The organism is Pseudomonas sp. NFX224 (assembly GCF_048565165.1).
Lineage (GTDB): Bacteria > Pseudomonadota > Gammaproteobacteria > Pseudomonadales > Pseudomonadaceae > Aquipseudomonas.
The window spans coordinates 1,091,110-1,146,840 of the sequence record NZ_CP183416.1; the positions used below are offsets into that span (position 1 = coordinate 1,091,110).

At 58.1% G+C, this 55,731-nt stretch carries 58 protein-coding genes (1 of these 58 only partly in view); 35 read left to right on the plus strand and 23 right to left on the minus strand.

Annotation, left to right across the window (positions count from 1 at the left end):
- The 8 genes from ACNYC6_RS04735 to ACNYC6_RS04770 form a co-directional block, all read right to left on the minus strand.
- On the minus strand, positions 1-1,168 hold the 5' portion of the coding sequence (locus tag ACNYC6_RS04735) for a circularly permuted type 2 ATP-grasp protein (protein WP_339552769.1). It extends 242 nt beyond the left edge of the window; 1,168 of the gene's 1,410 nt are visible here — the first part of the coding sequence; the start codon lies at positions 1,166-1,168; its stop codon lies off the left edge, out of view.
- Between the two features lie 429 nt (positions 1,169-1,597).
- On the minus strand, positions 1,598-1,942 hold the full coding sequence (locus tag ACNYC6_RS04740) for a ribonuclease E inhibitor RraB (protein WP_338585494.1): 345 nt from the start codon (positions 1,940-1,942) through the stop codon (positions 1,598-1,600).
- 213 nt (positions 1,943-2,155) lie between these two features.
- A complete protein-coding gene (locus ACNYC6_RS04745) occupies positions 2,156-2,389 on the minus strand; it encodes a hypothetical protein (protein WP_419711312.1) in 234 nt (77 codons plus the stop codon).
- Positions 2,390-2,548: 159 nt separating this feature from the next.
- Positions 2,549-3,424, minus strand: coding sequence for a polyamine aminopropyltransferase (gene speE, locus ACNYC6_RS04750; protein WP_419711313.1), 876 nt, complete (start codon positions 3,422-3,424; stop codon positions 2,549-2,551).
- Positions 3,425-3,590: 166 nt separating this feature from the next.
- Positions 3,591-3,782 (minus strand): PLDc N-terminal domain-containing protein, encoded by a 192-nt coding sequence (locus tag ACNYC6_RS04755; RefSeq protein ID WP_223487614.1) that lies wholly within the window; start codon positions 3,780-3,782, stop codon positions 3,591-3,593.
- 81 nt (positions 3,783-3,863) lie between these two features.
- Positions 3,864-4,394, minus strand: coding sequence for a hypothetical protein (locus ACNYC6_RS04760; protein WP_419711314.1), 531 nt, complete (start codon positions 4,392-4,394; stop codon positions 3,864-3,866).
- A gap of 76 nt (positions 4,395-4,470) precedes the next feature.
- A complete protein-coding gene (locus ACNYC6_RS04765) occupies positions 4,471-4,989 on the minus strand; it encodes an ankyrin repeat domain-containing protein (protein ID WP_419711315.1) in 519 nt (172 codons plus the stop codon).
- Positions 4,990-5,086: 97 nt separating this feature from the next.
- On the minus strand, positions 5,087-6,913 hold the full coding sequence (locus ACNYC6_RS04770; protein WP_419711316.1) for a long-chain-acyl-CoA synthetase: 1,827 nt from the start codon (positions 6,911-6,913) through the stop codon (positions 5,087-5,089).
- 369 nt (positions 6,914-7,282) lie between these two features.
- Between ACNYC6_RS04770 and ACNYC6_RS04775 the strand changes: the two genes are divergently transcribed.
- The gene (locus tag ACNYC6_RS04775) at positions 7,283-7,561 is read left to right on the plus strand and encodes a DUF3509 domain-containing protein (RefSeq protein ID WP_419711317.1); all 279 of its coding nucleotides are present in this window, start codon (positions 7,283-7,285) and stop codon (positions 7,559-7,561) included.
- A gap of 118 nt (positions 7,562-7,679) precedes the next feature.
- On the opposite strand, the gene mtnC is transcribed toward ACNYC6_RS04775, so the two are convergent.
- From mtnC to aroC, 5 genes are read right to left on the minus strand one after another with little or no spacing between them, the layout of a single operon-like run.
- Positions 7,680-8,363 carry an acireductone synthase gene (mtnC, locus tag ACNYC6_RS04780; protein ID WP_419711318.1) on the minus strand — a complete coding sequence of 228 codons (684 nt, stop codon included), beginning with the start codon at positions 8,361-8,363 and terminating at the stop codon, positions 7,680-7,682.
- Positions 8,364-8,367: 4 nt separating this feature from the next.
- Positions 8,368-8,913 (minus strand): 1,2-dihydroxy-3-keto-5-methylthiopentene dioxygenase, encoded by a 546-nt coding sequence (locus ACNYC6_RS04785; protein WP_419711319.1) that lies wholly within the window; start codon positions 8,911-8,913, stop codon positions 8,368-8,370.
- 12 nt (positions 8,914-8,925) lie between these two features.
- Entirely contained in the window at positions 8,926-9,552 is a 627-nt protein-coding gene (locus tag ACNYC6_RS04790; protein ID WP_419711320.1) for a methylthioribulose 1-phosphate dehydratase, read from the minus strand.
- Positions 9,549-10,700 (minus strand): MFS transporter, encoded by a 1,152-nt coding sequence (locus ACNYC6_RS04795; protein WP_419711321.1) that lies wholly within the window; start codon positions 10,698-10,700, stop codon positions 9,549-9,551. The genes ACNYC6_RS04790 and ACNYC6_RS04795 overlap by 4 nt, the downstream gene beginning before the upstream one ends.
- 28 nt (positions 10,701-10,728) lie before the next feature.
- Positions 10,729-11,820 (minus strand): chorismate synthase, encoded by a 1,092-nt coding sequence (gene aroC, locus ACNYC6_RS04800; protein ID WP_416130507.1) that lies wholly within the window; start codon positions 11,818-11,820, stop codon positions 10,729-10,731.
- A gap of 129 nt (positions 11,821-11,949) precedes the next feature.
- Here aroC and ACNYC6_RS04805 point away from each other — a divergent pair, with 129 nt between their 5' ends.
- Both ACNYC6_RS04805 and ACNYC6_RS04810 read left to right on the plus strand, forming a co-directional pair.
- Complete coding sequence (locus tag ACNYC6_RS04805; RefSeq protein ID WP_419711322.1) at positions 11,950-12,903, plus strand: alpha/beta hydrolase; 954 nt, start codon at positions 11,950-11,952, stop codon at positions 12,901-12,903.
- A 99-nt stretch (positions 12,904-13,002) separates the two neighbouring features.
- A complete protein-coding gene (locus ACNYC6_RS04810; RefSeq protein ID WP_419711323.1) occupies positions 13,003-13,794 on the plus strand; it encodes a hypothetical protein in 792 nt (263 codons plus the stop codon).
- Positions 13,795-13,854: 60 nt separating this feature from the next.
- On the opposite strand, the gene prmB is transcribed toward ACNYC6_RS04810, so the two are convergent.
- Positions 13,855-14,763 carry a 50S ribosomal protein L3 N(5)-glutamine methyltransferase gene (prmB, locus tag ACNYC6_RS04815; protein WP_419711324.1) on the minus strand — a complete coding sequence of 303 codons (909 nt, stop codon included), beginning with the start codon at positions 14,761-14,763 and terminating at the stop codon, positions 13,855-13,857.
- A 239-nt stretch (positions 14,764-15,002) separates the two neighbouring features.
- On the opposite strand from prmB, the gene ACNYC6_RS04820 reads away from it, so the two are divergent.
- The 5 genes from ACNYC6_RS04820 to ACNYC6_RS04840 all read left to right on the plus strand — a co-directional run bounded on the left by ACNYC6_RS04820 (position 15,003) and on the right by ACNYC6_RS04840 (position 17,792).
- Positions 15,003-15,593 (plus strand): cysteine hydrolase family protein, encoded by a 591-nt coding sequence (locus ACNYC6_RS04820; RefSeq protein WP_419711325.1) that lies wholly within the window; start codon positions 15,003-15,005, stop codon positions 15,591-15,593.
- 132 nt (positions 15,594-15,725) lie between these two features.
- A complete protein-coding gene (locus tag ACNYC6_RS04825) occupies positions 15,726-16,046 on the plus strand; it encodes a hypothetical protein (RefSeq protein ID WP_338585477.1) in 321 nt (106 codons plus the stop codon).
- 89 nt (positions 16,047-16,135) lie between these two features.
- Positions 16,136-16,693, plus strand: a complete 558-nt coding sequence (locus tag ACNYC6_RS04830; RefSeq protein WP_419711326.1) for a Smr/MutS family protein — start codon at positions 16,136-16,138, stop codon at positions 16,691-16,693.
- Between the two features lie 77 nt (positions 16,694-16,770).
- Entirely contained in the window at positions 16,771-17,316 is a 546-nt protein-coding gene (gene folE / locus ACNYC6_RS04835; protein WP_003204506.1) for a GTP cyclohydrolase I FolE, read from the plus strand.
- A gap of 104 nt (positions 17,317-17,420) precedes the next feature.
- Positions 17,421-17,792: a glutathione S-transferase N-terminal domain-containing protein gene (locus tag ACNYC6_RS04840; RefSeq protein WP_419711327.1), complete on the plus strand. Its 372-nt coding sequence runs from the start codon at positions 17,421-17,423 to the stop codon at positions 17,790-17,792.
- A gap of 152 nt (positions 17,793-17,944) precedes the next feature.
- On the opposite strand, the gene ACNYC6_RS04845 is transcribed toward ACNYC6_RS04840, so the two are convergent.
- Complete coding sequence (locus tag ACNYC6_RS04845) at positions 17,945-19,111, minus strand: PLP-dependent aminotransferase family protein (protein ID WP_419711328.1); 1,167 nt, start codon at positions 19,109-19,111, stop codon at positions 17,945-17,947.
- Positions 19,112-19,193: 82 nt separating this feature from the next.
- Between ACNYC6_RS04845 and ACNYC6_RS04850 the strand changes: the two genes are divergently transcribed.
- The 3 genes from ACNYC6_RS04850 to ACNYC6_RS04860 all read left to right on the plus strand — a co-directional run bounded on the left by ACNYC6_RS04850 (position 19,194) and on the right by ACNYC6_RS04860 (position 21,973).
- Positions 19,194-19,640, plus strand: a complete 447-nt coding sequence (locus ACNYC6_RS04850; protein WP_419711329.1) for a MarR family winged helix-turn-helix transcriptional regulator — start codon at positions 19,194-19,196, stop codon at positions 19,638-19,640.
- Positions 19,641-19,924: 284 nt separating this feature from the next.
- Positions 19,925-21,274, plus strand: coding sequence for an NCS2 family permease (locus ACNYC6_RS04855; protein ID WP_015096117.1), 1,350 nt, complete (start codon positions 19,925-19,927; stop codon positions 21,272-21,274).
- Positions 21,275-21,346: 72 nt separating this feature from the next.
- Positions 21,347-21,973: a LysE family translocator gene (locus tag ACNYC6_RS04860; protein ID WP_008146144.1), complete on the plus strand. Its 627-nt coding sequence runs from the start codon at positions 21,347-21,349 to the stop codon at positions 21,971-21,973.
- Positions 21,974-22,185: 212 nt separating this feature from the next.
- Here the strand turns inward: ACNYC6_RS04860 and uraH are convergent, their stop codons facing one another.
- Positions 22,186-22,539 carry a hydroxyisourate hydrolase gene (uraH, locus tag ACNYC6_RS04865; RefSeq protein ID WP_419711330.1) on the minus strand — a complete coding sequence of 118 codons (354 nt, stop codon included), beginning with the start codon at positions 22,537-22,539 and terminating at the stop codon, positions 22,186-22,188.
- Between the two features lie 420 nt (positions 22,540-22,959).
- On the opposite strand from uraH, the gene puuE reads away from it, so the two are divergent.
- The 8 genes from puuE to ACNYC6_RS04905 all read left to right on the plus strand — a co-directional run bounded on the left by puuE (position 22,960) and on the right by ACNYC6_RS04905 (position 31,000).
- Positions 22,960-23,886, plus strand: coding sequence for an allantoinase PuuE (gene puuE / locus ACNYC6_RS04870; RefSeq protein ID WP_416130187.1), 927 nt, complete (start codon positions 22,960-22,962; stop codon positions 23,884-23,886).
- Positions 23,883-24,398, plus strand: a complete 516-nt coding sequence (gene uraD / locus ACNYC6_RS04875; RefSeq protein WP_419711331.1) for a 2-oxo-4-hydroxy-4-carboxy-5-ureidoimidazoline decarboxylase — start codon at positions 23,883-23,885, stop codon at positions 24,396-24,398. The genes puuE and uraD overlap by 4 nt, the downstream gene beginning before the upstream one ends.
- A 90-nt stretch (positions 24,399-24,488) precedes the next feature.
- Positions 24,489-25,484, plus strand: coding sequence for an allantoicase (gene alc / locus ACNYC6_RS04880; RefSeq protein ID WP_419711332.1), 996 nt, complete (start codon positions 24,489-24,491; stop codon positions 25,482-25,484).
- 117 nt (positions 25,485-25,601) lie between these two features.
- Complete coding sequence (locus ACNYC6_RS04885; protein ID WP_419712911.1) at positions 25,602-26,105, plus strand: ureidoglycolate lyase; 504 nt, start codon at positions 25,602-25,604, stop codon at positions 26,103-26,105.
- A gap of 50 nt (positions 26,106-26,155) precedes the next feature.
- Positions 26,156-27,460, plus strand: a complete 1,305-nt coding sequence (locus ACNYC6_RS04890) for a urate hydroxylase PuuD (protein WP_419711333.1) — start codon at positions 26,156-26,158, stop codon at positions 27,458-27,460.
- 139 nt (positions 27,461-27,599) lie between these two features.
- Entirely contained in the window at positions 27,600-28,958 is a 1,359-nt protein-coding gene (locus ACNYC6_RS04895) for a nucleobase:cation symporter-2 family protein (RefSeq protein WP_419711334.1), read from the plus strand.
- Positions 28,959-29,056: 98 nt separating this feature from the next.
- A complete protein-coding gene (locus tag ACNYC6_RS04900) occupies positions 29,057-29,842 on the plus strand; it encodes an outer membrane protein OmpK (protein WP_419711335.1) in 786 nt (261 codons plus the stop codon).
- 372 nt (positions 29,843-30,214) lie between these two features.
- Positions 30,215-31,000, plus strand: a complete 786-nt coding sequence (locus ACNYC6_RS04905) for an outer membrane protein OmpK (RefSeq protein WP_419711336.1) — start codon at positions 30,215-30,217, stop codon at positions 30,998-31,000.
- 98 nt (positions 31,001-31,098) lie between these two features.
- Here the strand turns inward: ACNYC6_RS04905 and ACNYC6_RS04910 are convergent, their stop codons facing one another.
- Positions 31,099-32,253, minus strand: a complete 1,155-nt coding sequence (locus tag ACNYC6_RS04910; RefSeq protein WP_419711337.1) for a patatin-like phospholipase family protein — start codon at positions 32,251-32,253, stop codon at positions 31,099-31,101.
- Positions 32,254-32,288: 35 nt separating this feature from the next.
- The gene (locus ACNYC6_RS04915) at positions 32,289-33,221 is read right to left on the minus strand and encodes a lipid A biosynthesis lauroyl acyltransferase (protein WP_419711338.1); all 933 of its coding nucleotides are present in this window, start codon (positions 33,219-33,221) and stop codon (positions 32,289-32,291) included.
- 118 nt (positions 33,222-33,339) lie between these two features.
- On the opposite strand from ACNYC6_RS04915, the gene minC reads away from it, so the two are divergent.
- The 8 genes from minC to ACNYC6_RS04955 all read left to right on the plus strand — a co-directional run bounded on the left by minC (position 33,340) and on the right by ACNYC6_RS04955 (position 41,222).
- A complete protein-coding gene (gene minC, locus ACNYC6_RS04920; protein WP_416130179.1) occupies positions 33,340-34,077 on the plus strand; it encodes a septum site-determining protein MinC in 738 nt (245 codons plus the stop codon).
- A gap of 200 nt (positions 34,078-34,277) precedes the next feature.
- Positions 34,278-35,090: a septum site-determining protein MinD gene (gene minD / locus ACNYC6_RS04925; RefSeq protein WP_419711339.1), complete on the plus strand. Its 813-nt coding sequence runs from the start codon at positions 34,278-34,280 to the stop codon at positions 35,088-35,090.
- Between the two features lie 3 nt (positions 35,091-35,093).
- Positions 35,094-35,348: a cell division topological specificity factor MinE gene (minE, locus tag ACNYC6_RS04930; protein ID WP_007974947.1), complete on the plus strand. Its 255-nt coding sequence runs from the start codon at positions 35,094-35,096 to the stop codon at positions 35,346-35,348.
- 91 nt (positions 35,349-35,439) lie between these two features.
- Positions 35,440-36,075 carry an RluA family pseudouridine synthase gene (locus ACNYC6_RS04935; RefSeq protein WP_419711340.1) on the plus strand — a complete coding sequence of 212 codons (636 nt, stop codon included), beginning with the start codon at positions 35,440-35,442 and terminating at the stop codon, positions 36,073-36,075.
- Positions 36,076-36,219: 144 nt separating this feature from the next.
- Positions 36,220-37,311 (plus strand): hypothetical protein, encoded by a 1,092-nt coding sequence (locus ACNYC6_RS04940; RefSeq protein WP_419711341.1) that lies wholly within the window; start codon positions 36,220-36,222, stop codon positions 37,309-37,311.
- A 96-nt stretch (positions 37,312-37,407) separates the two neighbouring features.
- Positions 37,408-38,697, plus strand: a complete 1,290-nt coding sequence (locus tag ACNYC6_RS04945; RefSeq protein ID WP_419711342.1) for a M18 family aminopeptidase — start codon at positions 37,408-37,410, stop codon at positions 38,695-38,697.
- Between the two features lie 105 nt (positions 38,698-38,802).
- Positions 38,803-38,979, plus strand: coding sequence for a hypothetical protein (locus ACNYC6_RS04950; protein ID WP_338585456.1), 177 nt, complete (start codon positions 38,803-38,805; stop codon positions 38,977-38,979).
- 77 nt (positions 38,980-39,056) lie between these two features.
- Complete coding sequence (locus ACNYC6_RS04955; protein WP_419711343.1) at positions 39,057-41,222, plus strand: mechanosensitive ion channel family protein; 2,166 nt, start codon at positions 39,057-39,059, stop codon at positions 41,220-41,222.
- Between the two features lie 15 nt (positions 41,223-41,237).
- Here the strand turns inward: ACNYC6_RS04955 and ACNYC6_RS04960 are convergent, their stop codons facing one another.
- Positions 41,238-41,951, minus strand: a complete 714-nt coding sequence (locus tag ACNYC6_RS04960) for a UTRA domain-containing protein (protein WP_416130177.1) — start codon at positions 41,949-41,951, stop codon at positions 41,238-41,240.
- A gap of 362 nt (positions 41,952-42,313) precedes the next feature.
- Between ACNYC6_RS04960 and ACNYC6_RS04965 the strand changes: the two genes are divergently transcribed.
- The 6 genes from ACNYC6_RS04965 (at position 42,314) to ACNYC6_RS04990 (ending at position 47,664) form a co-directional block, all read left to right on the plus strand.
- Entirely contained in the window at positions 42,314-43,378 is a 1,065-nt protein-coding gene (locus ACNYC6_RS04965; protein ID WP_419711344.1) for an ABC transporter substrate-binding protein, read from the plus strand.
- 176 nt (positions 43,379-43,554) lie between these two features.
- Entirely contained in the window at positions 43,555-44,361 is an 807-nt protein-coding gene (locus tag ACNYC6_RS04970; protein ID WP_419711345.1) for an alkaline phosphatase family protein, read from the plus strand.
- Complete coding sequence (locus ACNYC6_RS04975; RefSeq protein WP_419711346.1) at positions 44,358-45,203, plus strand: ABC transporter permease; 846 nt, start codon at positions 44,358-44,360, stop codon at positions 45,201-45,203. Before ACNYC6_RS04970 ends, ACNYC6_RS04975 begins: the two co-directional genes overlap by 4 nt.
- Positions 45,190-45,990, plus strand: a complete 801-nt coding sequence (locus tag ACNYC6_RS04980; RefSeq protein ID WP_419711347.1) for an ABC transporter permease — start codon at positions 45,190-45,192, stop codon at positions 45,988-45,990. The genes ACNYC6_RS04975 and ACNYC6_RS04980 overlap by 14 nt, the downstream gene beginning before the upstream one ends.
- The gene (locus ACNYC6_RS04985; RefSeq protein WP_419711348.1) at positions 45,987-46,976 is read left to right on the plus strand and encodes an ABC transporter ATP-binding protein; all 990 of its coding nucleotides are present in this window, start codon (positions 45,987-45,989) and stop codon (positions 46,974-46,976) included. Before ACNYC6_RS04980 ends, ACNYC6_RS04985 begins: the two co-directional genes overlap by 4 nt.
- A 34-nt stretch (positions 46,977-47,010) precedes the next feature.
- The gene (locus tag ACNYC6_RS04990; RefSeq protein WP_419711349.1) at positions 47,011-47,664 is read left to right on the plus strand and encodes an HAD family hydrolase; all 654 of its coding nucleotides are present in this window, start codon (positions 47,011-47,013) and stop codon (positions 47,662-47,664) included.
- A gap of 113 nt (positions 47,665-47,777) precedes the next feature.
- Here the strand turns inward: ACNYC6_RS04990 and ACNYC6_RS04995 are convergent, their stop codons facing one another.
- Positions 47,778-48,740 carry an NAD(P)H-quinone oxidoreductase gene (locus ACNYC6_RS04995; RefSeq protein ID WP_419711350.1) on the minus strand — a complete coding sequence of 321 codons (963 nt, stop codon included), beginning with the start codon at positions 48,738-48,740 and terminating at the stop codon, positions 47,778-47,780.
- 138 nt (positions 48,741-48,878) lie between these two features.
- Between ACNYC6_RS04995 and ACNYC6_RS05000 the strand changes: the two genes are divergently transcribed.
- Both ACNYC6_RS05000 and ACNYC6_RS05005 read left to right on the plus strand, forming a co-directional pair.
- Entirely contained in the window at positions 48,879-50,960 is a 2,082-nt protein-coding gene (locus tag ACNYC6_RS05000) for a carboxy terminal-processing peptidase (RefSeq protein WP_419711351.1), read from the plus strand.
- 119 nt (positions 50,961-51,079) lie between these two features.
- Positions 51,080-52,870 carry a bifunctional diguanylate cyclase/phosphodiesterase gene (locus ACNYC6_RS05005; protein WP_419711352.1) on the plus strand — a complete coding sequence of 597 codons (1,791 nt, stop codon included), beginning with the start codon at positions 51,080-51,082 and terminating at the stop codon, positions 52,868-52,870.
- A gap of 421 nt (positions 52,871-53,291) precedes the next feature.
- Here ACNYC6_RS05005 and ACNYC6_RS05010 read toward each other — a convergent pair whose 3' ends face one another.
- The 3 genes from ACNYC6_RS05010 to ACNYC6_RS05020 all read right to left on the minus strand — a co-directional run bounded on the left by ACNYC6_RS05010 (position 53,292) and on the right by ACNYC6_RS05020 (position 55,154).
- Positions 53,292-53,708, minus strand: coding sequence for a hypothetical protein (locus ACNYC6_RS05010; RefSeq protein ID WP_419711353.1), 417 nt, complete (start codon positions 53,706-53,708; stop codon positions 53,292-53,294).
- A 704-nt stretch (positions 53,709-54,412) separates the two neighbouring features.
- Positions 54,413-54,775, minus strand: coding sequence for a contact-dependent growth inhibition system immunity protein (locus tag ACNYC6_RS05015; protein WP_419711354.1), 363 nt, complete (start codon positions 54,773-54,775; stop codon positions 54,413-54,415).
- A gap of 28 nt (positions 54,776-54,803) precedes the next feature.
- Positions 54,804-55,154 (minus strand): hypothetical protein, encoded by a 351-nt coding sequence (locus tag ACNYC6_RS05020; RefSeq protein WP_419711355.1) that lies wholly within the window; start codon positions 55,152-55,154, stop codon positions 54,804-54,806.
- Between the last annotated feature and the right edge of the window lie 577 nt (positions 55,155-55,731).

Consider the following 55,731-nt stretch of genomic DNA (forward strand, 5'->3'; position numbering starts at 1 on the left):
GCGCGCGGAACGCTTCGATTTCCGCTGCCGTCGCCGCTGGCCCCACCAGCATTCCGTAACCGCCGGAGCCCTGGGTTTCCTTGACCACCAGTTCCGGCAGATTGGCCAGCACGTGGGAAAGTTCAGAAGGATTGCGACACTGCCACGTAGGAACGTTCTTGAGGATCGGCTCTTCATCCAGATAGAAACGGATCATGTCGGTGACAAACGGATACACCGATTTGTCGTCCGCCACGCCGGTGCCGATGGCATTGGCCAGCACCACGTTGCCGGAACGATAAGACGACAGCAGTCCCGGCACACCCAGCATTGAATCCGGGTTGAACGCCAACGGGTCGAGGAACGCATCATCGAGGCGGCGGTAGATCACATCGACCGCTTTCGGCCCGTCGGTGGTGCGCATGAAGACCTTGTCGTCACGCACGAACAAGTCCGCGCCTTCGACCAGCTCCACACCCATTTCCCGCGCCAAGAATGCATGTTCAAAGAACGCACTGTTGAAGCGTCCCGGCGTCAGCACCACCACGCTGGGGTTATCGATGGGGCTGGAGCTTTTCAGCGTATCGAGCAACAGGTTCGGATAATGGTCGATGGGGGCGATGCGCTGCGCCGCGAACAACTCGGGGAACAAGCGCATCATCATCTTGCGGTCTTCGAGCATGTAGCTGACGCCGCTCGGTGTGCGCAGGTTGTCTTCGAGCACGTAGTACGTGCCGTCGCCATCGCGCACCAGATCGACGCCGGAAATGTGCGAATAGATATCGCGGTGCAGATCCAGGCCTTGCATCGCCAACTGGTACTGCTCGTTGGCCAGCACCTGCTCGGCCGGAATGATGCCGGCCTTGATGATGCGTTGCTCGTGGTAGAGGTCGGCGAGGAACATGTTCAACGCCTTGACCCGCTGGATGCAGCCGCGTTCGACGACTCGCCATTCGCTGGCGGGAATGCTGCGGGGAATGGTATCGAAGGGAATCAGGCGCTCTGTCCCCTGCTCATCACCGTAGAGCGTGAAAGTAATCCCGGCGCGATGAAATAACAGATCGGCCTCGCGTCGCCGTTGTGCCAAAAGCTCGTCAGGCGTTTCGGCCAGCCAACGGGCAAACTCCCGATAATGCGGGCGGACCTGGCCGCCGGCATCGTACATCTCATCAAAATAGGTGCGGATCATGCCGTACTCCTTGTCACCCGGACATACAGACCTTCGCAAGGCCCGTGCCATCGGCATAAACGCTTTGATTTCAATCAGTTGGATAATCAATACACACGCACCGCACCAATCCTGTGCGGTAAATGCCCCAACCTGATTGCCCCCGCTTCATTGCAAGGCGTAGTGGTCGCCTATCACCAGCATAGCCAGAGTTGATTTCACTGCCCGGTTAACACGGGGGATAATCCGCTCATTCGCTGAAAAACTGACCGAACTTCCCTTTTAACCGCTCGTTTTGGGCGGTTTTTTTTGCCTTCGAGAAATATCGGGAAATAAAAGCAACGGCAGAAGTTCGCAGCCTGCGGCAACTCCTACTGGTCTTTGAGCCCACAAACGAAAACGGCCAACCCGAAGGTCAGCCGTTATTGACGATTGTTACTGTTCATAAGGTTATGCGAGTCGCCCTCGTACCTCCTGTTTGACACCCCAGCCTTCAATAATGCCGCCCAATGGCTCGACCACCGCTTCGAAACCCTGTTCGAAATCGCCGATGTCATCGTAAGTGGCGTACATCACCTTGCTCAGTTCCAGCGCCCAGGCGCCGTCGTCGCGCACGCTGATTTGCGCATTCAGGGATTCTCCATGATGGAATTGACGTGCCGCCCTGCGTGCCCGCTCCTCGTCCGGGAAAATGGCGTAGAACTCGATGGGATGGAATCGTGAAAAGTCGAAACCGCCTTCTTTCATGCGGCGCAGCACGCTGCTGCTGATGTCTTCTTGATAGGCTGTGCTCATGAAACGTCCTCCTCAAACTGATGGATAGACTTTCCGTACTCCCTGCGCGCGCAACCCGAGGTTGCGGGCGTTCGGCAACCGATGTGCCGACGGGAAACAAGCATGTAGCTGACAAGACCAGACCTTAGCGATCCATTCGCTGATCTCGATTGCAGAGTAGCCCCAAGATAGAGCCGTTGCCAAGGCCCGGTTGTGTATGTGACAGGAGGAGTGTCAGATCGGAGTGATACTGCGGATTTCAATGCTGTTCTGGGTTTTCAGGCTTTTGACGCCTGCGTCGGCAGTTCGCCCTTCCAGATCGTTCAGATCCAGTTCAGCGGCGACGGGAAGGAGTCGTTGCTTGATGAGTCTGGCAGCCCGCTCGTGACTTGGGCACTCTTCGCACTCGAAGACTTCGTCGATTATTTCACCATGATCATCCACGAAAGTGACTTTCCACTTTTGCATCGGTGCCTCCTCGATAAAACCCATGGATGGGCTTACACCTATCTCGACCCTGGACGCAGGTTAAATGTTCCAGTGGATCAAAATAGCAGGCATGAAAAAAAAGGCCGCCGCCAGCGTGCTTTCACACAACCGGCGACGGCCTTTTCTGACAAACGGAAATCAGTCGTTGCTTGGCTTGCCCACAGCTTGCAGCACGTACTGCGGCAACGCGAAGGCGCCGATGTGGATTTCCGGGTTGTAGTAGCGAGTAACGATGCCACTGCCGGCGAAGCGCTGTTGCAGGGTTTCGCGGGACAGCTTGCGATAAGCGGTATGGGTCGCGCCCCAGGCGAAGGTCATCGAGCCACCGATGTAGGTCGGCACAGCGGCCTGATAGAAATGCCAGTCCGGGAACAGGCTGCGCAGGCGACCGGCGGTGGTCTTCACTTCTTCGATTTGCATGAACGGTGTGCCGTTCTGGGTCACCAGAATGCCGCCTTCATTCAGGCAGCGGCGGCAGGCCTGGTAGAAGTTTTCCGAAAACAGCACTTCGCCCGGACCGATCGGGTCAGTGGAGTCGGAAATGATCACGTCGAATTTTTCCGTGGTGGTGGCGACAAAACGCATGCCGTCGTCGATCACCAGGTTCAGGCGTGGATCATCGAACGCACCTTTGGAGTGGTTCGGCAGAAATTCCTTGCACATGTCGACCACCGTACCGTCGATCTCGACCATGGTGATGTGCTCGACGCTGCGGTGCTTGGCCACTTCACGCAGCATGCCGCCATCGCCACCGCCGATGATCAGCACGCGCTTTGCGGTGCCGTGGGCCAGGATCGGCACGTGGGTGAGCATTTCGTGGTAGATGAACTCATCGGCTTCGGTGGTCTGGATCACACCGTCCAGCGCCATGACCCGGCCCATGCGCGGGTTTTCGAAAATCACCAGGTGCTGGTGTTCGGTGCGCACTTCGTGCAGCAGCTTTTCCATGCGAAAACGCTGGCCGTAGCCTTCGTAGAGCGTTTCCAGGTAGTCGCTGACAGGGATCTTGCTCATGGGAAGTGCTCCGATGAATGCGGTGGCAACGGACGGTTATCCGCCCATGAAGGCCAATCGATCAGCTCGATTGCCCGGGAAAGGCGCGCATTCTACGTCGCGGAACATGACAGGTCGAATGTGGGAGCAAGCTCCCACAGGGTCGGTGTTGTTTGTGGGAAGTAGGTCAGATCCGCACATTCCCACGCGGCCCGGCGATGGCCCAGATGATCAGGCCCAGAACCGGCAGCAGCAGGATCAACAGCACCCAGAGGATTTTCATCCCGGTTTCGGCGCCACTTTTCAGCACATTGATGATTGCCCAGATGTCCAGGGCAAGAATGATCAGGCCTACAAGGCTGTTGAACGTGGAACCCATGGTGACGCTCCCGAAGAGTGGTATGCACCCTTAGGATAGTCGGCCATGGCAAGGGTTCCTTTTTATTGACAGCTTTAGGTCTTAGACGTGGATTGCCACTTTCAAGGCTTCCAGGGCAGGCGCCGCCGCAATGCCGACTTCGGCACACAGCTCAAGCACACGCGGCACGTCGTTGCCGAAGACCAGCACCATTTGCAGTTCGTCATCCAGCAATTGGCTGAAGTTCATCAACGTGTAACCGCCGTTTTCCTTGTTCAGGCTGCTCAATTGCACCTGAATGCGATTAAGTGCCGTCAGGGCCTCGGTCTTGGCCAGTTGCTTGGGCTTGAGGTTGAACTCCACGCTTGGGCCGAACGAGTCGACGATCTGCGTAAACAGGTCCATGTAGGTGTCGGCCTGGAACAGCACGGTTTCCGGCAGGCTGCCGACGACCACCCACTCACCCAGCGGGATCGGGAAAGTGTCGTCGTAGTTGATGTCCGGGTTGGCTGTCAGAAAAGCCTCAGGATCCGCGTAAGCCTGGGCCGCTTCATCAGCGACTTTCCGGATTTCGTCATCGCCCATGCACCCGGAGCTGATTTTGCTGATGAGTTCGACGAGTGCGGCTTTCATGGGGCGGATCCTGTAGCGAGGAAAATTTTAGGGCGCGAAGGATAACGCAGGTTACCCCTCAAATACGAAAAACCAATCAGCCCAACAGTTTTTCCAGCTGCGCGATGGTATCGGCAGCACCCAAGGTCTTGGCGGCATCCAGTGCGGTAATGCCATTGGCGTCCTTGGCTTTCGGGTCGGCGCCTTTGCTGATCAGGTAGTCGACGACGTCGACGCGGTTGAACATCGCCGCCATCATCAGCGCCGTGCGGCCATCGAAGGACGAACCTTCCACCTGTGCACCACCTTCAACCAACGCCTTGATCACCGTCAGGTCACCCTTGAACGCAGCGCCGGCAATCGGGCTCTGGCCGTTGTCGTTGCGGATTTCCGGATCGGCTTTGTGTTCAAGCAGGACTCTCACGGTGTCCACATGGCCGTGGTAAGCGGCCAGCATCAGTAAGGTGTCGCCCTTGTGATTGCGCAGGTTCGGCGGCAAGCCTTTGCTCAGCAGCGCAGCCATCATGGCCGCATCACCCTCGCGTGCCTTGTTGAAAACCTGTTCGGCAAATTCGGCAGCTTCTTCGGGGGTCATCTGGCGGCTTTTGTCGGACATTGGGCACTCCATTTTCTGTCGTTCGTAAAAGCCGACAGTTTCCCGAGCGGCTCAGGCACTGTCACTTGTTTTTTCTGATGCGCGGCCATAGCGATATTCAATAACGATGTTTGCCACCCTGAATGTCCGCCAGCACCTGCTCGGTGACCTGCACATAAGTGTCAGTGCCCGGCAGCCAGGCGTAAATCGGGTCGTCACCGGTCCTGCCCGGGTCGAAGGCTTCGTCCTTGAGCCGGGTCTTCTGGTATTTGAATGTCCCGGTGGTTTCCATTTTTACTTTCACCCGCAGGAAAAGCGGCACCGCATACGCCGGCATCTGTTGTCGCACGAACGCCAGCAGTTCGCTGAAGTCCAGGGTCGCCAGGGATTCGGCGGGCGTGATGGCCGCCATCCCGGCCCGGCCGTTGGTATTGCGGACCTCCACGCCATAGGCCACGGCTTCGGAAATATGCGGATGTTTCAGGAGGATGTTCTCGACTTCAGTGGTCGAGACGTTTTCACCCTTCCAGCGATAGGTGTCGCCCAGTCGGTCGACAAACTGTGCGTGACCAAAACCGATGTTGCGCAGCAAGTCACCGGTATTGAAGTAACGGTCGCCCTTCTCGAACACATCATGCAGGACGACTTTTGCGGTTTTCTGCGGGTCGGTGTAACCGTCCAGCGGCGCCTTGTCGTCGATTTTCGCCAGCAACAACCCCTGCTCGCCCTTGCCGACCTTGCGCATGAAGCCATTGGTTTGGCGGGTCGGCGCGCCACTGTCGTGGTCGTACGCCGCCAGCTCCCAGGACATCAGGGAAAAACCGACAGTGTTGTCGAAATTCAAAATGTTGGTGAAGCCGATGTTGCCGTCACTGGCGGCATACAGTTCGCAGATGTGGTTGACGCCAAAACGCGTCTTGAACTCGCGCCACGCGCCGGGACGCAGGCCGTTGCCGATCATCTTGGTCACGCCGTGCTGGTTGTCGTCGGCGCTGGGCGGTTGATCGACCAGGTAACGGCACAACTCGCCGACGTAGCCGAGGGTGGTCGCGCGGTATTTGCGCACGTCACTCCAGAACTGGCTGGCGCTGAACTTGCGGCGGATGGCGAACCCCGAGGCCCCGCTGATGGCCGAACCCCAGCACACACAAAGGCCGGTGGCGTGGTACAGCGGCAGGGTGCAATAGACGACGTCCTCGGGGCGCATGTCCAGCGCGATCATCCCGAAGCTGGCAGAGCTGCGCATCCAGCGCCCGTGCTTGAACACGCCCGCCTTGGGCAACCCGGTGGTGCCCGAGGTGTAGATAAAGAAACAAGGGTCGTCGAAGAAAACCTGCCGGCTGCTGGCGGGGTTGTCGCTGTCGGCGTCGAGACTGGCCGTCATCAGGTTGATGAACCCGGCCGGGGCGATGCCCGGATGGTTCCAGGTGTCTTGATCGGCGATAAACCAGGTCCGCGCCGCCTCGATCGCTACGCGCTCACGCACCGCCAGAAATGCCGGAACCAGCTCTTCGCCGACGACAATGGCGGCCGGCGCCACCAGGTTCAGGCTATGAGCCAGGGTGTCGCGGGTCTGCGAGGTATTGAGCAAGGCACTGATCGCACCGACCTTGGCCACCGCCAGTATTGTCACCAGCAGTTCCGGGCGGTTCTCGATAAAGACCGCCACTACATCCCCCTTGCCGATGCCTTGGTCGATCAGGTGATGGGCGATGCGATTGGCCCATTGATTGACCTGTGCATAAGTCAGCGAAACATCGCCGTACAGCAAGGCCCGACCGTCAGGGTTGCGCAAGGTAGCTTGTTCGAAACTCCAGCCCAGGCCACACGTTTGGGTCGGGTCCTTGACGTTGGCGACCTTCATTCCCTTCACCACCCGTGGCAAGGCTTTGGCAATGGAAGGCAGCTTGCGGAGCATCATGCCCCAGGTAATCGTGTCGCTCATGGTTGCTCCCGTTCGATCTTTTTATTGTCGGGCGGCGCTGATTGAAGCCCGAAAATACGTCAACGGTTCTTGAGCTGTACACGCGGTTTTTGAAATGTTTTGTATCCGCGATCTTGATCCGCGATCTTGATCCGCGACAGCGGTGCTGGATCGAGAGCGCAAGCACATCGAATGGTTCCATCGAATCGCCGACGACCACGCAAAATGCAGGATGCACGATGGCCATTCTTGCAAATTGCACGAAAGTGAAAATAACCTAAAAATATAACTTACTGTTTTTAAAGGAATTTATTAAAGAGAAGGTGCTGGCACAATCGCTGCAACCCTCTGTGCATGCTTGCCATTCAAGTCATCACGGAGCTGAAAGACATGAGCCTGATCCAGGAAAAATTTTCGTCCCTGTTCTCCAACTTCGAAGTCACCACCCAGGCCCGCCCTGACGGCGGCATTCTGCTGACCCTGCGCGGTGGTGAAGACAGAGAGTTCAAACGCTCGATTTCCTACCAACAGCTGCACAATGGCGATCAACTGTCGTGGGTCATCAGCGCGATTCGCCGTGACCTTGCGGAACAGGCCAGCGAATTACCGCAGATTTCGATGCTGCAGAGCCAGCAACGGTTTGCGTTGCCGACTTATCACTCGCTGTAAGCACCAAACACTGTAGGAGCCGAGCTTGCTCGCGATGGTGGTTTGTCTGGCACATTAATGTTGAATGTGCCGCCGCTATCGTGAGCAAGTTCGGCTCCTACTGGTTTTGTGTTGTGGGTTAGAACGCTGAAGGATCTATCCGCGCAAAACTGTCCACAGTGACGTGCCCCGCCAGTTCGCCGCCTTCACGGGCCAGTCCGCACGTGACCATCCCCGCCTTACGCGCTGCATCCAGCTCTTCGACGATGTCCGACAGAAACAGAATCTGCCCGGCCTCAAGCTTGATCGCCTGAGTGATGTTGGCGTAGGACTGCACCTCGCGCTTGGGCCCCGACGTGGTGTCGAAATAGCCGCTGAACAACGGCGTCAAATCCCCCGCCTCGGAGCAGCCGAAGATCAGCTTTTGCGCCTGGATCGAGCCCGAGGAATAAACAAACAGTTGATAACCGTCCTGATGCCATTGCTTGAGCGCTTCAACGGCATCCGGGTACACATGCCCCTTCAACTGCCCGGCCTGGTAGCCCTGCTCCCACACCATCCCTTGCAACGCTTTCAACGGCGTGGCCTTGCGGTCTTCGGTGATCCAGCCCAGCAGGATTTCAATGACGCGCTCGACATCGGCGTCAGGCTCGTCGCTGTCGCGACGCACGGCATCCAGTTGCTCGGCCACGTCGGCACGCTCGGCCTGCTGACGCACAAAGTCCGGCAGATGTTTGGCCGCGTAGGGAAACAGTACGTCGAACACAAAACTCACCGCGCTGGTAGTGCCTTCGATGTCGGTGAGAATCGCTTTGATCGGCATCGACTCAGTCCTCGAGACGCGGGAATTGGTTGGCGATGTCTTCACCGGTGAAACTGGCCACCCAGCCCTCAGGGTTGTTGAACAGGCGGATCGCGACAAAATGCGGGTGTTCGCCCATGTCGAACCAGTGCCGGGTGCCGGCCGGTACCGAGATCAGGTCGTTTTTCTCACAGAGCACGGCATAGACGTAATCGTCGATGTGCAGGGTAAACAGGCCACGGCCGGCGACGAAAAATCTTACTTCGTCCTCACCATGGCGGTGTTCGTCGAGGAACCTGGCGCGCAACTCGGCTTTTTGCGGGTGATCGCTGTTGAGGCTGATCACGTCGACCGTGATGTAACCGCGCTCGGTCATCAGCTTGTCGATTTGCGCCTGGTAAGCGGCGATCACCTCTTCCTGGCTGGCACCGGGCTGGATCTTCGCAGCGGCTTGCCAACGGTCGAAACGCACGCCCTGCTCGGCCAGCGTCGACTGAATGTCTTCGAGATGGGTCAGCACTTTGTTGGGAATGTCAGGGGTGGAGACGTGATAGACGGACAGGCTGCTCATCAGGGCAACTCCTTAAGCTTTACGGTTGGAGAGCGAGCGGGTTTTCAACTCGCACTCGAACAAAAATTCAAAGGCCTCGATCTGCCGTAGCGCGTCGCTCATGCGTGCGCCCCAGGTGTAGAGGCCGTGGCCACGAATCAGGTAACCGACGCAATCGGGATGGGCGTTGAGCCAAGGCTGCACCTTGACGGCGAGGCGCGCAATGTCCTGATCGTTGTCGAAAATCGGCACGCGCACCCGCGACTCGTGGGTCGACACGCCACTGAAGGCTTTTTGCAGTTCGTAATCTTCGAACTCGATGAAATCCTCCGGCGTCAGCCGTGACAGCACCGTGGCGTTGACCGAATGCGTGTGCAACACCGCGCCGATCTCAGGGCGCCAGTTATAGAGTTGGGTGTGCAGCAGGGTTTCGGCGGACGGTTTCTTGCCCGGCTCCAGGCTGTTGCCCGACAAATCGGTGGCGAGCACATCGTCGATGCATAGTTGGCCCTTGTGCCTGCCCGACACTGTCAGCAAAGCTTCGGTCGGCGACAAGCGGGTCGAATAATTGCTGCTGGTGGCCGGCGACCAGCCGCGGCCATACAGAAAACGCCCGGCGTCGATGATTTCCTGCGCGAGGTGTTCACGGCTAAGGCTCATGGCCTGTCCTCTTGCATACATGTAGCAATGATAACGGCAGCCGCGACGGCTGCGAGACTGGCAATACTAAAGGTCCATGCGGCGCCGAGGGCATTCCAGCTGTAACCGGAATACAACGCGCCCATTGCACCGCCAGTGCCGGCCAACGCGGCGTACAACGCCTGGCCCTGCCCTTGTTGGCGTGCACCGAAGCTACGTTGCACGAATGAAATGGCAGCGGCGTGAAAGCTGCCGAACGTCGCCGCGTGCAACACCTGGGCAAACAACAGCACCCAGAGGAATTCGGCCAACGAACCCAACAACAACCAGCGCAACGCCGCCAGCAGAAAACTCGCCATCAGCACCCGCCGCAGGGAAAACCGCGCGAGGATCTTGCTCATGACTAAAAACATCAACACTTCGGCTACCACGCCAACGGCCCAGAGCATGCCGATCACACCACGGCTGTAACCCAGGCGCTCAAGGTGCAAGGTCAAAAACGTGTAATACGGCCCGTGACTCATCTGCATCAGCGCCACGCATCCGTAAAACGCCAGAACGCCGGGACTGCGCAGTTGCTTGATGAACCCCTCGCCCGCCACCCGGTTGCCCGGTGCCGGTTGCGCGTTCGGCACCCACAAGCTGCTCAATACGATGCCGGCCATGATCAACACCAGCGCCGCCGGGTAAATATCCAGGCTCAGCCATTCGAACAAACGCCCGAGCGCGACCACCGTAATGATGAAACCGACCGAGCCCCACAGTCGAATCTGGCTGTAGCGCGAGGTCTGACCCTGCAAATGCGTCAGGGTGATGACTTCAAACTGCGGCAATACGGCGTGCCAGAAGAACGCGTGCAAAGCCATGACCATCGCCAGCCACGCGTAAGTCTTGCTGACGAAGATCAGCGAGAACGTCAACAGCGTGCACACCGCGCCGAAACGCACGATGGCCAGCCGACGCCCGGTGTAATCGCCGAGCCAGCCCCAGATGTTCGGCGCCACGCAGCGCATCAGCATCGGGATCGCCACCAATTCGCCGATGCGCGCGGCGCTGAAACCCAGGTGATCGAAGTACAGCGCCAGAAACGGCGCTGTCGAACCGAGCAATGCGAAATAGAACAGATAGAAACTGGAAAGCCGCCAGTACGGGAGCGCCGCTGCAACCATCAGATTGCAGCGACTGTGAAGTCAGCCATTAAAGCTGACCCAGCACCGGCGTGCTCACGCGCACATCGGCGTTCTGCCCGCGGTGGCGCAGCAGGTGATCCATCAGCACGATGGCCATCATCGCTTCAGCGATTGGCGTGGCGCGGATACCGACGCACGGGTCATGGCGGCCCTTGGTGATGACCTCCACCGGGTTGCCATGAATGTCGATGGAGCGGCCCGGCGTGGTGATGCTGGAAGTCGGTTTCAACGCCAGGTGCGCGACAATCGGCTGACCGGACGAAATACCGCCGAGGATGCCGCCCGCGTTGTTGCTGAGGAAACCTTCCGGGGTCATTTCATCGCGATGTTCAGTGCCACGCTGGGAAACGCTGGCGAAACCGGCGCCGATTTCCACGCCTTTGACCGCGTTGATGCTCATCAGCGCATGGGCCAATTCGGCATCGAGGCGATCGAAGATCGGCTCGCCAAGGCCTGGCATCACGCCTTCGGCCACAACAGTGATCTTCGCGCCGACTGAATCCTGGTCGCGACGCAACTGGTCCATATAGGCTTCCAGTTCCGGCACTTTGTCCGGATCCGGGCTGAAGAAGGCGTTCTCTTCTACCGAGTCCCAGGTCTTGAACGGGATTTCGATCGGGCCGAGCTGGCTCATGTAACCGCGGATCACGATGCCCTGGCTGGCCAGGTATTTTTTCGCAATCGCACCGGCCGCGACGCGCATCGCGGTTTCGCGGGCCGAGCTGCGACCGCCGCCGCGATAATCGCGCTCGCCGTACTTGTGGTGGTAGGTGTAGTCGGCGTGGGCCGGGCGGAACAGGTCCTTGATCGCCGAGTAATCCTTGGACTTCTGGTCGGTGTTGCGGATCAACAGGCCGATGGCGCAACCGGTGGTGCGACCTTCGAACACGCCGGAGAGGATTTCGACTTCGTCGGCTTCCTGGCGCTGGGTGGTGTGGCGACTGGTGCCAGGCTTGCGGCGATCCAGGTCACGCTGCAGATCTTCAAGGGAGATCTCCAGGCCCGGCGGGCAGCCATCGACAATGGCGACCAACGCCGGACCATGGCTTTCGCCAGCGGTGGTGACAGTGAACAGCTTGCCGTAGGTATTGCCGGACATGCAGGACGCTCCGTGAAATCGAACCCAAATACGTAATGCGCGCCAGTATACGCAGGCTACCCAACTAGTTCATCCTCGAACCTTACGGGTGTCTGTGAGTCCAACCGGCATCTTGATGATGATGGCGTGATGATGCTGCGAGTTTTGCTCTTGAGCCTTACCCTGATGACGGGCTTCGCCCAGGCCACCGTTCTGCAACGGCCGATCTCCCTGGACACCGGCAACGGTGAGCTTTTCGGCTCGTTGCTGCTGCCAAAATCCGACACACCGGTGCCGGTTGTCCTGATCATTTCCGGCTCCGGTCCTACGGATCGTGACGGAAACAACCCCGATGGCGGACGCAATGACAGCCTCAAACGGCTGGCCTGGGTGCTGGCCAAACACAATATCGCGAGTGTGCGCTACGACAAACGCGGCGTGGCGGCGAGCCTCTCGGCCACCCCGGACGAGCGCAATCTGACGTTGGAAGCCTACGTTGCCGACGCCGAAGCCTGGGGCCGCAAGCTCAAGACCGATCCGCGCTTCGGCCAGTTGATTCTGCTGGGCCACAGCGAAGGCGCCTTGATCGCCAGCCTGGCTGCGCCGAGCGTCGATGCGGCAGCGGTGATTTCAGTGTCCGGTAGCGCGAGACCGGTTGATCAGGTCATTCGCCAACAGCTGAGCAATCGCCTGCCACCGCCGCTGATGCTGCGCAGTAACGAGCTGCTCGACAGCCTCAAGGCCGGAAAAATCGACGCAAACGTGCCGCCGCAACTTCAGGTGATTTTCCGCCCGAGCGTGCAGCCATACCTGATTTCCCTGTTCCGCCAGGACCCGGCTGCGGCGTTTGCGAGGCTGAAAATGCCCGCGCTGATCATTCAGGGCAGCAACGACATTCAGGTCGGCGTCAACGACGCCCGCCTGCTCAAATCAGCCAAACCCGACGCCGAACTGGCATTGATCGAAGGCATGAACCACGTTATGCGCATCGTGCCCAACGACGTCAAACGCCAGTTGGCTTCCTATAAAGATCCGAATTTGCCTCTGGCAGCGGAACTGGGTTCGCAAATCCTTGGATTTATTGACGGACTTCGCACCCGTTAAGCACCATTTGCCCTCTAGTGATGAAAAAAACGGCCGATAAGCCTTTGTCGCCAGCGCAATGACTGGTGACAAGTTGAGCTTGGACAGGATCTCGCCGTTATGACTGATACCCAGACTTCACCCGACACCACCGCTGAAAAAGACGCACCGCCAGCGGTCGAGCTGCCCTGGGCGGACGTCCACGTCGAGCACCACAAGATGCTCCGTCTGGCGCCTTTGCAGACCGATCGCAGCACCGGTGGCCGCCCTCTTCGCTTCGTCGAATTCGGTTATGCCGAACGCAATGACAAGCAGCGCAGCCTGATGCGCATGAGCATCAACCTGCCCGGTCAACGTGTGCGCAAGGAACAGAATCATCTGGACGTGTGGGTCGACCACACGGAAAAACGCGTGCACTTCAGCCCCGACAGCGGCCTGCAAATCGAACCGCTGAATCGCGGTATCGGCCGCTTCATGGCGGCGCAAGGCATTACCTGGGTGAAAAAACGCTGGCCCGGCTACACCGTCGAGGGTGTTGACCTCAACAACAAAGACGCGCTGAACGAAGACACGCGCCTGCGCCGAGATCATTTTTTGCGCATGCATGGCTTTGATGTGGTGTACGCCGACGCCCAACATCTGAAAGGCAGCGTCAAAGAAGTCCAGGTTGGCGACCTGCTGGGTGACTGGAACACGGAAAAACTGCAGATCGTGGAGATTCTTGAAGCGGCGCAGATGCTCCAGCAAGCCGAGCAGAATCTGGCCGAGCAGGAAGTCAAACTCAAGAAGCACGAAGAGAAAGTCAGCAAGTACAAACGCGAAGACGCCGGGCTGCGTTTCACGATTACCTGTCTGGTGGCATTTGCGGTATTTCAGGCGGGGTTGTTGATCTGGATTGCGACACACCGCTGATGTGTAGGCATTGACTCATCTGTGGCGAGGGAGCTTGCTCCCTCGCCACAATGATTGAGGTCAGACGCGGGAAGCGAACAATGCCTGATGATCGCGGCACTGCTCCGCGGTCAGCATAAACACACCATGCCCGCCACGCTCGAATTCCAGCCAGGCGAAGTCGACTTCCGGATACAGCGCCTCGACATGAATCTGGCTGTTGCCCACTTCGACAATCAGCAACCCCTTCTCGGTCAGGTGATCCGCCGCTTCGGCGAGCATGCGTCGCACCAGGTTCAAGCCATCATCGCCGCAGGCCAGGCCCAGCTCAGGCTCGTGCTGGTACTCGTCCGGCATGTCGGCAAAATCTTCGGCGTCGACATACGGCGGGTTCGACACGATCAGGTCGAAACGCTGGCCCGGCAATCCATCGAAACCATCACCCTGCACGGTGTAGACGCGCTCATCGACGCCATGACGCTCGATGTTCTGGTTGGCCACTTCCAGCGCTTCGAACGACAGATCGGCCAACACCACTTCGGCGTTCTGGAATTCGTAGGCGCAGGCGATACCGATGCAACCTGAGCCGGTGCACAGGTCGAGAATCCGCGCTGGCTCGGTGCCCAGCCACGGCGTGAAACGGTTTTCGATCAACTCGCCGATGGGCGAGCGCGGGATCAGCACACGCTCATCGACGATGAACGACATGCCACAGAACCAGGCTTCGCCCAGCAAGTAAGCAGTCGGCACGCGCTCTTCGATGCGGCGCTTGAGCAGCAACTGCAAGTGCACCCGTTCGTCTTCTTCCAGATTGCAGTCGAGATAGCTGTCAGCGATTTCCCATGGCAAGTGCAAAGCGCCCAACACCAATTGACGGGCTTCGTCCCAGGCGTTGTCGGTGCCATGGCCGAAAAACAGATCCTCGCCATGGAAGCGGCTGACGGCCCAACGGATATGGTCACGCAGGGTGCGAAGGCGGGAAGTGATCACGACGGCAAACTCCAGAAAAATCGACGTGCGATTCTATCAGTCAAACGTCGCCACGACGACGCGGGAAAAACACTGGGGCAGATGTAGGACTATTCTCTTTTTTCAGCTCGGGATTGAACAAAACGGACCACTTGACAACGCTGCACGCCAGTAACGACGGTGCCTGCGATGGTAGCGATTCACAGAAGCGCTCAGCCAGAGGACAATGTCGCAAAAGCCCCACTCCAAGGAGCCCCAGAATGTCCGTTCCACAAACGATGTTTCAACTCAGCGGCCGCGGTTATCCGGCAGCCAAACTGAGTCACGCGACCCTCATCATCATCGATGCCCAGAAAGAATACCTCAGCGGCCCCCTGGCCCTGAGCGGCATGGATGCAGCTGTCGCGAACATCAAGCAATTGGTGACTGCTGCCCGGGCAGCCGGTCGGCCGATCGTGCATGTCAGCCACCTCGGCACCGTTGGCGGGTTGTTCGACCCACGCGGCGAGCGCGGGCAGTTCATCCCTGGGCTGGAGCCGCTTGCTGGCGAAATCAAGATTGAAAAAATCCTGCCGAGCGCCTTCCACGGCACCGATCTGAAAAAACGCCTGGAAGACCTGGGCTCGGTGGACCTGGTGGTCTGCGGTTTCATGAGCCACTCCAGCGTCAGCACCACAGTGCGCGCGGCGAAGAACCTGGGTTTCCGCTGCACCCTGGTGGAAGACGCCTGTGCCACCCGCGATCTGCCGTACAAAGGCGGCGTCCTGAGCGCCGAGCATGTCCAGCAGACCGAAATGGCGATCATGGCGGACAACTTTGCCGCCGTCGCCCAGACCAACGATCTGGTCTGATCAATACTTCCTTGAGCGGTCTAAATAGCCGCTCATCCGCAAAAGCCTCTCATTAGCCGTAATTGTCTTAGCCTCAGGAACATCCCGGTCAACTTCCGGTCGAAGGGCCGATACCCATTGAGGAAGGTCGGAATGAAGTTATCCGATGGTTTTGACGCTCGCCGCTTGCGGCCCAAAGGCCAACGCAACTGGCGTTTTAGAATCGGCGCCGCGTTTGCTGCGTTGCTGGCAATGAGCGGCGTACTGCTCGCCATGGCCGGTGCCGCCGCCCTGTTCGGTCATGCACCCGCCCTGGGCGAGTTGAACACCAACCGTGCCGGTGCGGCGGTGATTCTGGCGATTGGCCTGTTCGTGCTGTACCTCGGCGTGTGGCTGTGGCGCCGTTGCCGTCGCCGCTCGCGGCAATCACGAGAGCTGAACATGTCCCCGCATCTGATGAAAAAACACGACTGAGACCAAGATCGCGGCCGAATCCTGCGCACTTTGTCGCGCCCCCATTCGCTTCGAGTTAGGTAAACTGGCCGCCCTTCGCGGAGGCTGACATGCAAGACGACGATTTTTCCCTGTTCAAAAGCGCGATCCAAGGCGTCAAGCCGATCAAGCACGATCGCGCCGAAACCGGTAAACCCAAGGCTGACCGCGCGCAGATCGCCAAGCTGCGCCAGGCCGCTACCGTGCGCACCAATGCCACCACCGTCGACGGGCTGTCCGATCAGTTCGTCATCGACGTCGGCCCTGAAGACGAACTGATGTGGGCGCGTGACGGCGTGCAGGAAAGCCAGATGCGCAAACTCAAGGTCGGCCAGATTCCGTTCGAAGGCAGCCTCGATCTGCATGGCATGAACGTGGAAAAGGCTCGGGAAACCCTTTGGGCATTCCTGGCCGAAGCGACCAAATTCGAAATCCGCTGCGTGCGTGTCACCCACGGCAAAGCCGTGCGACTGGACGGCAAGCGGCCGATGATCAAAAGCCACGTCAACACGTGGCTACGCCAGCATCCGCAGGTGCTTGGCTTCACCTCGTGCCAGGCGAAACACGGCGGTGCCGGAGCGGTTTATGTGATGCTCAAACGCACCATGATGGAAGGTCGCGACGAGTAAAGCTGATGCATCGCGCTTGCAGCGTCGTGTCCGCCACCGTACCCTTGCCCTTTGCGTAAAATCCCACAGGTAGTTTCATGTCCCTGGAACAGAATTACACGGCGATCCTCGGCCAGCTCGGCGAGGACGTTTCCCGCGAAGGCCTGCTCGACACGCCAAAACGTGCCGCCAAAGCCATGCAGTACCTCTGCCGCGGTTATGAACAGACGCTCGAAGAAGTCACCAACGGTGCCTTGTTCAGCTCCGACAACAGCGAAATGGTGCTGGTCAAGGACATCGAGTTGTACTCGTTGTGCGAACACCACCTGCTGCCGTTCATCGGCAAGGCGCATGTCGCCTATATCCCGAGCGGCAAGGTTTTGGGTTTGTCGAAAGTCGCGCGGATCGTCGATATGTACGCCCGCCGCCTGCAGATCCAGGAAAACCTCAGCCGCCAGATCGCCGACGCGGTCCAGCAGGTCACCGGCGCGCTGGGCGTTGCCGTGGTGATCGAGGCCAAGCACATGTGCATGATGATGCGCGGTGTGGAAAAGCAGAATTCGAGCATGATCACCTCGGTGATGCTCGGTGAGTTCCGTGAGAACGCTGCTACCCGTAGTGAATTCCTCAGCCTCATCAAGTAATTTGCGACACAAGGAAAACCGGCATTCATCGCCGGTTTTTTTTCGCCTGTGAAAAATCAGGTAAGCTGCGCGCCTTTCTTCATTCGTCCCGTGAGGCTTTCAACGTGTTTGTAAAAGCGCTTCGTGTCGGCCTTGGCCAACTGATCATCTTCATCGACTTCATCACTCGCCCAAGCAAGAAGAAGCGCCCCGCCGCTGCTCAAGCTCAGGTCGAATCCGCCGCCAAAGGCCTGACCCTGTATCAATTTCACGCTTGCCCGTTCTGCGTGAAAACCCGCCGCACCCTGCGCCGCCTGAATGTGCCGGTGGCGTTGCGCGATGCGAAGAACAACGAACAGGATCGCCAGACCCTGCTGGAGCAAGGCGGCAAAATCAAGGTGCCGTGCCTGCGCATTGAAGAGAATGGCCAGACGACCTGGATGTATGAGTCCAAGGTGATCATTGATTATCTGGATAAGCGCTTTGCTACAGCCTGAGGTTTTTGTGGTGTGATTGATGGCCCTATCGCCAGCAGGCTGGCTCCCACAAGGGATTTGTGGTGTTCCCAAAACCTGCTGGCAATGAGGCCGATACAAGCACCGTAAACTCCAGATAAAAATAAACCGGCCCTTGAGCCGGTTTATTTGTTTCAGGCCGCTTGCGCCGCCTGCGCCTGTCGCACCACCGCAGCCAATCGCCCAAGCCCCTCATCCAATCGCGCCGGGTCGATATGGCTGAAGTTCAGCCGCAGATACCCGTGATGCTTGTCCGGCTCGGGGAAGAACGGCTCACCCGGCATGAATGCCACATCGTTGGCCAACGCTGCATTGAGCAGGGTTCGTGTGTCCAGCGGCTGCTTGAGTTTCAACCAGAAAAACAGCCCGCCCTGCGGCTCGTTCCAGTCCGCCAGATCAGCGAAATGGGTGTGCAGCGCCGCCTGAAACGCATCCCGGCGTACCCTGTAAAAATCACGCAACTCGCTGCGATGCTGCTGATACTTCTCGCTGCCGATCCATTGCAACGCCTGCCACTGGCCGACCCGATTGGTGTGCAAATCCGCCGATTGCTTGAGCTTGAGCAAATGCGGGAACAGGTCCGGGCTGGCAATCAGGTAGCCGACGCGCAAACCGGGCAACAAGGTTTTCGAGACGGTGCCGGTGTAGATCCAGCTAGCTTTTTTCAAGCGACTGACAATCGGCGTGGCGCTGCCGCCATCGAAGGTCAGTTCTCGGTAGGGCTCGTCTTCGATCAGCGTCACCCCAAACTCATCGAGCAACGCCGCCACCGCATCGCGCTTGGCTTCGCTGTAACGCACCGCTGATGGGTTCTGGAACGTCGGGATCAGGTAGATGAACGCCGGGCGATGTTTCTCCAGACGAGTGCGCAATTGCGCCAAGTCCGGTCCATCGGCTTCCAGCGGCACGGTGATGCAGTCTGCGCCAAACAACTGGAAAATTTGCAGGGCCGCCAGGTAAGTCGGCGCTTCGAGCAGGATCTCGGTGCCTTTGTCGATGTACAGCTTGGCTGCCAGATCGAGGGTTTGCTGGGAGCCGCTGACCACCAGCACCTGGCTCGCCTCACACGGCACACCCAGCGCCCGCGCCTCTGCCGCCAGCACTTCACGCAACGCCGGCTCGCCTTCGCTCATACCGTATTGGCCAATGGACACTGGCATGTCAGCCCAATCGACCTTGGGCAGCATGGCTTGCGCCGGCAGACCTCCAGCGAACGACATCACTTGCGGGCGCTGGGCGGCGGCAAGGATTTCACGGATCAGAGAACTTTTAAGGCGCGAGACACGTTCGGAAAAAGCCATGGAAGTCACCGGTAGCGAGGCCAAAGGATAATGAGTCAAACTTGTTGACCGAAATTACGACACCCCGAACGGATACGTCAACATGATTGACCTTAAAAACCCGATTTCCCAGCAACAGGCCATGGAAGCGTTTTTCTTCGGCTACCAGGCCTTCACCGCCAAGGCCGATGAGATGCTTGAGCGTCGAGGCCTGAGCCGGGTGCATCAACGCATCGTGTTTTTCATCGCCCGTTATCCAAACCTGAGCGTCAAGGAATTGCTGGCGCTGCTCGGGGTGAGCAAGCAGGCGCTGAACATGCCGCTGCGGCAATTGGTGGAAATGCATTTGGTGAACAGCGTTGCGCCCGAGACCGACAAGCGTAAGCGGTTGCTGGAACTGACCGATGACGGCGGACGGTTCGAGCAGTCGTTGCGTCGTGAACAGGTGAAATTGCTGGAGCGGGTGTTTGCCGAGGCTGGGGAGACGGCGGTGAATGGCTGGCTGGCGGTGAATCTGGCATTGGGGAAAAGCCAGACAGTTGTTGATTGACTGTTCTGGCCCCATCGCCAGCAGGCTGGCTCCCACAGTGATCTGTGGCGTGCACAAAACCTGCTGGCGATGAGGCCCGCGAAGGCGATATATCGCTATCGACGGAATTTTCGTAAACAAAATCAAAAACATTATTTGCTTTCTTTGTATACAAAAGCATAATCCACTTCGTGCGAGTTCCTGACCAGACGGTCAACAAATTCGCAAGTACCTCAAAGGGCCGCTGCCACCCCTCTCGGATCCGGCCCTGGAAATAAAAATAAAACTCTTGAGGAGTACTCGCTGTGGAAAGCCGCAAATCCGAAGCATCGACGCTGGATCTCTCGCCGCCATTACGCAATGGGCTGCTGGAGCGTCTGTTCAAACTCAGCTTGCACGGCACCACGGTGAAGACCGAGTTGATTGCCGGTCTGACTACCTTCATCACGATGGCCTACATCATCTTCGTCAACCCCAACATCATGGCTGACGCCGGAATCGATCACGGTGCGGCGTTCGTCGCCACCTGTATCGCCGCCGCACTGGGCTGCCTGTTGATGGGCCTGTACGCCAACTGGCCGGTCGGCCTGGCGCCGGGCATGGGCTTGAACGCGTTCTTCACTTACACCGTGGTCGGCACCATGGGCTACAACTGGGAAACCGCCCTCGGTGCGGTGTTTGTCTCCGGCGTGTTGTTCATGATTTTGACCTTCTCGCGAATCCGCGAATGGCTGCTCAACAGCATCCCGGTCAGCCTGCGCTTCGCCATGGGCGCCGGCGTCGGTCTGTTCCTCGGTCTGATCGGTTTGAAAACCGCGGGCATCGTCGTCGATAGCCCGGCCACGCTGATCAAGCTCGGCTCCCTGCGCGAGCCTGGCCCGCTGCTCGCCGCCGTGTGCTTCCTGATGATCGCCATCCTCAGCTATCACAAAGTGTTCGGTGCGATCCTGATCAGCATCATCACCGTCACCCTCGCCGGTTGGGGCCTGGGCCTGGTGCATTACGAAGGGATCATGTCGGCACCGCCGAGCCTGGCCCCGACCTGGATGGCCATGAACGTCGCCGGCGTGTTCAACGTCAGCATGATCAGCGTGGTCCTGGCGTTCCTCTTCGTGCACATGTTCGACACCGCCGGCACCTTAATGGGCGTAGCCCAGCGTGCCAACCTGGTGGGCGCTGACGGCAAGATCGAAAACCTCTCCCGCGCCATGAAAGCCGACAGTGCTTCCAGCGTATTTGGTGCCGTGGTCGGCGTGCCACCGGTCACCAGCTACGTGGAAAGTGCCGCGGGTGTCGCAGCGGGTGGTCGGACTGGTCTTACCGCAGTGACCGTAGGTGTGCTATTTATTGCAGCCATGTTCTTCGCTCCGCTGGCCGGCATGATCCCTGCCTATGCCACCGCGGGTGCGCTGATTTATGTAGCAATGCTGATGATGGGCGGCATGGCCCACATCGAGTGGGATGAAGCGACCGACAGCATTCCGGCGATCGTTACCGCAATCATGATGCCGCTGACCTTCTCGGTCGCCGACGGCATCGCGCTGGGCTTCATCACTTACGTGGCGTTGAAGGCCGGCACCGGCAAGTACAAGGAAATTTCCGTCAGCCTGTGGGTGCTCTGCGCGATCTTCATCGCCAAGTTCATCTTCTTGTAAGCCTTACGCGGGACACGTTTCAAAACAGCCTCACCCCGTCGGGTGAGGCTTTTGTGCAAATGGAGGAAAGTGATGAGTCTGGAAACCTGGCTGCTGTTCAGCGGCGCTGCACTCGTAGTGATCCTGATCCCGGGGCCACTGTCGTTGTTGATGATCAGCAACAGCCTGAACTACGGCCTGCGCCGTTCCTACCCGGCATTTCTCGGTGGCGTGATTGCGTCTATTTGCCTGCTCAGTGCTTCGGCATTGGGTCTGGGCGCCCTGCTGCTGGCGTCGGAACAACTGTTCAGCGCCCTGAAAATCGTCGGCGCGTTGTACCTGTTCTACCTCGCCTGGCAGAGCTGGCAGCAATCGCGCCAGCCTTCCCACGGCGCTGAAGTGCCGCAGGCAGCGCCGGTGCCACGTTTTCGCGCATTGTTCGGCCGCGCCTTCATGCTCGGTGCGAGCAATCCGAAAGACATACTTTTCTTCGCGGCTTTCCTGCCGCAGTTCCTGAGTGCCGAACAACCGTTCCTGCCACAGTTGCTGGTGATGATTGCGACCTGGACGGTGCTGGATTTGCTGTGCAAGTTGGCCTATGGCCTCGGTGCCCACGGTGCGGCGCGCTATCTGCGCAGCGGCAAAGGGCAGAGCTGGTTTAACCGGGTCAGTGCAGGACTGTTCAGTGGTGCTGGCGCAGCGTCCCTGTTGAGCCGTTAAAAGCATCGCTGGCAAGCCAGCTTCCACAGGTTCAGAGGGTGTTCACATTTTTTGTGTACGACCCGGGCACCGTGGGAGCTGGCTTGCCGGCGATGGCGTCAGCACGCCCCCACCTTTCTTCCAGGCGAAAAAAAGCCCGCAGTGTGAGCGGGCAAAAGACCAAAGAAGCTATATGCGCAGTCGCTTCCAGGTGGTGGCAGCTGCTTGGGGGATCAGCTGCCGCGGTACGTGGAGTAGCTGTAAGGCGAGATCAGCAGCGGTACATGGTAGTGATCCTGTTCAGCAGAGATGCCAAAACGCAGCACCACCACATCCAGGAACGCCGGTTCCGGCAGCTGAACGCCACGGGCGCGGTAGTAATCGCCCGCATGGAACTGAACCTGATAAACCCCGGTGCAGTAATCATCGCCTTGCAGCAACGGTGCATCGACACGGCCATCGCTGTTGGTTATCGCGCTGGCGACCAATTCCAGGTGCGAACCTTCAACGCGGTACAACTCGACCTTGATCGAGCTGCCCGGGCAACCGTGTGCAGCGTCCAAAACGTGTGTAGTCAAACGTCCCATTGATTCTGCGCGCCTGCCTGCGTGGAAGCAGTCAGACCTCGCGCCTCCCGAAGTCAGGTGAAAAGGAGACCGCACCGATTCGGAGCACGAAAAGCTGCGGCGAGCGACTGATTAAGACACTTTTAAAAAAAATTGTACACAATAAAAACGACATTTTTACTCCCACTGGCGCCATCCGTGGATTTCCCGCTGATTAACAGCCAAAGCGCAGCATTGCTGAACCCCGCAATCATTAACTGACCAAACAGGCAGATTTCTTGCAGGCTGATCCCAATAGCACGAAAAGATGACCGTTAACGAAAAATGCAAAAAATCAGGCTTACAAAGTGAATATAAAGTTGTATACAATCAGCCCATCGCTGTGACGCCAGCCAAGGCGTATCACACAAACTGTCATCACGAATAAGAAGGAAGACTGCAGTGAGCGCTGACTACCCTCGCGACCTGATCGGTTACGGCAGTAACCCTCCGCACCCACACTGGCCGGGCAATGCCCGCATCGCCCTGTCGTTCGTACTCAATTACGAAGAAGGCGGCGAGCGCAATATCCTGCACGGCGACAAAGAGTCCGAAGCGTTCCTCTCGGAAATGGTTTCCGCCCAGCCGCTGCAGGGCGCGCGCAACATGAGCATGGAATCCCTTTACGAGTATGGCAGCCGCGCCGGCGTCTGGCGGATTCTGAAACTGTTCAAGGAATTCGACATTCCGCTGACCATCTTCGCCGTGGCCATGGCCGCCCAGCGCCACCCGGATGTGATCCGCGCCATGGTCGATGCTGGCCACGAGATCTGCAGCCACGGCTACCGCTGGATCGACTACCAGTACATGGACGAAAACCAGGAACGCGAGCACATGCTCGAAGCGATCCGCATCCTCACCGAAATCACCGGCGAGCGCCCACTGGGCTGGTACACCGGCCGCACCGGCCCGAACACCCGTCGCCTGGTGATGGAAGAAGGCGGTTTCCTCTACGACTGCGACACTTACGACGACGACCTGCCCTACTGGGAACCGAACAACCCGACCGGCAAGCCGCACCTGGTGATCCCGTATACCCTGGACACCAACGACATGCGCTTCACCCAGGTCCAGGGTTTCAACAAGGGCGACGATTTCTTCGAATACCTCAAAGACGCGTTCGACGTGCTGTACGCCGAGGGCGCCGAAGCACCGAAAATGCTGTCGATCGGCCTGCATTGCCGCCTGATCGGCCGTCCGGCGCGTCTGGCGTCGCTCAAGCGCTTTATCGAATACGCTAAAAGTCATGAACAGGTGTGGTTCAGCCGTCGCGTCGACATCGCGCGTCACTGGCAAGAAACCCACCCGTACACAGGGGCTGCCAAATGAGCACCTTTCAAACCGTCAAACCATCGACCCTGAGCCGCGACGCTTTCGTCGCCGCGTTCGCCGATATCTACGAACATTCGCCATGGGTGGCCGAGAAGGCCTTCGACCTGGGCCAGGACGCTTCGATCGACGAGATCGAAACCCTGCACCAGCGCATGAGCGACATCCTGTTGAGCGCCGATCATGAAAGCCAACTGGCCCTGATCAACGCTCACCCGGACCTGGCAGGCCGCGCGGCCGTCCAGGGCCAACTGACCGAAGCCAGCACCAATGAACAGGCTGGCGCCGGTATTCACCAATGCACGGCCGAAGAGTTCCAGCGCTTCACCGAGCTGAACGACGCCTACAAAGCCAAGTTCAAGTTTCCCTTCATCATGGCGGTAAAAGGCAGCAACCGGCATCAGATCCTCGCAGCGTTCGAAACGCGCATTCATAACTCGGTCGAGACCGAATTCAAATGCGCGCTGGCGGAGATCAACAAGATCGCCCTGTTCCGATTACTGACCCTATAGCAAGCCTGGCCTGAGCGGGTTCAAGAACGCCGAAACCGCCAAGGGCCTCGCAAGCATCCCAAGCCACTTATTCAAAGGCAGACAAGAAGAATGAAAGCTTACGCCGTACCTTTCGAGAAGTTCGTCAACCTGGCCGACGCCCGCCTGGGCACCAAAATCATCTCGGTCACCGATGACTGGTTCGCAGACGCCAACCGTCTGTTCCAACCGACCCCGGCCGTATGGAAGGAGGGCGTGTTCGATGACAACGGCAAGTGGATGGACGGCTGGGAGTCGCGCCGCAAGCGCTTCGAAGGCTACGACAGCGCTGTGATCCGCCTGGGCGTACCGGGTTCGATCAAGGGCGTCGACATCGACACTTCATTCTTCACCGGTAACTTCCCGCCGTCTGCGTCCCTGGAGGCCTGCTTCCTGGCTGAAGGCGAGCCGAACGAAAACACCCAGTGGACTGAAGTGCTGTCCGCCGTCGAGCTGCAAGGCAACAGCCACCACTACCACGAAATCAACAACGACCAGGCGTTCAGTCACCTGCGCTTCAACATCTACCCGGACGGCGGTGTTGCCCGTCTGCGCGTGTACGGCATTCCGTTCCGCGACTGGTCGGCTGTTGGCGACAACGAGCAAGTCGACCTTGCTGCAGCCCTCAACGGTGGCCGCGCCCTCGCCTGCTCCGACGAACACTTCGGCCGCATGAGCAACATCCTCAACCCGGGCCGTGGCATCAACATGGGCGACGGTTGGGAAACTGCACGTCGTCGTACCCCGGGCAATGACTGGGTCATCGTCGCGCTGGGTCACCCGGGCGAGATCGAAAAAATCATCGTCGACACCCTGCACTTCAAAGGCAACTACCCGGACACTTGCTCGATCCAGGGCGCGTTCGTGAAGGGCGGTACCGACAGCCAGATCGAAACCCAGTCGCTGTTCTGGCGCGAGCTGCTGCCAAGCCAAAAGCTGGAAATGCACGCCGAACACACCTTCGCCGAGCAGATCAAGGCACTGGGCCCAATCACCCACATCCGCCTGAACTTGTTCCCGGATGGTGGTGTGAGCCGCCTGCGCGTTTTGGGCAAGGTCGCTAAATAAGCGCTGAACCCAATCGCTAGCAGGCTAGCTCCCACATTTGGAATGCATTCCACTGTGGGAGCCAACCTGCTGGCGATAGCAACAGAACCAACAACACAGAATTCGGAAAAGAACAGCATGCGCACACTGACGATTGAACCGCTGACCAAAGAAGCCTTCGCCCCTTTCGGTGACGTGATCGAAACCGACGGCAGCGATCACTTCATGATCAACAACGGTTCGACCATGCGCTTCCATAAACTGGCCACGGTCGAAACCGCCACGCCAGAGGACAACGCGATCATCAGCATTTTCCGCGCCGACGCGCAGGACATGCCGCTGACCGTGAGCATGCTGGAGCGCCATCCGCTGGGCAGCCAGGCTTTCATACCGCTGCTCGGCAACCCCTTTCTGATCGTGGTCGCGCCCGTTGGCGATGAACCTGTATCAGGCTTGGTCCGCGCCTTCGTCACCAACGGCAGGCAGGGCATTAATTACCATCGCGGCGTTTGGCACCACCCGGTGCTGACGATCGAAAAGCGGGATGACTTCCTGGTGGTTGATCGCAGTGGCACAGGCAATAACTGCGATGAGCATTTTTTCAAAGAGGATGAGCGTTTGATCCTCGCCCCCCACCAATAAGAGAAGGTCTGATCACTCGACAACAGAGTGACAGGCGAGAGGTAAAGACTGTGGAAGCACATCTGTTGGAATGGCTGAACCTGAGCGTGCGCTGGGTTCATATGATTACTGGTGTGGCCTGGATCGGCGCATCGTTCTACTTCGTCTGGCTGGAAAACAACCTCAATCGGGTCAACCCGAAAAGCGGTCTGGCCGGTGATTTGTGGGCGATCCACGGCGGTGGTATCTACCACCTGGAAAAATACAAACTGGCTCCACCGACCATGCCGGACAACCTGCACTGGTTCAAATGGGAAGCCTACTTCACCTGGATGTCGGGGATCGCGCTGCTGTGCGTGGTGTTCTACTCCAACCCGACGCTCTACCTGCTGGCTCCGGGCAGCACTCTGAGCGGTCCTGAAGGCGTGGCCATCGGTATCGGCTCGCTGTTCATCGGCTGGTTCATCTACTCCTTCCTCTGCGACTCGGCCCTGGGTAAACGCCCTGCCCTGCTCGGCTTCATCCTGTTCGTGCTGATCATTGGCGCCGCTTACGGCTTCAGTAAAGTGTTCAGCGGTCGTGGTGCGTACCTGCACGTCGGCGCGATCATCGGCACCATCATGGTCGGCAACGTGTTCCGCATCATCATGCCGGCGCAACGCGCACTGGTCGCTGCCATCGCCGAGAACCGCACGCCCGATCCGGCGCTGCCAGCCAAAGGCTTGCTGCGTTCGCGTCACAACAACTACTTCACCTTGCCCGTGCTGTTCATCATGATCAGCAACCACTTCCCGAGCACTTACGGCAGCCAGTACAACTGGTTGATCCTGGCCGGGATCGCGGTGTTGGCGGTGTTGGTGCGTCACTACTTCAACACCCGTCACGACAGCCACAAGTTTGCCTGGACCCTGCCCGTGGCAGCGGTGGGCATGATTTGCCTGGCTTATGTGTCCGGTCCGAAGCCGATGTCCAGCGCCCCTGAAGTAGCCAAGGCTCCTGCCGCCATCGAATACCAGCCGCTGCCGGAAACTGCAGTAGGGGGTGGTTTGAAACCGGCTGAAGCCAAACCTGCCGAGGCACCTGCAGCCGCTCCGGCTCAGGCATCCAACGCCGGTCCTGGTTTCGACAAGGTGCACAGCGTGATTCAGGAACGTTGCTCGGTCTGCCATTCGGCCAAACCGACCAGCCCTCTGTTCAGCGCGGCGCCGGCCGGTGTGATGTTCGACACTCCCGAGCAGATTCGCCAGAACGCTGCGCGCATCCAGGCTCAAGCCGTCGCCAGTCAGATCATGCCACTGGGCAACATCACGCAGATGACCCAACAGGAACGTGACCTGATCGGTGCCTGGATTGCCCAGGGAGCGCCGACCAATTAAGCGTTGAAAGCATCGCGGGCAAGCCTCGCTCCCACAAGGATCAGCTAAATCCTGTGGGAGCTGGCTTGCCTGCGATTGGCCGCTCAGCGGTCACCCTGATGCACAAAATCACAAGAATAAAAAAGATCCGAGGTGTTGCATGTCCGAGCTCTCCAAAGCGCGCATCCCCGACGCACCCGCCATTCAGCGTTTGCCCCTTTTGCAACTGATCCTGGTCGGTTTGCAACATGTTCTGCTGATGTACGGTGGTGCCATCGCGGTGCCGCTGATCATCGGACAGGCCGCTGGCCTGAGTCGTGAAGAAATCGCCTTCCTGATCAACGCCGACCTGCTGGTCGCCGGTATCGCCACCATCGTTCAATCGCTGGGCATCGGCCCCATGGGCATTCGCATGCCGGTGATGATGGGGGCCAGTTTCGCCGCTGTCGGCAGCATGGTCGCCATGGCCGGCATGCCCGGTATCGGCCTGCAAGGGATCTTCGGCGCGACCATCGCCGCCGGGTTCTTCGGCATGCTTATCGCTCCGTTCATGTCCAAAGTCGTACGTTTCTTCCCGCCTCTGGTGACCGGCACGGTCATCACTTCGATCGGTTTATCGTTGTTCCCCGTAGCCGTGAACTGGGCTGGCGGCGGAGCAAGCGCCGCTCAGTTCGGTTCCCCGATTTACCTGACCATTGCTGCGCTGGTGCTCGGCACCATCCTGTTGGTGCATCGCTTCATGCGTGGTTTCTGGGTCAACATTTCCGTGCTGATCGGCATGTGCCTGGGCTACGTGCTTTGCGGCGTGCTCGGCATGGTTGACCTCAGTGGCATGGCCCAGGCGCCATGGCTGCAATTCGTTACCCCGCTGCATTTCGGCATGCCGAAATTCGAACTCGCGCCGATCCTGTCGATGTGTCTTGTCGTGGTGATCATTTTCGTCGAGTCCACCGGGATGTTCATCGCGCTGGGCAAAATCACCGGCCAGGAAGTCTGCCCACGGATGTTGCGTCGCGGCTTGCTGTGTGATGCCGGCGCTTCGTTCTTCGCCGGTTTCTTCAACACCTTCACCCACTCCTCTTTCGCGCAGAACATCGGCCTGGTGCAGATGACCGGCGTGCGTTGCCGCTCGGTGACCATCGTCGCCGGTGGTTTGCTGATCGTGTTGAGCCTGCTGCCGAAAGCGGCGTTCCTCGTGGCATCGATTCCGCCAGCGGTACTCGGTGGTGCGGCGATTGCGATGTTCGGCATGGTCGCCGCCACCGGAATCAAGATTCTTCAGGAAGCCGACATCGGTGACCGTCGCAACCAGTTGCTCGTGGCGGTGAGCATCGGCATGGGCCTGATCCCGGTGGTGCGTCCGGAGTTTTTCGCCCACCTGCCGCTATGGATGAGCCCGATCACCCACAGCGGTATCGCCATGGCCACCCTCAGCGCGCTGACGCTGAACCTGCTGTTCAACATCCTTGGCGGCGCCGAACGCGCAGCGATCAACGACTGCCACGCACACCAGCACTAAGAGAGACACCACAAACCCTGCAGGAGCGAGCTTGCTCGCCCCTACAGGGTCAGCGGCTGCCTGCGCCTTGCAAAAATAAAAACAAGAGGAAGCAACAGATGATTCGGACTCAGACAAACATGCTGTTGGGCGGTGGTCTTCTGGCCGCTACACAAGTCATGGCTGGCGATCTACTGCTGTGGCAAACCAACAGCTTGAGCTATCTGTACGGCAAGGATTTCGCGGTGAACCCGTCGATCCAGCAGACGATCACCTTCGAACACGCCGACCGCTGGAAGTACGGTGACAACTTCATGTTCATCGACAGCACTTACTACAACGGCGAGAAAGACCGCAACAAAGGCGTCCACGCCTATTACGGCGAGTTCAGCCCGCGCCTCTCCCTTGGCAAAATCCTCGATCGGCGTTTCGAATTCGGTCCGATCAAGGACGTGCTGCTGGCCATGACTTACGAGAACGGCGAAGACGACACCGAGGCTTACCTGATCGGCCCCGGTTTTGACCTCGCGATCCCGGGCTTCAACTTTTTCACCTTGAACTTCTATAACCGCCAGACCGAAGGCTCGCGCCCCGGCGACGATGTCTGGCAAATCACCCCGGCCTGGTCCTATACCATTCCAGTGGGCAATTCGAGCGTGTTGATCGACGGCTACATCGACTGGGTCGTGGACAACGACCAGAACTCGCACGGCACCTACCACGCCAACCTGCACTTCAACCCGCAGATCAAATACGACTTGGGCAAGGCCTTGGGCTGGCGTGAGAAACAGGTGTATGTCGGCGCCGAGTACAGCTACTGGAAAGACAAGTACGGCATCGAAAACAACGGCAACCTCGACACCAATGAAAACACCACCAGCCTGCTGGTGAAGGTGCATTTCTAAGATGACCCGCAACCGTGCCCCAAACCTGTCGTCGGTGCGCTGTTGCGGGGCACTTGAGACCTGGCCAAGGAGTCAGTATTCTCCGCGGCCGCCTGAATCCGCTTTAAAAAAAAGCCCGGATTTAATTCCTGACCAGAAAGCCAACTTATCCCGGCTCTGGACGGTCCCCAGGCCTTCCCGAATGACTCTCAATCGACTGTTTTTGAGCAGCCGAGCGGGAGTTTTTTTGTTTTCCGAAAGCCTTGGCGCAGCTCTTGCTAATAGCAACAAAGCTGACCGGTTGGATGAATTTTTACCGCGACGGAAAAAGGCGCCACACCAGAGCGTCGACCTTAAAAAAACGTGAAACCACTACTTTTTGGGAGCAACCGAATGAAACGTACGTGCACTAGCCTGATGCTGGCGGGATCAATGCTGGCTGGGGGTCAGGCCATGGCCGGCGACTTGCTGCAATGGCAGAACAACAGCCTGACCTACCTGTATGGCAAGGACTTCCAGGTCAACCCACGCATCCAGCAGACGGTGACCTTCGAACACGCCGACGGCTGGAAATACGGCGACAACTTCTTCTTCATCGACAAGATCTTCTACAACGGCAAGGAAGACGCCTTCGCGGGCAAGAACACTCACTACGGTGAATTCAGCCCACGCCTGTCGTTCAACAAGATCTTCGATCAGAAACTCGAATTCGGCCCGATCAAAGACGTGCTGCTGGCCATGACGTACGAGTTCGGTGAAGACGATACCGAGTCCTACCTGATCGGTCCTGGTTTCGACCTGGCCATCCCGGGTTTCGACTACTTCCAGTTGAACTTCTACAACCGTCACACCGAAGGCGACCGTCCGGGCGACAATATCTGGCAGGTCACGCCGGCCTGGTCCTACACTATTCCGGTCGGCGACTCGAGCATCCTGATCGACGGTTTCATGGACTGGGTGGTCGACAACGACGTCAACAAAAAAGGCGAATACCACGCCAACCTGCACTTCAATCCGCAGATCAAGTACGACCTCGGCAAAGCGCTGAACCTGGGCGAGAAGCAGTTGTACGTCGGTGTCGAGTATGACTACTGGAAGAACAAGTACGGTATCGAAGACAGCCAGGGCTTCAAGACCGATCAGAGCGTGACCAGCTTCCTGGTCAAGGTTCACTTCTGATCCTGTAGGCGTGAGCCTGCTCGCGATGGACTAGAAAGCGCCTCGAGGTGTCAGACGCCCAGCGTTATCGTTAACGTCCATCGCGAGTAGGCTCGCTCCTACATCAGCCCCAAAAACCGACACAACTCATCCTTTTTGGCCAGCGCATCCCGCCGCCCCAGATCAATCAACTCGCTGCAGTATCCCGCCTCGAACAACAGATAACTCAACACCCCCGCCCCACTGGTCTTGGTCGCCCCCGGCCCGCGCAGAAACAGGCGCAGCGCCGCCGGCAATTCCTGGCGATGACGCGCGGCGATCTCGTCGATAGGCTGACTCGGTGAAATCACCAAAACCTCAACAGGTGCCACACCCAGCGCACGGGTCGGCGTGCCGTCGGGCATGAGGTGGCTGAACTGATTCAAACGCTGCAAAAGCTCGATGTCGCTTTCCAGGCTATCAATGAACGTACTGTTGAGCATGTGGCCGCCGATCTGTGCCAGCGTTGGTTGTTGCCCTGTATAGGCGCGTTGCAGCGGTTGATCGGGGTCAATGCCACGCGGGTTGCCGCTGACGCCCACCACCAGCACCCGACTGGCCCCCAGGTGCAGCGCCGGGCTGATCGGCGCCGATTGGCGCACCGCACCATCGCCGAAATACTCCTCGCCGATTTTCACCGGGGCGAACAGCAGTGGAATGGCCGAGCTGGCGAGCAAATGGTCAACGGACAGCTGGGTCGGCACGCCGATCCGCCGATGGCGCAACCAGGCGTCGATGGTGCCGCCGCCCTGATAGAAAGTGACGGCTTGACCGGACTCGTAGCCGAACGCAGTCACCGCCACCGCCTGCAATTGCTTTTGCGCGATGGATTCGGCGATGCCGTTCATGTGCAATTTGTCGTTGAGCAAGCGGCGCAGAGGCGAACTGTTGAGCAGCGCCACCGGAACTTGAGCGCCGATGCCCAGCAAGCTGTGGCTGACAAAGCGGCTGGCCTGGCGGATCACGCCGGGCCAGTCACTGCGCAGCACCAAATGACTGCGAAAGCCTTGCCAGAAGGCAGTCAACCGTTCGATGGCCGCGCGAAAATCCGTCGCCCCACTGGCCAGGCTGACGGCATTGATCGCCCCGGCCGACGTGCCGACGATCACCGGAAACGGATTGTCCGCGCCCATTGGCAAAAGCTCCGCAATCGCGGCCAGAACCCCCACCTGATAGGCCGCCCGAGCCCCGCCGCCGGAAAGAATCAACCCTGTAACCGGTTCAGCAGGACTCATCGCAACACTCCATGGTGCTTATTGGGCTCGATCGATCAACCGCGTTTTGCGTACAGCTTGGGCTCGCCCGGTGGACGGCTCTTGAAGCGGCGATGCGCCCAGAGGTATTGCTCCGGACAATCGCGCAATACACCTTCGATCCACTGGTTGATGCGCAGGCAATCGGCTTCTTCGGTTTCGCCGGGGAAGCCTTCGAGCGGCGCATGGATCACCAGGCGATAACCGCTGCCGTCAGCCAGCCGTTCCTGAGTGAACGGCACCACCAGCGCCTTGCCTAGCCGGGCAAATTTACTGGTGGCGGTGACCGTCGCGGCCTGAATGCCGAACAGCGGCACGAAAATGCTTTGCTTGGCGCCGTAGTCCTGATCCGGTGCGTACCAGATCGCGCGGCCGGCCCGCAGCAACTTGAGCATGCCGCGTACGTCTTCACGCTCGATCGCCAGCGAATCGGGGTTGTGACGCTCGCGCCCCTGGCGCTGGACGTAGTCGAACAGCGGATTCTTGTGCTCGCGGTACATGCCGTCGATGGTGTGTTGCTGGCCAAGCAGTGCGGCGCCGATTTCCAGGGTGGTGAAATGCACCGCCATCAGGATCACGCCCTTGCCTTCGCGCTGGGCCTGCTGCAAATGCTCCAGCCCTTCGATATGGGCCAGCTTCGCCAGACGCTCACGCGACCACCACCAGCTCATCGCCATCTCGAAGAAAGCGATGCCGGTTGACGCGAAGTTTTCCTTGAGCAGGCGCTTGCGCTCGGTCGCGGACTTTTCCGGGAAACACAGCTCCAGATTACGCTTGGCAATGCGCCGTCGGTCGCCTGCCGCGCGATACATCAAGGCCCCGAGCGCACGACCGAGCCACAGCAATGCCGGATATGGCAGCTGTACGATCAGCCACAACAACCCCAAGCCACACCACAGCGGCCAGAAACGTGGAGACAGAAAAGTTTTTTGAAAACGCGGGCGATCCATTAATGCATCCGGAAAGACAATGGCCGCGCATTCTACATCGTTCGACCCGGCTTGCGGCCTGCGGGCGTTCTCGTTATAAGTCTCGGCACTTTTAGTGACAAGTCGTTGTATGCCGACCATGAGCCAAACCGAACTGCTAGACCAAGATCCCGTGTTCCAGCTAAAGGGCAGCATGCTCGCCATTACGGTGCTGGAACTGGCCCGTAACGACCTCGAAGGCCTCGACCGGCAGTTGGCCGCCAAGGTCGCCCAGGCGCCTGGTTTTTTCAGCAACGCGCCGCTGGTACTGGCCCTGGACAAACTTCCGGCCAGTGAAGGCGCGGTGGACTTACCGGGCCTGATGCGCGTTTGCCGCCAGCATGGTCTGCGCACCCTGGCGATCCGTGCCAGCCGTATCGAAGACATCGCCGCGGCTATCGCCGTCGACCTGCCGGTGTTACCGCCATCCGGTGCCCGCGAGCGTGCGCTGGATCTCAATGAAGGCGTGGTTGCGAAAAAACCGGAAAAACCGCCCGAGCCGACCATCAAACCGACGAAAATCATCACGTCGCCAGTACGTGGTGGCCAGCAGATTTATGCCCAGGGCAGCGATCTGGTGGTGATCTCCTCGGTCAGCCCCGGGGCGGAACTTCTCGCCGATGGCAACATCCATGTATACGGCCCCATGCGTGGTCGAGTGCTGGCCGGCGTCAAGGGCGACACGAAAGCCAGGATTTTCTGTCAGCAAATGAGCGCTGAACTGGTCTCAATCGCAGGGCATTACAAGGTTTCCGAAGATCTGCGCCGCGACCCTTTATGGGGTTCGGGCGTGCAGGTCAGCCTGTCGGGCGATGTGTTGAACATCATTCGTCTTTAACGGATACTGCCGCATTTTCCAAGCATCTCTAAAACGTAGCGAAAACGGCTCAAACGAAGTAGGAAACAGGCGAAAAGCAGTGTTTACCGGGGGTAAGCGCCGCTAAAAACCGAACTCCAGCCAAGGCTGTCCGACTGCAGTAGTTTTCAAGAGATGTTTTTCAGGGGCTAAAAGTCCTTTTTCCTTAGGGGTGAAACACCTTGGCCAAGATTCTCGTGGTTACATCCGGCAAGGGTGGTGTGGGTAAGACCACCACCAGCGCCGCTATCGGTACCGGCCTCGCTCTGCGCGGCCACAAAACAGTGATCGTCGACTTCGACGTGGGCTTGCGTAACCTCGACCTGATCATGGGTTGCGAGCGCCGCGTGGTGTATGACTTCGTCAACGTGGTCAACGGCGAAGCCAACCTGCAACAGGCCCTGATCAAAGACAAGCGCCTGGAAAACCTCTACGTGCTGGCCGCCAGCCAGACCCGCGACAAAGACGCGCTGACCGTCGAAGGCGTGGAAAAAGTCCTGATGCAACTCAAGGAAGACTTTGAGTTCGTGGTCTGCGACTCCCCCGCGGGCATCGAGAAAGGCGCCCACCTGGCCATGTACTTCGCTGACGAAGCGATCGTCGTGACCAACCCGGAAGTTTCCTCGGTACGCGACTCCGATCGCATGCTCGGCCTGCTGGCCAGCAAGTCCCGTCGCGCCGAACGTGGCGAAGACCCGATCAGGGAACACCTGCTGATTACCCGTTATCACCCGGAACGTGTGAGCAAAGGCGAAATGCTCGGCGTAGAAGACGTCAAGGAAATCCTCTCGGTGACCCTGCTCGGCGTGATCCCGGAATCCCAGGCGGTGCTCAAGGCATCCAACCAGGGCGTTCCCGTGATCCTCGACGACCAGAGCGATGCCGGCCAGGCCTACAGCGACACCGTAGACCGCCTGTTGGGCAAAACCGTGGACCATCGTTTCCTCGATGTACAGAAGAAGGGATTCTTCGAGCGCCTGTTTGGAGGCAATTAAGCAATGAACCTTTTTGACTTCTTTCGTGCCAACAAAAAGCAAAGCACCGCGTCGGTAGCGAAAGAGCGTCTACAGATCATCGTGGCGCACGAACGCGGCCAACGCAGTACCCCGGACTACCTGCCGGCCTTGCAGAAGGAACTGGTCGAGGTGATTCGCAAGTACGTCAATATCGGGTCCGATGACGTGCACGTCGCACTGGAAAGCCAGGGCAGCTGCTCGATTCTGGAACTCAATATCACCCTGCCAGATCGCTGAGTCGATCCGGCTGGAGCCACGGCGGCTCAGGCCCCTTGCGCAACTGCAAGGGACCTGAGCCGCCGTTGGCGTTTGTTACGAGGCTGTTTTAATGCCGTTGTCCAATGTCCACATCATTCATCAGGACGCCGCCGTACTGGTGGTGAACAAACCGACTTTGTTGCTCTCCGTCCCCGGCCGGGCCGACGACAACAAGGACTGCCTGATTACCCGCCTGCAGGAAAACGGTTACCCGGAAGCGCGAATCGTCCACCGGCTGGACTGGGAGACTTCCGGCATCATCCTGCTGGCCCGCGACCCGGATACCCATCGCGAGCTGTCCCGGCAATTTCACGACCGTGAAACCGAAAAGGCCTACACCGCCCTGTGCTGGGGCCAACCGGAACGCGACAGCGGCAGCATCGACTTGCCGCTGCGCTACGACCCGCCGACCAAACCTCGCCATGTGGTCGACCATGAGTTCGGCAAGAACGCACTGACTTTCTGGCGCGTGCTGGAGCGTTGCGGTGATTGGTGCCGCGTGGAACTTACGCCGATCACCGGCCGCTCGCATCAGTTACGCGTGCACATGCTGTCAATTGGTCATCCGCTGCTCGGCGACGGCCTCTATGCCCATGAGCAAGCCCTGGCCGCTTGGCCCCGACTTTGCCTGCATGCAAGCATGCTCAGCTTTACCCACCCACAAAGTGGTGAGCGACTGCGTTTCGAATGCCCTGCCCCATTCTGAGCAAGCGTTGCAGAACGCCCTTCCGCTGAAGGGCGGTTTCATTTGTCGTTACAAATACCCCGATCTGAAAATCGCTGCCACCGTGCGCCTGCAATGCCCCGGAGCAATACGGTAAACTTGCGCCTCTGCTGCCTGGAGCTACTTATGCGTGAAGCGTTGCCCCCCCTAGAGAAAACACCGCACCAGTTGCTCTACCTCATCTATGGCAACCAGGACGTTTACCGGCGTGAAGCCAAATTCAGCATACTCACAGCCCTGGCCCAGCTTAAACGGGGCGAGTCGCTGTGCATCAGGGTGATGACCGATCGTCCTCAGGATTATGCCGGCTGGCCGGTTGACACCATCGCCCTGAGCGAGCAGACCCTGGCCCAATGGCAGGGTGAAAACGGCTACCATCACCGACGCAAGGCTTGCGCCATTGCGCAAGGGTTGAAACTGGCCGAAAAGACGCTGTTCGTCGACACCGATACGCTGTTCCTGGAATCCCCCCATCGTGTCTTCCACCGGATCGAGCCTGGCCGCTATGTCATGGACCGCTTCGAGTACGACTGGAGTTACGTTCGCGAACGCCCGAACTACGTGAAGCTTGGCCACTGCCTGCAAGTCTGTGGCATCTCCTCCGAGAACAGTTTCAAGTTGTACAACAGCGGACTGTGCGGTGTGACCGACAGCGATACGCCACTGCTCGAAGAGTCGATCCGCTTGATCGACGAATGGACGCAAGGCTCCTTCGATATCCACACCATCGAGCAAATCGCCCTGTCATTCGCGATGCGTGACAAGCCGATCCAGGAAGCGAAAAAATTCGTTTATCACTACTTTGCTGAAAAACGCTTTTTCCACGCCATGCAGAAGCATTTTTTTACCCGCCACGGTGAACGGTTCCGGCCCGAGTTACCGGCCTTGTGCACTGAAGTGCCGCGCTGCAAACCTGTGCCTTCACCCTGGCAGCGCCTGCGCATCAAGTGGAAGCTACGCAACAAAAGCAACACGCTGAAAAAAGTCGGTCGCCACCTGCTGTACGGAAGCGCGGCGCCTAACGATCCATATTACGAAGTGTGTCGCCATGAATGGTGGGAGTCCGCCTCCAGAGAGATTTTGCGGTGGGATGAAGACAAACAAAAAAGGTTCTTCGGAGCGGAAAAGGGGCGCTGGCCGAAACATATGCCCAAGCCGGTAAAATCTTCTGACGAACAGACCATCATTGCCTACCTGCGCGAGCGGATGAAACATTAGGACCATCATGCAAGTGCGCTGCCTGGCGATCAAAGCACTTGCCCAATGCCGCCAGCCAATACGTTAAACTGGCTGCATTGCTGTCTGGAGTTACTTATGCGCGAAGATTTGAACCAAGGCCTGATCGACTTCCTCAAGGCCTCCCCTACCCCATTCCATGCCACCGCCAGCCTTGTTCAGCGTCTGGAAGCGGCGGGTTATCAACGCCTCGACGAACGCGAGCCATGGCACACCGAAGCCAATGGCCGCTACTACGTCACCCGTAACGACTCTTCGATCGTCGCGATCAAAATGGGTCGCCACTCGCCGCTGCACGGCGGGATTCGTCTGGTCGGCGCCCACACCGACAGCCCGTGCCTGCGGGTCAAGCCGCAGCCGGAACTGCAACGCCAGGGCTTCTGGCAATTGGGCGTCGAAGTCTATGGCGGTGCATTACTGGCACCGTGGTTCGACCGCGACCTGTCCCTCGCCGGCCGCGTGACCTTCCGCCGTGACGGCAAGGTCGAGAGCCAGTTGATCGACTTCAAGGCACCGATCGCGATCATCCCGAACCTGGCCATTCACCTCAATCGTGAAGCCAACATGGGTTGGGCAATCAATGCCCAGACCGAATTGCCGCCAGTTCTTGCGCAGTTTGCCGGTGACGAACGCGTGGATTTCCGCGCCGTGATCACCGATCAGCTCGCCCGCGAACACGGTCTGAACGCCGACGTGGTGCTCGATTACGAGCTGAGCTTCTACGACACCCAAAGCGCTGCCGTCATCGGCCTGCACGGTGACTTCATCGCCGGCGCGCGCCTGGACAACCTGTTGTCGTGCTACGCCGGCCTGCAAGCGCTATTGACCGCCGACACCGACGAAACCTGCGTGCTGGTGTGCAACGATCACGAAGAAGTCGGTTCTTGCTCGGCCTGCGGTGCCGACGGCCCGATGCTTGAGCAGACGCTGCGTCGCCTGCTGCCTGAAGGTGATGAATTCGTACGCACCATTCAGAAATCGCTGCTGATCTCGGCCGACAACGCCCACGGCGTGCACCCGAACTACGCGGAAAAGCACGATGCCAACCACGGCCCGAAACTCAATGCCGGTCCGGTGATAAAGGTCAACAGCAACCAGCGCTACGCCACCAACAGCGAAACCGCCGGATTCTTCCGTCACCTGTGCATGGCTGAAGAAGTGCCGGTGCAGAGTTTCGTGGTGCGCAGCGACATGGGCTGCGGTTCGACCATCGGCCCGATCACCGCCAGCCACCTGGGCGTACGCACCGTGGACATCGGCCTGCCGACGTTCGCCATGCACTCGATCCGCGAACTGTGCGGCAGCCATGACCTGGCGCATCTGGTCAAAGTGCTAAGCGCGTTCTACGCCTGCCGCGAGTTGCCGTAACACCTGCAGGAGCTGCCGCAGCCTGCGGCAGCTCCTACACACCTCACCACCGACCATCCAAATCCCACCTAGACTTAAATCATCCCTTTCGACAAGGCAGTCGCCATGATCTCGATGTCCACCTTCCACGCCATGCTGATCCCGATTCTTGCCGGGATGCTCCTGCTGGCGATCGGTTTCAATTTTCGTGACAAGAACCTCGGGGTGTTCGCCATGTGGATCGGCATGCTGACGATCTTCGCCACCGTGGTTATCAAGATCCTCGCCAAACTCAACGAATAAATCCGCACCCTGACTCGCATTGATTTTGACGGGCTCGTACACTCGGTCGACCCGCTCACTCCGAGGTTGACCGCCTAGTGTTCGCTCGTCTTTTTGCCTTGCCATGTTTTTTCCTTGTCTGCCTGATGACGCTGCTGCCGATGGCGTCCGCCCAGGCAGTCGGCTTGCCGAGCCTGCTCAACAGTTCGGCGAAAACCCAGCCCGAGGCACAAGAACCTCTGGGGCAATCCCTGGACGAAGTGATCAAGTCGCTGGAGAACGATCAGCAGCGAACCAAGTTGCTAGCCGATCTGAAGAAACTTCGCGACGCCACGAAAAAAGCCCAACCCGCCGCCGAACAAGGCGTACTGGGCCTGATTGGCGGGACCCTCGCCAGCTTCGAAAAACAGTTTTCCGGTGCCGACAGTCCGCTCACCCGCTGGTCCGACGAGTTCGACCTGGCCAGGGACGAACTGACAGCGCTGGTGCTGCCGGCCAACGAATGGCTGCCGATCATCTTCGCCTTCGCCGTGATTCTGATGGTCTGGAGCCTGCTGGCAGCGGCGCTGATCTGGGTCAGCCACCGGGTGCGCATGCGCTTCGGCCTGACTGAAGAGCTGCCGCAACACCCCAGGGCGCTGGACATGCTGCGCTTCGCTTTGCGCAAGCTAGGGCCATGGCTGATCGCGCTGGTGATCACGGTCTACATGAGCTATGCCCTGCCTTCTTCACTGGGTAAAAGCCTGGCCATGGTGCTGGCCTATGCACTGGTAGTTGGCACCTGTTTCTCCGCGATTTGCGTAATCGCCTTTTCCCTGCTCGACGGCCCACACCGCCACCGCGCCCTGTACATCCTGCGGCATCAGGCCTTTCGGCCGTTGTGGCTGATCGGCAGCTTCGCCGCATTCGGTGAAGCCCTGAACGACCCGCGCCTGATCGAAAGCCTCGGTGTGCATCTGGCACATACCGCGGCGACGGTGGCCAATGTACTGGCGGCGCTGTCCACCGGGTTGTTCATCCTGCGATTCCGCCGTCCGATCGCCCACTTGATCCGCAACCAGCCACTGTCCCGACGCCTGACCCGCCGCGCCCTCAGCGACACCATCGAAATCCTCGGCACCTTCTGGTTCGTCCCGGCGCTGGTGCTGGTGGGCATTTCACTGTTCGCCACGTTTGTTTCCGCCGGCGATACCAGCACCGCGTTGCGTCAATCGCTGATCTGCACCGTGCTGCTGGTGTTGTGCATGGTCATCAACGGCCTGGTCCGCCGCCACGCCCTCAAACCGCAACGCGGTGTGAAGCGCCATGCACTGTATTCCGAGCGCCTGAAAGGCTTCTTCTACACCCTCGCGCATCTGCTGGTGTGGCTGACGTTCATCGAACTTGGCCTGCGGGTCTGGGGCATGTCGCTGATTGCGTTCACCGAGGGCGAAGGCCATGAGGTCAGCGTCAAGCTGTTCAGCCTCATCGGCACGCTGATCTTTGCCTGGTTGATCTGGATTCTCAGCGACACCGCCGTGCACCACGCCCTCACCCGCTCGCGTAAAGGCCAGGCCAATGCCCGCGCACAGACGATGATGCCGCTGATCCGCAATGTGCTGTTCATAGCGATTTTTATTGTCGCGCTGATTGTCGCCCTGGCGAACATGGGCATGAACGTCACGCCCCTGCTGGCCGGTGCCGGCGTGATCGGCCTGGCCATCGGTTTCGGCGCGCAGTCGCTGGTGGCCGACCTGATCACCGGGCTGTTCATCATCATTGAAGACTCCCTGGCCATCGACGACTACGTGGACGTCGGCGGCCACCTCGGCACCGTCGAAGGCCTGACCATCCGCACCGTGCGCCTGCGGGACATCGACGGCATCGTCCACACGATCCCGTTCAGCGAAATCAAAAGCATCAAGAACTACTCCCGGGAATTCGGCTATGCGATCTTCCGGGTCGCGGTGCCTGCCAGCATGGACATCGACAGCGCGATCAAACTGATGCGCGAAGTCGGCCAGAAAATGCGCACCGACCCGCTGCAACGACGCAACATCTGGTCACCGCTGGAAATTCAGGGGGTTGAAAGTTTCGAGTCCGGCAACGCGATACTCCGCGCCCGGTTCAAGACCGCGCCGATCAAACAGTGGGAAGTTTCGCGGGCGTTCAATCTTTCACTGAAACGGCATCTCGATGAAGCGGGGATGGATTTGGCGACGCCGCGGTTGAGTGTACAAGTCGTCACCGCAGGTGGCGGTCCGGAAAAAGAGCTGCCTTTGTAGGCGCTGCCGTAGCGCCTACAGGACGTCGACGCCGACATGAATCGCATCATGCCGCCAGAACTCAAGATCACAATCGATCAACCGCTCATGCTGATCGTAATTGACCCGGGCAATGCGCAAGCCCGGGCTGCCCACTGACACGCGCAAGGCCGCCGCCGCATCCACCGACAACGCCGTCGGCACAATCTCGAACCGCACCCGCCCGTAGTGCAAATCGTAGTGCCGTGCATAAAGCTCGGTAATCGACTGATTCAAATCAAAATCCAGAATCCCCGGAAAATACTGCGGATTCAGGTAATGCTCCACATACAACACCAGCCGCCCATCAATGCGCCGCGAACGGCAAATCTGAATCACGCTCGACAGCGCCGGCAACTGCAACCAGGCACAGACCGCTGCCGACGCTGGCTGCAAACGCGCAGAAATCACCTCAGTGGATGGCACCCGCCCCTGGGCGCCGACCATCGCGTGAAAGTGACTGCGCTGCATCAGGTTATAAGCCAGGCGCGGCGGCGATACGAACCAGCCCCGGCGCTCCTCGCGATAAATCTGCCCCTGAGACTCCAACTGCAACAACGCCTCACGCACCGTGATCCGCGTGGTGCCAAACAACTCACTGAGCTTTCGCTCGGCCGGCAATTTGCTGCCAGGTGCCAACAGCCCGTGGTCGAGTTGTTCCTGAAGAACCTGGCCAATCGCTGTCACCGCTTTCGTAGCTTCATCGCGCATCAACGTTACCTATCTGGACTAGACCAGCACTGTTTCGGAGCAGAACCGCGCTGAAAATCGATTCAATCAATGTCCTGCAAGCGTAGGCAGTGCAGATGACTGAGAGATGACAAGTCTCCAGACGGTCATCTCGGCGGTCATTTAAAAACCGTGCAATACATCGGCCAAGTCCTTGCGTAGCGGGCCTTTGCCTATGGTCTACGCTTAGCTGGCAGCCGCCAATATCGAGCAAATAAACGTCTTGCCGGGCGACGAACGACATCAAAGTGTCATCCAGCCCCCTTAGATTGGCTCAGGTATTGCTGACCTAGACCAACACCAACCGCAATCGCAGCGTTGAACACGACCCAAGGAGCTTCGGAATGAAACAGTTTTTCCTGGCATCACTGTTAGGCTCGACCATTGCCATGTGCACCGCCGCCATGGCGGCTGATGATCTGAAAACCCTGGAAGCCGCTGCGAAAGCGGAAGGCGCAGTCAACAGCGTCGGCATGCCCGATGACTGGGCCAACTGGAAAGGCACCTGGGAAGACCTGGCCAAGAAATACGGCCTAAAACACATCGACACCGACATGAGCTCGGCGCAGGAAATCGCCAAGTTCGCCGCTGAAAAAGACAACGCCAGCGCCGACATCGGCGACGTCGGCGCGGCCTTCGGCCCGATCGCGGTCAAGCAAGGCGTGGTGCAACCGTACAAGCCTTCCACCTGGGAGCAAGTACCAGACTGGGCCAAGGACAAGGACGGCAACTGGGCACTGGCCTACACCGGCACCATCGCCTTTATCGTCAACAAGAAACTGCTGCACGGTTCCGACGTGCCAACCAAGTGGGCTGACCTCAAGTCTGGCAAATACAAAGTGTCCATCGGTGACGTGAGCACCGCAGCCCAGGCTGCCAACGGCGTTCTGGCCGCAGCTCTGGCCAACGGCGGCGACGAGAAAAACCTGCAGCCTGCCTTGCTGATGTTTGCCGATATCGCCAAGCAGGGTCGCCTGTCGATGGCCAACCCGACCATCGCCACCATGGAAAAAGGCGAGATCGAGGTCGGTGTGGTCTGGGACTTCAACGGCCTGAGCTACAAGGCCAAGATGGCCAACCCGGATGACTATGTAGTGCTGATCCCGTCCGACGGTTCGGTGATTTCCGGCTACACCACCATCATCAACAAGTACGCCAAGAACCCGAACGCCGCCAAGCTGACCCGCGAGTACATTTTCAGCGACGCCGGCCAGATCAACCTGGCCAAAGGCAACGCCCGTCCGATCCGCGCCGAGCACATCACGCTGCCAGAAGACGTGAAAGCCAAGCTGCTGCCGAACGAGCAGTACAAAAAGGTCACGCCGATCAAGGACGCGGATGCATGGGAAAAGTCTTCCAAGGCCCTGCCACAGAAGTGGAACGAAGAAGTCATTGTCGAAATGAAGTGATGCTTTAGACGCCCACATTGGAAGCTCAATGTAGGCGCGAGCCGGCTCTCGATAACGGAGGGTCAGTCAATATTAATGTCGACTGAATCAGCGCTATCGCAAGCCGGCTCACTCCCACAAGGGATAGAGTCAAACCCGAGATGTCCGAATTCCTGTTTTGCGGAGTCCCCTCCCCCATGAAGCACAACGTCATCCTTGTCGTGCTCGACGGCCTCAACTATGAAGTCGCGCGCCACGCCATGGGACACCTGCAGGCCTACGTCGGCGCAGGACGCGCAGCGCTCTACAAACTGGAATGCGAATTGCCGGCCCTGTCCCGACCGCTTTATGAATGCATCCTCACCGGTGTCACGCCGATCGACAGCGGCATCGTCCACAACAATGTCTCGCGCCTGTCCAACCAGCGCAGCATCTATCACTACGCCACCGATGCCGGCCTCAAAACCGCGGCGGCGGCTTATCACTGGGTCAGCGAGCTGTATAACCGTTCGCCGTTCGTAGCAGCCCGGGACCGTCACACTGACAACCCCGACCTGCCGATCCAGCACGGGCACTTCTACTGGAGCGATCACTACCCGGATTCGCACCTGTTCGCCGACGCCGAAAACCTGCGCCTGCGCCATGCGCCGAATTTCCTGTTGATCCACCCGATGAACATCGACGACGCCGGCCACAAGCACGGCCTCGACACCCCGCAGTACCGCAATAGCGCCCGCTCGGCTGACATCATCCTGGCCGACTACCTGCAAGGCTGGCTCGATGCCGGTTATCAGGTGCTGGTGACCGCCGACCATGGCATGAACAACGACCGATCCCATAACGGCCTGCTGCCCGAGGAACGCGAAGTCCCGCTGTTCGTGCTCGGCGATGCCTTCAATTTCAACGCCGACGCCACGCCAAAACAGACCGAAATTTGCGGCACCGTCTGCGAGTTGCTGGGCGTACCCCACGACAAACCTGTGTGCCGGGAGCTGCTCAAGTGAACTCCATCACCCGCGGCAAATGGCTGGCAGCGTTGTGCCTGGTGCCCTTCGCTTTGTTCTTTTTCGTGTTCGAAATCGCCCCGCTGGTGTGGGTAATGATCAACAGCCTCGAATCGGAAGAGTTCGGCTGGGGTATTGCCAACTTCACCAAAATTTTCAGCTCGAAATTCTACCGTCAGGCGATCCAGTACAGCCTCGAGATCAGTTTCTGGTCCAGCGTATTCGGCATCATCATCGCGGTGCTCGGCGCCTATTCCCTGCGTCGGGTCGACTCGAAACTGCGTAACTTCGTCAACGCCTTCGCCAACATGACCAGTAACTTCGCCGGCGTGCCTTTGGCCTTTGCCTTCATCATTTTGCTGGGCTTCAACGGCAGCTTCACCATCCTGCTCAAGCAGGCCGGGATCATTCAGGACTTCAACCTGTACTCGAAAACCGGGTTGATCATCCTTTACACCTACTTCCAGATTCCCCTCGGTGTGCTGCTGCTCTACCCGGCCTTCGATGCCCTGCGCGAAGACTGGCGCGAGTCCGCCGCGCTGCTCGGCGCCAATGGCTGGCAGTTCTGGCGGCACATCGGTTTGCCGGTACTGACCCCGGCGCTGCTCGGCACGTTCGTGATCCTGCTGGCCAACGCACTGGGCGCTTATGCCACGGTGTACGCACTGACCACCGGCAACTTCAACGTCTTGCCGATCCGTATCGCAGCGATGGTCTCGGGTGACATCTCCCTCGACCCGAACCTGGCCAGTGCCCTGGCCGTGGTGCTGGTGGCGCTGATGACCCTGGTGACCATCGTGCATCAGCTGCTGCTGAAGAGGAGCTACCATGTCTCGCGTTGAATCAGGCCCAGTCGGCCTCTACCATCGGGTAGTGGTTTACCTGCTGTTCGCCATTCTCCTGTTGCCGCTGCTGGGCACGTTTATCTACTCGATCTCCAGCAGCTGGTCGGCAACCATTCTGCCCAGCGGTTTCAGCATCAAATGGTATGTGCAACTGTGGAGCGATCCGCGCTTTCTGAGTGCGTTCGGTCAATCATTGCTGGTGTGCATCGGAGCGTTGGTGTTGTCGGTGGTACTGATTCTGCCGCTGCTGTTCGTGGTGCATTACCACTTTCCGAAACTCGATGCGCTGATGAACATCCTGATCCTGCTGCCCTTCGCCGTACCGCCAGTGGTGTCGTCGGTGGGGCTGTTGCAGCTCTACGGTTCCGGGCCGTTTGCGATGGTCGGTACGCCGTGGATCCTGATCGGTTGCTACTTCACCGTGGCGCTGCCGTTCATGTACCGGGCGATCACCAACAACCTGCAAGCGATCAACCTGCGTGACCTGATGGACGCCGCGCAACTGCTCGGCGCCAGCACCTTTCAGGCGGCGTTCCTGGTGGTGCTGCCAAACCTGCGCAAGGGCTTAATGGTGGCGTTGCTGCTGTCGTTCTCGTTCCTGTTCGGTGAGTTCGTCTTCGCCAACATCCTCGTCGGCACCCGTTACGAAACCCTGCAGGTCTACCTCAACAACATGCGCAACAGCAGTGGCCATTTCACCAGTGCGCTGGTGATTTCCTACTTCTTCTTTGTGCTGGTTCTGACCTGGATTGCCAACATCTTGAACAGGGACAAAAGCGAATGAGCTATGTCAGCGTCCAACATCTTCAGAAAAACTACGCGGGCACCACGGTGTTCAGCGACATCAACTGCGAGATCCAGAAAGGCGAGTTCGTCACCCTGCTCGGCCCGTCCGGTTGCGGCAAATCCACCCTGCTGCGTTGCATCGCAGGGCTGACCTCGGTGGACGGCGGCAAGATCCTGCTCGATGGCGTTGATATCGTGCCGCTGAGCCCGCAAAAACGCGGAATCGGCATGGTGTTCCAGAGTTATGCACTGTTCCCCAACATGACCGTGGAACAGAACGTCGCCTTCGGTTTGCGCATGCAAAAGGTCAACGCCGATGACAGCCAAAAGCGCGTCGCCGAAGTCCTTAGGCTAGTAGAACTCCAAGATTTTGCCGCGCGTTATCCGCATCAGCTGTCCGGTGGCCAATGCCAGCGCGTCGCCCTTGCCCGCTCATTGGTGACCCGACCTCGCCTGTTGCTGCTGGATGAACCGCTGTCGGCTCTCGATGCGCGGATCAGAAAGCACCTGCGTGAACAGATTCGTCAGATCCAGCGCGAATTGGGCCTGACCACAATTTTCGTCACACACGACCAGGAAGAAGCCCTGACCATGTCTGACCGCATTTTCCTGATGAATCAGGGAAAAATCGTACAAAGCGGCGACGCCGAAACCCTCTACACCGCACCCGTGGACGTATTCGCCGCAGGCTTCATCGGCAACTACAACCTGCTGGACGCCGAGAATGCGACGAAACTGCTGCAACGGCCGATCAACCACCGAATCGCCATACGCCCGGAGGCCATCGAACTGAGCCTCAACGGCGAGCTCGACGCGCAGGTGCGCAGCCACAGCTTGCTGGGCAACGTGATTCGCTACCGCATCGAAGCACGTGGCGTGGAACTGGTGGTAGATGTGCTCAACCGTTCGGCGTCCGACCTGCATCCCGATGGTCAGCGCCTGGCACTTTCCATCGATCCGACGGCCCTGTGTGAGGTAGCCTGATGACCTTGCTGACGTTGAAGAGAGAACTGCACTGATGGCCCTGGCAATTTTTGATCTGGACGAAACCCTGATCCACGGCGACTGCGCCTCGCTGTGGAGCGAACAAATGGTCCGCCTCGGCTGGGTCGACGGCGAATCTTTCCTGCGTCGCGACAAGGAACTGATGGACGCTTATGGCCGAGGCCATTTGGCGATGGAAGACTACATGGCCTTCAGCCTGGAGCCGTTGATCGGGCGCACACCCGCAGAAGTCGAACATTTGGTCGGCCCGTGGGTGGAAGACTTCATCGAACCGATCATATTCAGCGACGCCACCAAAACCATCGCCGCGCACCGCAAGTCCGGTGACCGCATCCTGGTGATCTCTGCTTCAGGCACGCACCTGGTGGCACCGATAGCGGAACGTCTGGGCATCGACGAGATACTCGGCATCGAACTGGAAGTGGCTCACGGTAGTTATACCGGCAAGACTGTCGGCACCCTGACCTACCGCGAAGGCAAGATCACGCGGTTGCTGGAGTGGCTGGATGCGGAGGAGGAAAACCTGGAAGGCGCGAGTTTCTATTCCGACTCACGCAATGACCTGCCCTTGTTGCTGAAGGTGGACTTCCCGCATGCGGTGAATCCGGACCCGGTGTTGCGCGAGCAGGCGGAAAAAGCCGGCTGGCCGATCCACATCTGGAAGTAACTCCAATCCCCTGTAGGAGCGAGCCTGCTCGCGATGGCGGTCTTACATCCAACTCATTGGTTGACTGACATACCGCTATCGCGAGCAGGCTCGCTCCTACAGGTTTTGTGTTGTCAGACCAGGCTCTCGTCAATCACCAACACCAGTTTCCCCTCCACCGTATTACTCGCCAGTTCCGCAAACGCTGCTTCGGCGTCCCTGATCGGGAAGGCCCTGGCCAGTTGCGGGCTCAATCGGCCTTCAGCAAACAACGGCCACACATGCTGGCTCAAATCACTGAACAGATCCGCCTTGAACTGATCGTCGCGGCTACGCAGCGTCGACCCCAAAAGCTGCACACGCTTGGCCAGCACTTGCGCCAGATCCAGCTTGGCCTCGCGACCGCCCATCAAACCGATCAGCACCCAACGACCGTCCAGCGCCATCAGCTTGAGGTTCAGCGCCGCGTAATTGCCGCCCACCGGGTCGAGAATGACATCGAACGGCCCCAGGTCGCTCAGGCTCTCCAGACCACTGGTGCGCACCACGCCACCCTGGGCGCCGAGCGCTTCGCAGTACGCCAGCCGTTCGGCCGAGCCGACGCTGACCCAGCACGGATTGCCAAACGCCTTGCACAGCTGAATGGCGGCTGAACCGATTCCACTTGCTCCGGCGTGCAGAAGAACTTTCTGACCCGGTTTGAGCGCAGCGAGTTGAAACAAATTCAACCAGACCGTTGCATAGACTTCCGGTAGCGCAGCGGCTTCGGCCAACGACATTTCGTCGGGAACCGGCAGCACGTGCCGTCCGTCGACAACCACTTCCTCGGCCATGCCGCCCCCGGCCAGCAAGGCGCAGACGCGATCGCCGACCTTCCACGACGAGCCGGGACCGACCTCGCTGATCACCCCGGAACACTCTAGTCCGAGCACCTGACTGGCCCCCGGCGGTGGCGGATAAAGGCCGGCCTTCTGCAACAAATCGGCGCGATTGAGACCCGCTGCCGCCACACGAATGCGAACTTGTCCTACATCACACGTAGGACTCGGCGCTTCCACCCACTCCACTTGACCGTCAACGCCTTGCAATGCTTTCACAGTGCCTCCATAGTGAGTCTGGACTGAGCCCGAAGCTGTAGCGCCGGGCTTTTTGCATTATGCGACCGGCCCATGTGGAACCGGCGACTTCAAAGACGGCCTAATATGCGTTATCAATTGTCCCCGCGTCGAATCAACATGAAGCGTTTGTTCCCCAGCACCGCCCTCGCCCTGTTCATCGGTATCGGCCTGTTGCCGATGTCCGGCAATACTTTCGCAGCCAATAGTTGGGACAAGCTTCAACCTGATCGTGACGAAGTCATCGCCAGTCTGAACGTCGTGGAACTGCTCAAGCGCCACCACTACAGCAAGCCGCCGCTCGACGATGCGCGCTCGGTGATCATCTACGACAGCTACCTGAAATTGCTCGACCCGTCGCGCAGCTACTTCATGGCCAGCGACATTGCCGAATTCGACAAGTGGAAGACCCAGTTCGACGACTTCCTCAAGAGCGGCGACCTCAACGCCGGGTTCACCATCTACAAGCGCTACCTGGACCGCGTCAAAGCGCGTCTGGACTTCGCCCTTGCCGAGCTGAACAAGGGTGTCGACAAAATGGACTTCACCACCAAGGAAACCTTGCTGATCGATCGCAAGGACTCCCCTTGGCTCAAATCCACCGCAGAGCTCGACGACCTGTGGCGCAAACGCGTCAAGGATGAGGTTTTGCGTCAGAAGATCGCCGGCAAGGATTCCAAGCAGATCCAGGAAACCCTGACCAAGCGCTACAAGAACCAGTTGGCGCGTCTGGACCAGACCCGCGCGGAAGATATCTTCCAGGCGTACATCAATACCTTCGCCATGTCCTACGACCCGCACACCAACTACCTGTCGCCGGATAACGCGGAAAACTTCGACATCAACATGAGCCTGTCCCTCGAGGGCATCGGTGCCGTGTTGCAGAGCGATAACGACCAGGTGAAAGTCGTGCGTCTGGTACCGGCAGGCCCTGCCGACAAGACCAAGCTGGTGGCACCGGCCGACAAGATCATCGGCGTGGCCCAAGGCAACAAGGAAATGGTCGACGTGGTCGGCTGGCGTCTGGACGAAGTGGTCAAGCTGATCCGTGGTCCAAAAGGCACCGTGGTGCGCCTGGAAGTCATTCCGGCCAGTAATGCGCCGAACGACCAGACCAGCAAGATAGTTCCAATCACCCGTGAGGCGGTGAAGCTTGAAGATCAGGCGGTGAAGAAGTCGGTCCTTAACCTGAAACAGGACGGCAAGGACTACAAGCTCGGCGTCATCGAGATCCCGGCGTTCTATCTGGACTTCAAGGCATTCCGTGCCGGTGACCCGGACTACAAGAGCACCACCCGCGACGTCAAGAAGCTGCTGACCGAACTGCAGAAAGAGAAAGTCGACGGCGTGGTCATCGACCTGCGCAACAATGGCGGCGGCTCCTTGCAGGAAGCCACCGAGCTGACCAGCCTGTTCATCGACAAAGGCCCGACCGTACTCGTGCGTAACGCCGATGGCCGTGTCGACGTTCTCGAAGATGAAAACCCGGGCGCCTTCTACAAAGGCCCGATGGCGTTGCTGGTCAACCGCTTGTCCGCCTCGGCTTCGGAGATTTTTGCCGGCGCCATGCAGGACTACCACCGCGCGCTGATCATCGGTGGCCAGACCTTCGGTAAAGGCACCGTGCAGACCATTCAGCCGCTGAACCATGGCGAACTGAAATTGACCCTGGCCAAGTTCTACCGGGTTTCCGGTCAGAGCACCCAGCATCAGGGCGTGCTGCCGGACATCGATTACCCGTCGATCATCGACACCAAGGAAATCGGTGAAAGCGCCCTGCCGGAAGCCATGCCGTGGGACACCATCCGCGCGGCGATCAAGCCTGCGGTCGACCCGTTCAAACCGTACATCACCCAGCTCAAATCTGAGCATGACGTGCGTACGGCCAAAGATGCGGAGTTCGTGTTCATCCGCGACAAGCTGGCCCTGGCGCAGAAGTTGATGAACGAAAAAACCGTCAGCCTCAACGAAGCCGAGCGTCGCGCGCAACACGCCGATATCGAAGCCAAGCAACTGACCATGGAGAATATCCGTCGCAAGGCCAAGGGCGAAGAACCGCTTAAAGAACTGAAGAAAGAAGACGAAGACGCTATCGCGGCCGAGCAAGACAAGACCAAGCCGGAAGACGATGCCTACCTGAGCGAAACCGGGCGCATCCTGCTGGACTACCTCAAACTCAATACCGCGGTGGCCAAGCACTAAAATGATGGCAATTTAATGCTGACGCCTATCTAGGCGTCATCAAACCGTCATCATACTGTCGTGCAATAGAGGACTGGGAGCCAAGGCTCCCAGTCCTTTTTTTATCGCCAGAGAACGCCATGACCACAACCGAACAGCTGAGTGCCTTGAGCTCGATTCTGACTCAAGGCGGTTTGCACAGTCTGTTCCAGCCGATCATCAGTCTCTCCGAGCGTAGAATTCTCGGCTACGAAGCCCTCAGCCGCGGCCCCTCCAACAGTCCGCTGCACTCGCCTATCGCATTGTTCGCCGTCGCCCGCCAGGCCGGTCGTTTGAGCGAGCTGGAAATCGCCTGTCGGCAGAGCGCTTGCCGGCGTTTCAACGAACAACAGTTACCCGGTAAGTTGTTCCTCAACGTTTCTCCGGAATCCCTGCTAGAAGCCGCCCACCAACCAGGTCGTACCCTGCAACTGCTGCAGGATTTCGGCATCCCGCCGAGTCAGGTGGTGATCGAACTCACCGAGCAGACGCCGATCGACGACTTCCAGTTGCTGCAGACCGCCCTTCATCACTACCGGGCGATGGGCTTTTCCATCGCCCTGGATGACCTGGGTGCGGGATATTCGAGCCTGCGCTTGTGGTCCGAGCTACGTCCCGACTACGTGAAGATCGACCGCCATTTCATCGACGGCATTCATCAGGATGCCCTCAAGCGCGAATTCGTCGGCTCGATCCTGCAAATCGCCAAGGCCTCGCGGGCGCTGGTAATCGCCGAGGGTATCGAGTTGCCGGAAGAACTGGCGGTGTTGACCGAGATGGGCATTGATCTGGTTCAGGGCTATCTGCTCTGCCGTCCGCAAGAACATCCGCCACGGGATGCCCGGACCCTGATGCCACGACAGGACAGCACCGCCGTGGCGCTCAACGATGAAGCCAGTGACCTCAGCGCCCTGCTCAACGACCAGCCCGCAGTGGGTCGCAACACGCCAACCGCCACCGTGCTGGAAGCCTTCCGCCGCCAAGCCAACCTGAACTCGCTGGCAGTACTGGATGAACAAGACCAGCCTTGCGGCATCGTCCACCGGCACTCACTCTCGGACGCCTTGCTCAAACCGTTCGCCACCGACTTGTTCGCCCGCAAACCCATCAGCCGCTTGATGAACGATGACTTCCTCGCCGTCGAAATGAGCCAGTCGCTGCAACAGGTCAGCCGCCTGATTACCAGCCGCGCCCGGCAACGCATCGAAGAAGACTTCATCATCACCCTCAACGGCAGCTATCTGGGCCTTGGCCGGGTAATCGATGTACTCAAGCTGATTACCGAACTGAAGATCCAACAGGCTCGCTACGCCAACCCGCTGACCCTGCTGCCGGGCAATGTGCCGATCCAGCAATGCCTCACGCGACTGCTGCAACAGAAACGCGAATCGGTGATCTGTTACGTCGACATCGACAGTTTCAAACCCTTCAACGACATCTACGGCTACGGCCGTGGCGACGAAGTCCTGCTGTGCCTGGCGCAATGCCTGAACGACCGTGTCGACCCGTCCCGCGACTTCGTCGGCCACATCGGCGGCGACGACTTCCTGCTGGTGCTCGGCCCTGAAGACTGGGGCAAACGTTTGAACCAGCTACTGGACGACTTCCAGAGCCAGTGCCGACGCTTCTACCGCGCCGAACACCTGGAAGCCGGCTGTTTCATAGCCCCCAACCGCCAGGGCGTACGCCAGGAATTCCCGCTGCTGTCGCTGTCCATCGGCGTAGTGCACCTGCACCCGCAAGCCTGCGGGAAAATCGATGCCAGCCAATTGGCGGAGATGGCTTCGCAGGCCAAACACCACGCGAAGAATGTGCCGGGGTATAGCGTGTATGTGATTGATAGCTTGGCGGTGCCGGAGCCTGAAGGTGCTTGGTTGATGGGGCAGCGTTGAGTGCACTGACGCCTTCGCGGCGGTGCGGCGGGGACTTGGGTGGCAACGTTCGCGGGAGTAGGAAACTGAGAAACTCACCAACGTCGAAACGTGCCCCGCGCACAACCGTCGCAAACGATCTTAAGACACGAAATTCGTTCGTCCGCAATTACTGCGTAGAGTTTCCACGTTCAATCTATCAAAAAAATTCGCAACCAAGACTTGCCAGACCCTCATGTATCCCAGAATGCATTAGTAGAACATTAATAGCCGACAGCATCAAACAACTCAAAACCCAAAACCAGAAAGGGGACGAGTTTATTTGCAACCCTCTTCAACACTAAAAATCCCTTCAAAGCTAGAAGAGAAAACAAACCCTCTCCTTTGCAAAGTATATTACCTCCAATATGTTAAGCTTGCCTCTCACTGAAACACGAGCGTCTTACCAAGTTAAAAAGTCTTCCTGACTTGCTTTATATAGGTCATCAGCCCACGCCTCGGATAACTTAACGTACACATCTTCAAAAAAAGCCCTTGGGTCTTTCATTTCATTCCACCCAGGTGGAAGCAAAGAATGAGAAATCGAATCATGCTCCAAAACCTCAGAAAAAACACTCGCTTCACCATCAAGAGCCTCCCCCAAGACTAAAAACAAAAAAAACTTATGCCGATAGCTCAACCCAGCGAAGCGCTTGACAACAAACTGAGATATTAAAAACCCTCTATCTGAAGGGCAGTCAGGATCGTACGTCGACAATTGAACACCAAGGCTCTCCTCGCGATCATATATATCGAACCCACCGAGAAAATGCTCTAAACCTGGGTAATATGGAACATCAAAAAAAGGATGCATCAGCATTAAATTTTCTCTATCGGATAAAGCGCTATAGGCTGCAAAGTCTCAAAATCGAATTTCATCTCAAAGGCATTCACATTAGGAATATAACGCGGGTTCGCGGGATCTAAAGGGTTAGGCTCATACCCACGCCCCACATTTTTAGCCTCCACTCGCACAACCAAATTTCATTTACTATCTTCTCAGGTAAAACGAGACAAATTTCTGGCCTCCCTTATCAACGTTTCACTATATGCGTTCAACTGCTCTGTATAGCTCAAAAACTGAGAACTTATAACAACTCTCCACCTCTTACTTTCACAATGTAATTCACGATTACACGATTAGTGGTTTGCTGCTGAACAGCAGACCCCGAACTTTCCGACACATGCGTAGCTCGCACAATAACCATCCTTTTTAAGCCAATAGAAACACCAACTTTCAAAACTCGCCACCCAACAAAAGCGATACAACTTTTGACGTAATTTATCTCCAAACCTAAAGCCTGTCTCATTTAGCGAAATTTCGATTATTTTTATACCCTATACATCCTTCAACTTATACAAGCAGCTATCCGACGACACTTCTCTCCTCCAAGATCATTAGCAACGAACACTCATCAAAATAACAACAGGCTTACTTGCCAGCTTCATTAATACAAAAAACCTTAGAAACTCACAGCAAAAACAAATTCGCCCCACCACCACTATAGACCTATACAAAAAACCTCATTCACCAAGCATCTCAACAAGATGATTCAGCCATACTTCCCCTGACTCCCACTCATGCCAATAACAATAAGAACAACTCATATTCTTTAGCAAAAACTCTCTCAGTTCGGGCTCAGCCATACGAATATGCAGGAGAGCGACAATTTCACTTTTCACTTCTGACATTGTCTCAACTGAAGAGTCGTTCATAAAAGATCTAACAACATCGTCAGCCACCTCACACTCACACATCCAGTCCTCATTAAAATAGGCCCCCAAGAACTGGTAAAGTTTCCAAAACGAATGTTTTATCACTGTATACCCGGTTAATACAACGTGACCTGACGACGTGCTTGGAATTTTTTTGAGCAACAATTTCACTGAATAAAAGGCTCACTATAAGAAGCGATCAACCACCTTCTTTTTGATAACGCTGCAAACACGCCAGCAATACGCTCATAAATTTCGTATGATCCACAACTTCATCGTCAAAAAAGGTAGTCATTCGCTCAAACACTCGATCGAAATTATCATCTTTATTCAAAAAGTACGCGACCGTATTAATTAAATTTTCTCTACCCTTCTGTTCATAGGCAAAAAACTCCGGCTTCAGCACCAACTCAAACAAATCAGCGAGCTCTTTTTCATCATGCACATTCTTAGAAGCGATTAGCACCTCTCTCCCTTCATCGTCTGCATTTTCGATATCAAACACAAATAGCAGCCCGCACATACTTGCAATATTGTATAAGTCTTTCATCAATCAAAGTCCGCATATGCAGTTTTAGGTCGGCCGGAGTTATCCAATATAACTATAGCCTTAGTTTGCTGACCATACTCCAAGTTTCCTCGCTTGTACCCCTCCCCCATCTTTTTCCCCATATCGAAAGCTAGGCGCGACGTCTCCAAATCAGTATGTCGCAAAATCAATTGCGATCTATATATTGCATTAAGCTGATCTCTATGACTTAAAAAATTAGTCGCCGCTGTGGGTATCTTGGGCTCGCCTCTCCCCCTTCCATTGCCGTACGTCTCAATTACTCCCGTTGTTGGATTTTTTGCTGATGTCACCCGCTCAAATTGGGATTGCAAAGTAGTCTGTGCTCCATGTTTTTCTAAGAAATGTACCCCAGCTGGCAGCGTCATACAGAACGTCGAGCTGCGCGTGGGTGTCGACGAACAGGGGCATCTCGTCGCAGTTGCTGGACAGGGTTATGAAGTGGCTTTTGGGATGGGGGATCGGTTTTTCGCAGGGAGGGTCTAACGTTAATTTCGTCATTTTCTGAAAATCCCCAGATTACAAATATGAAGCACCCAACGGCCTTTCCTACGGGCTT

Coding starts and splice junctions, on each gene's coding strand:
- ACNYC6_RS04740 (WP_338585494.1), bottom strand. CDS start 1,942: ATGAGCACAGCCTATCAAGAAGACATCAGCAGCAGCGTGCTGCGCCGC.
- ACNYC6_RS04745 (WP_419711312.1), bottom strand. CDS start 2,389: ATGCAAAAGTGGAAAGTCACTTTCGTGGATGATCATGGTGAAATAATC.
- speE (WP_419711313.1), bottom strand. CDS start 3,424: ATGAGCAAGATCCCTGTCAGCGACTACCTGGAAACGCTCTACGAAGGC.
- ACNYC6_RS04755 (WP_223487614.1), bottom strand. CDS start 3,782: ATGGGTTCCACGTTCAACAGCCTTGTAGGCCTGATCATTCTTGCCCTG.
- ACNYC6_RS04760 (WP_419711314.1), bottom strand. CDS start 4,394: ATGAAAGCCGCACTCGTCGAACTCATCAGCAAAATCAGCTCCGGGTGC.
- ACNYC6_RS04765 (WP_419711315.1), bottom strand. CDS start 4,989: ATGTCCGACAAAAGCCGCCAGATGACCCCCGAAGAAGCTGCCGAATTT.
- ACNYC6_RS04770 (WP_419711316.1), bottom strand. CDS start 6,913: ATGAGCGACACGATTACCTGGGGCATGATGCTCCGCAAGCTGCCTTCC.
- ACNYC6_RS04775 (WP_419711317.1), top strand. CDS start 7,283: ATGAGCCTGATCCAGGAAAAATTTTCGTCCCTGTTCTCCAACTTCGAA.
- mtnC (WP_419711318.1), bottom strand. CDS start 8,363: ATGCCGATCAAAGCGATTCTCACCGACATCGAAGGCACTACCAGCGCG.
- ACNYC6_RS04785 (WP_419711319.1), bottom strand. CDS start 8,913: ATGAGCAGCCTGTCCGTCTATCACGTCTCCACCCCTGACATTCCCAAC.
- ACNYC6_RS04790 (WP_419711320.1), bottom strand. CDS start 9,552: ATGAGCCTTAGCCGTGAACACCTCGCGCAGGAAATCATCGACGCCGGG.
- ACNYC6_RS04795 (WP_419711321.1), bottom strand. CDS start 10,700: ATGGTTGCAGCGGCGCTCCCGTACTGGCGGCTTTCCAGTTTCTATCTG.
- aroC (WP_416130507.1), bottom strand. CDS start 11,820: ATGTCCGGCAATACCTACGGCAAGCTGTTCACTGTCACCACCGCTGGC.
- ACNYC6_RS04805 (WP_419711322.1), top strand. CDS start 11,950: ATGATGCTGCGAGTTTTGCTCTTGAGCCTTACCCTGATGACGGGCTTC.
- ACNYC6_RS04810 (WP_419711323.1), top strand. CDS start 13,003: ATGACTGATACCCAGACTTCACCCGACACCACCGCTGAAAAAGACGCA.
- ACNYC6_RS04820 (WP_419711325.1), top strand. CDS start 15,003: ATGTCCGTTCCACAAACGATGTTTCAACTCAGCGGCCGCGGTTATCCG.
- ACNYC6_RS04825 (WP_338585477.1), top strand. CDS start 15,726: ATGAAGTTATCCGATGGTTTTGACGCTCGCCGCTTGCGGCCCAAAGGC.
- ACNYC6_RS04830 (WP_419711326.1), top strand. CDS start 16,136: ATGCAAGACGACGATTTTTCCCTGTTCAAAAGCGCGATCCAAGGCGTC.
- folE (WP_003204506.1), top strand. CDS start 16,771: ATGTCCCTGGAACAGAATTACACGGCGATCCTCGGCCAGCTCGGCGAG.
- ACNYC6_RS04845 (WP_419711328.1), bottom strand. CDS start 19,111: ATGGCTTTTTCCGAACGTGTCTCGCGCCTTAAAAGTTCTCTGATCCGT.
- ACNYC6_RS04850 (WP_419711329.1), top strand. CDS start 19,194: ATGATTGACCTTAAAAACCCGATTTCCCAGCAACAGGCCATGGAAGCG.
- ACNYC6_RS04860 (WP_008146144.1), top strand. CDS start 21,347: ATGAGTCTGGAAACCTGGCTGCTGTTCAGCGGCGCTGCACTCGTAGTG.
- uraH (WP_419711330.1), bottom strand. CDS start 22,539: ATGGGACGTTTGACTACACACGTTTTGGACGCTGCACACGGTTGCCCG.
- uraD (WP_419711331.1), top strand. CDS start 23,883: ATGAGCACCTTTCAAACCGTCAAACCATCGACCCTGAGCCGCGACGCT.
- alc (WP_419711332.1), top strand. CDS start 24,489: ATGAAAGCTTACGCCGTACCTTTCGAGAAGTTCGTCAACCTGGCCGAC.
- ACNYC6_RS04885 (WP_419712911.1), top strand. CDS start 25,602: ATGCGCACACTGACGATTGAACCGCTGACCAAAGAAGCCTTCGCCCCT.
- ACNYC6_RS04895 (WP_419711334.1), top strand. CDS start 27,600: ATGTCCGAGCTCTCCAAAGCGCGCATCCCCGACGCACCCGCCATTCAG.
- ACNYC6_RS04900 (WP_419711335.1), top strand. CDS start 29,057: ATGATTCGGACTCAGACAAACATGCTGTTGGGCGGTGGTCTTCTGGCC.
- ACNYC6_RS04905 (WP_419711336.1), top strand. CDS start 30,215: ATGAAACGTACGTGCACTAGCCTGATGCTGGCGGGATCAATGCTGGCT.
- ACNYC6_RS04910 (WP_419711337.1), bottom strand. CDS start 32,253: ATGAGTCCTGCTGAACCGGTTACAGGGTTGATTCTTTCCGGCGGCGGG.
- ACNYC6_RS04915 (WP_419711338.1), bottom strand. CDS start 33,221: ATGGATCGCCCGCGTTTTCAAAAAACTTTTCTGTCTCCACGTTTCTGG.
- minC (WP_416130179.1), top strand. CDS start 33,340: ATGAGCCAAACCGAACTGCTAGACCAAGATCCCGTGTTCCAGCTAAAG.
- minE (WP_007974947.1), top strand. CDS start 35,094: ATGAACCTTTTTGACTTCTTTCGTGCCAACAAAAAGCAAAGCACCGCG.
- ACNYC6_RS04935 (WP_419711340.1), top strand. CDS start 35,440: ATGCCGTTGTCCAATGTCCACATCATTCATCAGGACGCCGCCGTACTG.
- ACNYC6_RS04940 (WP_419711341.1), top strand. CDS start 36,220: ATGCGTGAAGCGTTGCCCCCCCTAGAGAAAACACCGCACCAGTTGCTC.
- ACNYC6_RS04945 (WP_419711342.1), top strand. CDS start 37,408: ATGCGCGAAGATTTGAACCAAGGCCTGATCGACTTCCTCAAGGCCTCC.
- ACNYC6_RS04950 (WP_338585456.1), top strand. CDS start 38,803: ATGATCTCGATGTCCACCTTCCACGCCATGCTGATCCCGATTCTTGCC.
- ACNYC6_RS04960 (WP_416130177.1), bottom strand. CDS start 41,951: ATGCGCGATGAAGCTACGAAAGCGGTGACAGCGATTGGCCAGGTTCTT.
- ACNYC6_RS04965 (WP_419711344.1), top strand. CDS start 42,314: ATGAAACAGTTTTTCCTGGCATCACTGTTAGGCTCGACCATTGCCATG.
- ACNYC6_RS04970 (WP_419711345.1), top strand. CDS start 43,555: ATGAAGCACAACGTCATCCTTGTCGTGCTCGACGGCCTCAACTATGAA.
- ACNYC6_RS04980 (WP_419711347.1), top strand. CDS start 45,190: ATGTCTCGCGTTGAATCAGGCCCAGTCGGCCTCTACCATCGGGTAGTG.
- ACNYC6_RS04985 (WP_419711348.1), top strand. CDS start 45,987: ATGAGCTATGTCAGCGTCCAACATCTTCAGAAAAACTACGCGGGCACC.
- ACNYC6_RS04990 (WP_419711349.1), top strand. CDS start 47,011: ATGGCCCTGGCAATTTTTGATCTGGACGAAACCCTGATCCACGGCGAC.
- ACNYC6_RS05000 (WP_419711351.1), top strand. CDS start 48,879: ATGAAGCGTTTGTTCCCCAGCACCGCCCTCGCCCTGTTCATCGGTATC.
- ACNYC6_RS05005 (WP_419711352.1), top strand. CDS start 51,080: ATGACCACAACCGAACAGCTGAGTGCCTTGAGCTCGATTCTGACTCAA.
- ACNYC6_RS05010 (WP_419711353.1), bottom strand. CDS start 53,708: ATGCTGATGCATCCTTTTTTTGATGTTCCATATTACCCAGGTTTAGAG.
- ACNYC6_RS05020 (WP_419711355.1), bottom strand. CDS start 55,154: ATGAAAGACTTATACAATATTGCAAGTATGTGCGGGCTGCTATTTGTG.